The organism is Affinirhizobium straminoryzae (genome assembly GCF_007004135.1).
Taxonomy (GTDB): Bacteria; Pseudomonadota; Alphaproteobacteria; order Rhizobiales; family Rhizobiaceae; genus Neorhizobium; species Neorhizobium straminoryzae.
In genome coordinates, this window is sequence record NZ_VJMG01000007.1 from 1 (window position 1) to 55228 (window position 55228).

Sequence of the window (55228 nt, forward strand, 5' to 3'; positions counted from 1 at the left end):
TTCTTGCCGAGATCGCCGACACGTTCCAGGTCGGCGGCAATGCGCAGCACGCCGATGATCTCGCGCAGGTCGCCTGCCATCGGCTGGCGCCGCGCGATCGTCACGATCGCCTTTTCCTGGATCTCGCGCTCGGCATTGTCGAGGATCACGTCGTCCGAGATGATCTTCTGGGCAAGCGCCGCATCCGAATTCACCAGCGCGCGCACGGCTGCGCCGCACATCTCCTCGGCCAGACCGCCCATCTCGGAAATCCGGCGGTTCAGGTATTTCAGGTCTTCGTCAAAGGCTGACAGAATATGCGTGGAAGACATCTCATTTCCTTCCGAAAAAAGGCTTGGGCCCCAAAACAACAGGCGAAAATCGGCAGAACCGGAAGGCTCAGCCGAAGCGGCCCATGATGTAATCCTGCGTGCGCTGGTCGTCGGGGTTGGTGAACATCTTGTCGGTGTCGTTCTCCTCGACGAGCAGGCCGAGGTGGAACATCGCCGTGCGCTGCGAGACGCGGGCGGCCTGCTGCATGGAGTGCGTCACGATGACGATCGTGAAATTGGTGCGCAGCTCGTGGATGAGTTCCTCGACCTTGGCGGTCGCGATCGGGTCAAGCGCCGAGCAGGGCTCGTCCATCAGGATGATTTCCGGCGAAACGGCGACGGCGCGTGCAATGCACAGGCGCTGCTGCTGGCCACCCGAAAGGCCCGTGCCGGATTCATGCAGGCGATCCTTGACCTCGTTCCAGAGACCGGCCTTCTGCAGCGAAGCGGCGACGATGTCGTCCAGTTCCGACTTCTTGCGGGCAAGGCCGTGGATGCGCGGGCCATAGGCAACGTTCTCGTAGATCGACTTCGGGAACGGGTTCGGCTTCTGGAACACCATGCCGACCTTGGCGCGCAGCTGCACCGGATCGACCTTGGCATCGTAGATGTTTTCACCGTCGATCAGGATATGGCCTTCGACCCGGCAGCTGTCGATCGTGTCGTTCATGCGGTTGAGGCAGCGCAGGAAGGTTGACTTGCCGCAACCCGACGGCCCGATGAAGGCGGTGACGGAACGCGGACGGATCTCGATGCTGACATCGCGAAGCGCATGCTTCTCGCCGTAATAGACCTGCACATTGCGGGCGGAGATTTTCGTTTCGGTCATGGGGGAGGCCTTCGTGGTCGTCGTCGTCGTGTTCATGGAAGAGATGCTATTCATGGTCAGACCTCCTACCAACGGCGCTCGTAGCGGCGGCGCAAGATGATTGCGGACAAGTTCATCAGGATCAGGAAGACCAGCAGGACGATGATGGCGCCGGATGCCCGTTCGATGAAGGCCGGATCGCCGCGCTGCGTCCAGTTGTAGACCTGGACCGGAAGCGCGGAGGCCGGATCGAAAAAGCCTTCCGGCGGACCGGCCGGATAATCACGGACGAAAGCGACCATGCCGATCAGGAGCAACGGGGCCGTTTCGCCGAGCGCACGCGCCAGGCCGATGATGGTGCCGGTCAGGATGCCGGGCATCGCAAGCGGCAGCACGTGATGGAAGATCGCCTGCATCTTGGAGGCGCCGACGCCGAGTGCCGCATCGCGGATCGACGGCGGCACCGATTTCAGCGCCGCACGGGTGGCGATGATGATGGTCGGAAGCGTCATCAGGGTCAGCACGAGACCGCCAACCACCGGCGCCGATTGCGGCAGGCCGGCAAAGTTGATGAAGGCGGCAAGGCCGAGGATACCGAAGACGACGGAGGGAACGGCGGCCAGATTGGCGATGTTCACTTCGATCAGATCGGTAAAGCGGTTCTGCGGTGCGAATTCCTCGAGATAGATCGAGGCGGCAACGCCGAGCGGCAGCGACAGCACCAGCACGATGACCATCATGTAGACGGAGCCGAGGATGGCGACGCCGAGACCGGCAGCTTCCGGACGTGTGTCCGAGGCATCCGGGGCTGTGAAGAAGCCCCAGTTGAAATGCGTGACCAGAATGCCGGCCGACTTCAGCTTGTCGGCGAGCTGCAGCTGCGCCGGCGAGATGTTGCGATCCAGCTTTGCGCTCTCCATGGTCACGCGACCCTTGTAGTAGCCGTCGATGCGACCGGAGGCGAGCAGATCGAAATTGACCGTCGTGCCGATGGCCTGCGGATGGGCAAGCACATAACGGCGCAGATCGGCAGCCGCTTCCTTGGAAATCAGCTCGCCGGCGGCCTTGGCGCTGACGCCATCACCCGTCACGCCCTTGGCGGCCATGGCATCCGCCATCGCCTTTTCGATCAGCGGCGCATAGCCGAAGGTAGTGACCTTGGCGATTTCAGCCGGATCGCGCTTGCCGCCCTTGTCGAGCTTGGCCGGGTCCAGAAAGATGTCGAGCGAGATATAGGTCTGGCGGAAGGATGACAGGCCGTTCGACAGGATGGAGCCCAGCAGGAAGACGAGAACGAAGACGCCGACGAGAACAGCCACCAGGCCCATCATCCGGAAACGGGTTTCGGCAGCATTACGGCGGCGGGTGCGCTCATCGAGTTCGAGAAGGGACTTGCCCCTTGGCGCAAGAGCGCTGGCGCCGGTAACGGTGAGATCGGTCATTCGTACTGCTCCCGGTATTTGCGCACGATGTAGAGGGCGAGAACATTCAGCGCCAGCGTGAAGGTGAAGAGGGTCAGACCGAGCGCGAAGGCGACGAGCGTTTCCGGGCTCGAAAATTCGGAGTCGCCGGTCAGCTGGCTGACGATCTTGACCGTGACCGTGGTCATGGCTTCGAAGGGGTTGAGCGACAGCTTGGCGGAGGCGCCGGCACCGAGGACCACGATCATGGTTTCGCCGATGGCGCGGCTGGCGGCGAGCAGCACCGCACCGACGATGCCCGGAAGAGCGGCCGGCATGACCACCTTCTTGATGGTTTCCGAGCGGGTGGCGCCGAGACCGTAGGAACCGTCACGCAGGGCCTGCGGGACGGCATTGATGATGTCGTCCGACAGGGAGCTGACGAAGGGGATGATCATCACGCCCATGACCAGACCCGCCGTAAGAACGGAGGAGGAGGACGAACCGAGACCGAGCGGCTGGGCAAAGTAATCGCGCAGGAAGGGGCCGATGGTGACCAGCGCGAACAGGCCGTAGACGATGGTCGGGATCCCCGCCAGCATTTCGATGGCGGGCTTGGCAAAGCTGCGCATCGAGCGACCGGCATATTCCGAGAGGTAGATGGCGATCATCAGGCCGATCGGCACTGCCACCAGAAGCGCGATGAAGGAGACATACATCGTGCCCCACAGCAGCGGCAGGATGCCGAGCTCGGAACCGCCGCGGAATTGCGGGTTCCAGACGGTCGAGAAGAAGAACTGCGAGGCCGGATAGATCTTGAAGAAGGTGATCGTCTCGAACACCAGGGAGAAGACGATGCCGATGGTCGTCAGGATCGCGATGAGCGACGAGGCAATCAGCAGCGATTTGACGAAGCCTTCGCTGATGTTGCGCGCCCGCATCTGCGGTTCGATGCGACGATAGGCCAGGAAGGCCAGCGCCAGCGAGACGCCGAGCACCGCAATGGTCATCGCGAGAGCGCCACTCTTGGTGGTCTGGCGATAGGCTCGTGCCGCCTCGAACACGACGGGCTGCACCTCGCCCGCCAGCGCGACGCCGACCTCGGCCAGCCGCGCACGCACGGTCTGCGTATTGGCAGAAATGGTGTTCAGTTCGTCTTCGCCAAGACCGCCGCGTGCCAGAACGGCATCGAGACCGCCAGCAATACGGCGCACATCCGACATGACCAGGCTGCGGGCGCTGCCCTGGGCAATGGCACTGTCAGGGATCATGCCGCTGACGCGGCTTTCAACGACGATCGGCTGAACCAGCAGCCAGACGATCAGGAGAAGCAGGGCAGGCACGGCAGCGAAAAGCGCGACCGTCTGGCCATAATAGCCGGACAGGGAATGCAGCTTGATGCCGCTCTGCGCCGACAGCGAAAGGGCCTGTCTCTTGCCGGCAATATAGCCGGCGGCCGCAAACGCCAACACAACAAGAATAATGATGCCAACGTTCATCTTGGCCGCATCCTTCAAACAAAGGGAAATCCGGCGGCGCGATCGTCGCGCCGCCGGGCGTTTGTTTCAGATCAGTTCAGCGGGCCCATCGGCTTGCGGGCCTTGACGGCTTCCTGGGTCTTCTTCAGCTCCGGATCGGAAACCAGACCATAGGCAGCGAGCGGGCCGTTCGGGCCGGCCATTTCGTCCGACACGAAGAACTCGACGTACTGCTGCAGGCCCGGAATGACGTCCAGGTGCGCATTCTTCACGTAGAAGTAGAGCGGACGCGAAACCGGGTACTTGCCGGAAGCGATGGTTTCGACGGACGGAACGATGCCGGCCATCGTGGCGACCTGCAGCTTGTCGGTGTTGTTCTGGTAGAAGGACAGACCGAAAATGCCGATGCCGTTCTTGTTGGCGTCGACGCGGGCCAGCGTTTCCGGATAGTCGCCGTCGATGTCAACGGCAACGCCGTCGGTGCGGATGGCGGCGCAAACCTTGGTGGCGGCAGCCTTGTCGTTGTTGTTGGCAGCAAGCGCAACGTCGTAAGTGCCGTCTTCCTTGCAGCCGTCAACGATGACCTTCTCGTCGAACACTTCGCGGGTGCCGTGCTTGGTGCCCGGAATGAAGGCCAGGATCGGCTGCGCCGGCAGGTCGGCGCGAACGTCCTTCCAGGTCTTGTTCGGGTTGTCGATCAGCTTGCCATCCTTGACGATCTTGGCGGCCAGAGCCTTGTGCCAGTCAGCCTGGGTGAAGGCGAACTTCGGGCCCTTGATGTCGGAGGCGAATACGATGCCATCGTAACCGATGCGGACTTCCTGGATCTCGGTCACGCCGTTCTTGGCGCAGGTCTCGATGTCGGACTTGGAAATGCGCGAAGAGGAATTGGCGATGTCGATGGTGTTTTCACCTGCGCCTTCGCACAGCTTCTTGCGGCCGGCGCCCGAACCACCGCCTTCAACGACGGGGGTCGCAAACTTGGTGTTTTCACCGAAGGCTTCGGCAACGATCGAGGCATAGGGCAGAACGGTCGAGGAACCGGCAATCTGGATCTGGTCGCGCGCAGCAGCAGCGCCGGAAAACGCGACAGAGGCCACGAGGGCAGCCGCGGAAAGTTTCAGGATGTTCATTGGTGATCTCCCGTGATGGGCTTGTGTGAGTTCGTCTCAACCGGCGCTCGCTCTCGCCAGTGAGTAGGCAACCATCTCATAGCTGCCGCAGCGCCACCCTTTTATGTCAGTTCCGTGAAACATTTGTGACAGACCAAGCTTTTGATCTATAACAACAATTTCAAGACCCCCGAGAGCCAGACGTTTCTGTATGTTAAAAACGGACGGTGAAATCCGTGCCCTTGCCCAGCTCGGAGGTAATGATCAGCCGTGCACGATGACGGGTGAGGATATGCTTGACGATGGCAAGGCCAAGCCCGGTCCCCTTCTTGGAGCGGCTGTCGGCCACGCTGACGCGGTAGAAACGCTCCGTCAGACGCGGCACATGCTCGGCCGGAATGCCGGGACCATTGTCGACGACACTCAATTCCACCGGCTGCGAAGGCGCGTTGCGCAGGTAGACATCAACGAACTTTCCCTCCTGGCCATATTTGCAGGCATTCTCCACGAGATTCTCGATCACCTGCACCAGTTCATCCCGGTCCCCCATCACCTCGACCTTGGCCGACGGCAGATGCAGGCGGATTTCCACGCCGAGATCCTGGGCCAGCGGCAGAAGGCTGTCGCGCACATGACCCGCCAGAGGCACGAGATCGACCCGCTGGCTGGGGGCGATATGCGCCTTCAACTCCAGCCGCGACAGAGACAGGAGATCGTCCACCAACCGGCTCATGCGGTTGGCCTGATCGAGCATGATGCCGAGAAAGCGCTCATGCGCACCAGGATCCCCCTTGGCAGGCCCCTGCAGGGTCTCGATGAAGCCGCGAAGCGACGCAAGCGGCGTGCGCAGTTCGTGACTGGCATTGGCCACGAAATCGGAGCGCATGCGGTCGATCCGGCGCAATTCGGATATATCGCGGAAGGACAGCGCATAACAGAAGCCGGCGGCGGCCGGATCAGTGCCCTCTGCCGCCGGCGGCACACCGATCGGCGCGATCCGCAGCAGGAAGACGCGTTCGGAGGGGTGGCGCTCGGAATACTCGATCTGGTTCGGCTGACCGGTGGCAATGGTTTCACGCACCATGTCCAGAATACCGGGCGCGCGCAGCCGCACCGAAAGATGAGAGCCGGCAGCGATTTCGCCAAAGGCGTCCTGGGCCGCATCGTTCTGGAACAGCACGTTGGCGTCGGCGCCAAGCACCATCACGGGCATGTCGAGTGCGGAATAGGCGACGCAGAGATCGATCATGGGGTCGCGCGGAAGCGGCGGCTCCGGGATATCTTCCGGCTCGTCCTCCTCGGTGATCGGCAGGGACGGCGACAAAAGCAGCGAGAGCAGGATCAACGTCCAACCGGCTGCGACGAACAGCGGGTTGATCTCCGCCGCAAGCGCCAGGGCCGCCAGCAGGGTGGCGGATGCCACCACCAGCCAGCCCCGCCGCAATGTCTCGCCGCGCCCCGCCTTCACATTCCGCAACGCCATACTCGCCTCTCCGACCCCGGCCGACACCGGCACGCACGCGCCGGAATTCGGTGCGCGCACCAACTTGACCGGTGGTGATATCTGCCTCGCATGACAGATATACATCGATGCGGCAATGCAACCTTGAAATTCGGCTTGTCCGCAACATTGCAATGCACCGTTTGATGCGGGTGCCGGAACAAAGAGCGGGGGCAGAGCCTTGATAGAAAACGCACCTTCTGCCTCAATGCACCGACGCCGGATCGGCAGGAGGGCAAGGGCATGAACAGGATGAACGGGACTGCAGCATGAATGAAATGACGAGCAGCCGGGCCGTGACGCTCGACATCGGTGGCGAACGGCATGTCTTTGACATTGATGACCCCACATTGCCCAAATGGATCAGCGAGAAGGCTCTGTCCTCCGGCGGCTATCCCTACGACAAGAAACTGGACGACGACCGCTACGAAGCCGAGCTTCGGCTGCTGCAGATCGAACTCGTCAAGGTCCAGTCCTGGCTGCAGGAAAGCGGCGAGCGCGTGATGGCACTGTTCGAGGGACGCGATGCCGCCGGCAAGGGTGGCTCGATCTTTGCGGTGCGCGCCTATCTCAACCCGCGCGAGGCGCGGGTCGTCGCGCTTCCGAAGCCGACGCCGACGGAAGCCGGCCAGTGGTATTTCCAGCGCTATGTCGAACATTTCCCGACCGCCGGAGAGATCGTGCTGTTCGACCGCTCATGGTACAACCGCGCCGTTGTGGAGCCGGTGATGGGCTTCTGCACGCCCAAACAGCACCGCCATTTCCTCAAGGCAGCACCGGTCTTCGAAAAGCTCATCGTCGACGATGGTATCCACTTCTTCAAGTTCTGGCTCGATATCGGCCGCGAAATGCAGCTGAAGCGCTTTCATGACCGCCGGCATGACCCGCTGAAGATCTGGAAGCTCTCGCCGATGGACATCGCTTCGCTCGACCGCTGGAAAGAGTATGGCGAGAAACGCGACCAGATGCTGGAGGAAACCCATACCGACCACGCACCGTGGACGGTGGTGCGCGCCAATGACAAGCGCAGGGCCCGGCTCTCCATCATCCGCCACCTGCTGGACAGCCTCGACTATACGGGCAAGGACAGCAAGGCCATCGGCCAGATCGACAAGCGCATCCTCGACTTCGGTCCGAAGGCTTTTCGGTAGGTCGCCACCCGTTGCGGGCCACTGTTGCGTGTGATGCAGCCTGTGCAGACCGAAGGTTATGGCAGGTGCGCCATGCGGACCGCATGACTGCCGGGCTCACTGCCCCGGCAGCACGCGCAGCGAATAGACCAGCACACCGGTGCCGCCGTTCAGGATATCGCTGTTGAGATAGATACGCCCCGGCTGGTTTGGCACCACGCCGCCCGGGAAGGTGACGCGGAACAGTGTGTCGGCGCGCTCCTGCGTGGCCAGCACGCGGTGTCGCGAGCAATCGCCAATGCCGGGGAAATCACAGCGCACAGCAAGCTGGACGGAGACATCGCCCACAGATTGCAGGGTCAAGGCCATGGTGGAGGTCTTGCCCGCCAGTTCGCGCAGAATGGCGGCCGGCACCTCGACGGCCACCTCGCCATTGGCATTCGGCACGGCAGAGGTAATCTTCAGCGCCGGCCCATCGGCCATGGCAACGGTTTCGACGGTCGCGGCAGAGCCGGCGGTCGCCACAGCCTTGCGGTCAGGACCGAACACTTCCAGCCAGTCCGCCGAAAAGCCGCGCTGCGGATCGAAATGCGACGGGGCGCCCGCGCCATCCTGTTCAGAACGCTGCGCGACCTGGCCGGAAAGACCGGTTTCGCGCGGCATCAGCGCCTGCAACAGGCCGGTATTCGCCGCCCACCAGAGGCCGATGCCCGCAAGAATGAGAAAGGTGAGCAGGGTAAACAGGCTGGAGAGCACACCACCGCGCCGGCGACGACGCTTTTCGCCTGGAACGGCAGGCGCAAGGCCATCCTTCGCCCTCCCCCCGGAGGCGGCCTTTGCCTTGCGGCCGCGCGACACCTTCTGCGGACGCCCAGCTTTGCCAAGGGGATGCGTTGCCGGCCGTTCGGCCGAGCGCTCGGCGCGCATGCCATCCAGACCGCCAAGGACTGCCTCGCCCGCCTGCGGCGCGCTCGCCGCGGGAGAGGAAACAGCCATGTCAAGACTTGCTTCAGGTGGCATGCCTGCGGCCGGCGCTGCATCGCGACGCACGGCAGACACGCTGGGTGCAGGAGCAGAAGCCGCACTGGCACTGCGTGTGGCCGTCACGTCAGGGGCCGGAGGCGAGACGCTCGGTGCGGACGCGGCACCGGCACCTGGAACATGATTCGTAGAAACGGCCGAATCCGGGGCCGGGGCCGGGGCGGCAGGTGCCACGGTCTCTGGCGCGGCAGGGTGTCGGGCTTGACCACCGTCATCGCGTCCGGACAGCCCAACGGAAGGCATGATCGCCAGGAGATCCGGCGCGTCATCCGGCACGCGGGCACGTTCTTCCGCCTCGATCTCGCGGATCTTCGCCTCCAGCCGCCGGCGTTCGGCGTCGATCACGGCGTCATCAGTGACCTCCTGCTTGCGCAGTCCCGCCTCCAGCGCCTGCCGGGCCGACTGGTAGATGCGAGCGCGGAGATCGGCGTCGCCGCGGTCGCTCCGCGCCAGCGCATTCCTGATTGCCGTTTCCAAACCGCTCACTGCCTGCCCTTTGCTTCCATCCGAACCCGTACCGCTCCTCGGTAAACGCTCGCCCGACGATCCGCAAGCGCCACCGCAAAGCCCTGCTTGTAAGGCCATACAAGGCGGGCTGATGGCAAATCATGCCGCAAGATGGAAAAGAAGCGAAAATCCACACTTGAAATCTCTCCGCTTTGCCTGTATCAGCCGCCCCACACCGCCGGTCCAGTGCTGGACAGAGGCGCGCAGGCCGCTTTAGCTCAGTCGGTAGAGCACATCATTCGTAATGATGGGGTCACGTGTTCGAGTCACGTAAGCGGCACCATTCTCACTATCTCTCGATTGATTGCCCGAAATTTTCGTGCATCAGTTATCTATCTCCCGCGCATGAAAAACCCCGCCTCTGATGGCAGAGACGGGGTTCGCGAGGTGGACTGCAGTGCGGCTTACATCCAGTAGGGCGGCACGCCGTAGTAGTCGTAGACCGTGCGATCGTTGTTGCGATAGAAGCGGTCGTCGTCGAGGTTGTCGAAACGCGGGGCGGCGGTGATCTGGTCCTTGGTCAGGTCGATACGGTAGCCGTCGAGTTCCTCGTCATAGCGCAGCTTTTCCCAGGGCAGCGGGTAGTAATCGTCGCCGATCCCCAGGAAGCCGCCGAAGCTCAGCACGGCATAAGCCACCCTGCCGCCGCGCTTTTCCAGAATCACGCGCTCGATGCTGCCGATGCGCTTGCCGTCGGCGCCATAGACGCGCGTACCTTCCACCTTGTCGCTGGCGATCAGCGCGTAGCTGTCCTTCACGTAAGGGTCCTGTCCGGCCTTCGGTTCCTGATGCAACATGATGTGCCTCCTCTCGTTTGGCTGTGGATAAGGACCGAACGCGCTTCGCGGCCAACATGTTCCAGCCCAAGGAGAAGATGCGGGCCGGATCGAGACACTTCCACAATATTGACGTTTACGTCAAAGTTATTTAGCTTTTTCCGTCAGCTGGTGTAGGATCGCCTGCATGGTCAGGAAGGGGTCGCATGTCCGGAGTGGAGGCCGGGCGTGAGACTCGTCAAACGGAGGAGAAAAGGCCGCCATGACTCACATGTCTCATGCACCGACGAAACAGGCGGCCGATCGCATCTGGCTTGCATCCTATCCCCCCACGGTGCCGGCCGACCTGCCTCCCCTTGCGCATCGCTCGCTCGGCCATCTGTTCGAGGAAAGCTGCCTGCGCTATGCCGAGCGCGTTGCCTTTTCCAGCATGGGCAGGGAAATGACCTTCCGGGATCTGGAGGAGGCCAGCCGCCAGGTGGCCGTCTGGCTGCAGGGCATGGGGCTTTCCAAGGGCGACCGGGTGGCGGTGATGATGCCGAACATCCTCCAGAACCCCGTCACCGTCTATGGCATCTTGCGGGCTGGCCTCGTGGTGGTCAACGTCAACCCGCTCTACACGCCGCGCGAGCTGGAGCATCAGCTGAACGATTCCGGGGCGCGGGCGATCTTCGTGCTGGAAAACTTCGCCCACACCGTGCAGCAGGTGGTGGCACGCACGCCGGTGCGCCATGTCATCGTCACCACCATGGGCGACATGCTGGGCCTCAAGGGCCATATCGTCAATCTGGTGGTCCGCCGTATCAAGAAGCTGGTGCCGGCCTGGTCCATTCCGTCCGCCCTCTCCTTCCGCCAGGTTCTCTCGGCCGGCGCGCGAGGCACGCTGACACCGGTCGACATGGGCCTCGATGACCTTGCCTTCCTCCAATATACCGGCGGCACCACGGGCATTTCCAAGGGCGCGATGCTGACGCACCGCAATCTGCTCTGCAACAAGGACCAGATGAGCTACTGGCTGGACAGCGCCTTTCTGCGCCAGAAGCGGCCGGACGTGCTGAACTTTCTCTGCGCCCTGCCGCTTTATCACATCTTCGCGCTGACGGTGAATTCGCTGATGGGCATTGCCACCGGCAGCCACAACGTGCTGATTGCCAATCCGCGCGATCTGCCGGCGCTGGTGAAGGAGATCGAGAAGCATCGCATCCACATCTTTCCAGGACTGAACACGCTGTTCAATGCGCTGATGAACAACGAGCAGTTCCGCAAGCTCGATCACTCCTCGCTGATCCTGGTGTTTGGCGGCGGCATGGCAGTGCAGAGGCCGGTGGCGGAGCGCTGGTACGAGATGACCGGCTGCGCAATCACCGAAGGTTACGGCCTTTCGGAAACCTCACCGGTGGCAACGGCAAATCGCGTGGACGTTACAGACTTCACTGGCACCATCGGCCTGCCCGTCTCCTCCACCGAGGTGACGATTCGCGATGAGGACGGCACGATCCTTACCCATGGCGAAGTGGGCGAGATCTGCATCCGTGGCCCGCAGGTGATGGCTGGCTACTGGAACCGCCCGGACGAGACGGCGAAGGCGATGACCGCGGACGGCTATTTCCGCTCCGGCGACATGGGCTACATGGATGCGCGCGGCTTTATCAAGATCGTCGACCGCAAGAAGGACATGATCCTGGTCTCCGGCTTCAACGTCTATCCGAACGAGGTGGAGGAAGTGGCCGCCATGCATCCCGGCGTGCTGGAATGCGCGGCCATCGGCGTACCGGACGAGAATTCAGGCGAGGCGGTCAAGCTCTTCGTGGTGAAGAAGGATCCGGCGCTGACGGAGACGGCGCTCAAGGCCCATTGCGCCGAGAACCTGACCAACTACAAGCGGCCGAGGCACATCGAGTTTCGCACCGAACTGCCAAAATCACCGGTCGGCAAGATCCTCCGGCGCGAACTGCGCACGAAGTGACGAATCCATGTTATCGTCACGAAACGTGATGGCGGCCGGATGGACGGATCCGGTCGCGCGCCCTAGAAAGAACTGCGATTGTCTGGCCCGGCCGGACGCCCCGTCCTCAAGCCCCGGTGTCCGCCTTGTCCAAGCCCACCTCCCTGTCCGCGATCGCCCTGCTTGGCCTGCTCACGCTTCTGTCCGGCTGCGCCAGCCGTGCGGAAGGCGTGCTGGTGCCGATTGCGGTCGAAAACCCGGCCACCTCCAAGGTCAATGTGCTGGTCGCCACCACCCGCAAGGAATCGGATGTGCCCGGCATGCTCTATTCCGGCGAGCGGGGACAGAAGCCGGAGGTGACGGCAATCACCGTCTCCATTCCGCCGGACAAGAGCCGCAAGATCGGCCAGGTGCAATGGCCGCGCCGTCTGCCGCCTGATCCGATGAAGGATTTCGCCACCACCAAGGTGGAGCCCTACAATCGCGGCGAGGCGCGCGCCTGGCTGAGGCGGCAGCTGCCGCCGAGCGGCCGCGTTCTGGTCTTCGTGCATGGCTTCAACAACCAGTATGAGGATGCTGTCTATCGCTTTGCGCAGATCGTGCATGACAGCGGCGCGGATGTGGCGCCGGTGCTGTTCACCTGGCCTTCGCGGGGCAGCGTCTTTGCCTACAATTATGACAAGGAAAGCACCAACTATTCCCGCCACGCGCTGGAAGACCTGCTGCGCGACCTCTCCAAGGATGCGCGCGTGCGGGACATCACCGTGATGGCCCATTCCATGGGGTCGTGGCTGACGGTAGAGGCGCTGCGACAGATGGCAATCCGCGATGGCCGCGTCACCCCCAAGATCCGCAACGTGATCCTCGCCTCCCCCGATCTCGACGTCGACGTGTTCGGTCAGCAGATGGCGGAAATCGGCCATCCGCGTCCGGCCTTCACGCTGTTCGTCTCTCAGGATGACCGGGCGCTCAATCTCTCGCGCCGTATTTCCGGCAATGTCGATCGCCTCGGCCAGGTGGATCCGCGTGTGGAACCCTACCGTTCCGCCTTCGAGAAAGCCGGCATCACCGTGCTGGATCTGACGGCCCTACAGGGCGGTGATGCGCTGAACCACGGCAAGTTCGCCGAAAGCCCGGAGGTGGTGCGCCTGATCGGCAACCGGCTGATCGCCGGCCAGACGGTGACGGATTCGCCGGTCGGGCTCGGCGAAAGCATCGGCGCGCTGGCGGTCGGCACGGCGCAGACGGTGGGCAGTGCGGCAAGCGTTGCCGTCAGCGCTCCGATTGCCGTTTTCGATCCGCGCACGCGCCGCACCTATACCGAACAGGTGGATCGCTTTGGCCAGAGCCTGGGCGGCACGCTGCAAACGGCCGTCGGGCAGTAAAGAGAACCGTCTTTGCCCTTGCCGTGCTTGATTTGACATGGAAAGCGAATAGGTTCCTCTCACCCACTGATGACCCTTGAGGAGTGCCATGCAGGCGATCGTCGAACAGCTGAAATCCACCGCCGCCGCCACCCATGCGACGGATATCCGCGCCGCCTTTGCCGCCGACAGCGCCCGCTTCGACACATTCAGCGCCCGGTTTGACGACCTGCTGATGGACTATTCGAAATGCGCCGTGAACGCGGAGATCATGGCCCTGCTCGAAAGCCTTTTCATCGAGGGCGGCGTTGCGGCAAAGCGCGAGGAGATGTTCTCCGGCAAGGCGATCAACTTCACCGAAAACCGCGCCGTGCTGCACACCGCGCTGCGCAACCGCTCCAACACGCCGGTGCTGGTCGACGGCAAGGACGTGATGCCGGATGTGAACGCGGTGCTTGCCGCCATGGGCGCATTTGCGGACGGTATCCGCTCCGGCGCGCTGAAAGGGGCGACCGGCAAGGCGATCACGGATGTCGTCAACATCGGTATCGGCGGTTCGGATCTCGGCCCGGTCATGGCAACGCTGGCACTTGCGCCCTTCCATGACGGCCCGCGCGCGCATTTCGTCTCCAATGTCGATGGCGCCCATATTGCCGATACGCTGAAGCTGCTCGATGCGGAAACCACGCTGTTCATCGTCGCCTCCAAGACGTTCACCACCATCGAAACGATGACGAATGCGGCCTCCGCCCGCGCCTTCATTGCCGATGCGCTTGGCGAAAGCGCCGTGAAGCATCACTTCGCCGCCGTGTCCACCGCGCTCGACAAGGTCGCCGCCTTCGGCATCGACAGCGACCGGATTTTCGGTTTCTGGGATTGGGTTGGCGGCCGCTATTCCATCTGGTCGGCCATCGGCCTGCCGCTGATGCTGGCGATCGGCCCGAAGAATTTCGAGGATTTCCTCGCCGGCGCCCATGCCATGGACACGCATTTCCGCGAGGCGCCGGTGCGCCAGAACCTGCCGGCGCTGCTCGGCCTTCTCGGCTATTATCACCGCAACGTGCTGAACTATCCCTCGCGCGCCATCCTGCCCTATGACCAGCGCCTGTCGCGCTTCCCGGCCTATCTGCAGCAGCTCGACATGGAATCGAACGGCAAGGGGGTCACCATCGACGGCACGCCGGTCGAGGGGCAGTCCGGCCCGGTGGTCTGGGGCGAGCCCGGCACCAACGGCCAGCACGCTTTCTACCAGCTGATCCACCAGGGCACGAGCGTCATCCCGGCGGAATTCATGGTGGCGGCCAAGGGCTTCGAACCGCATCTGCGCCACCAGCACGAACTGCTGATCGCCAATTGCCTCGCCCAGTCGGCAGCTCTGATGAAGGGTCGCACGCTGGAGGAAGCCAAGGCGCAGCTTCTGAAATCGGGCATGGACGAGGCCAAGGCCGACCATATCGCGCCGCACCGTGTCTTTACCGGCAACCGTCCGTCGCTGACCTTCGTCTACGACCAGCTGACGCCGTTCGCGCTGGGCCGCCTGATCGCCCTTTATGAGCACCGCGTCTTCGTGGAAGGCGTGCTGTTCCGCATCAACTCCTTCGACCAGTGGGGCGTGGAGCTGGGCAAGGAACTGGCGACCGGCCTTCTGCCGGTGGTGCAGGGCAAGACCGGCACCGATGGGCAGGATGCCTCGACCGCAGGGCTGGTCAAGGCACTACGCGCCTCGGCCTGAGCCGGCAGCAAGACGGTGACCGACAGTCATGCGCCCGTGCCACCTGGCACGGGCGTTCTGGTTTTCCCTGCAGAAATGGGGAGCAGGCAGAATGAGCGGACAATCGGTGGCGCTGGTCACGGGAGCAGCAACAGGTATCGGCGCGGCCATCGCGCGGCGTCTGGCGCAATCGGGCTTTGCGATCGTTGCGAGCGATATCACCGCCTGCGACGAAACTGTCCGATCCATTCAGGAGACAGGCGGCAACGCCCTGTCCATTGAGGCGGATATCGCATCTGAGGATGCCTTTGCCCGGAGGTTCGACCACAGCGAAGACCGGTTCGGCGGCGTCGACGTGCTCGTCAACAATGCCGGCATCATGATCCGCAAGCCGATGGTCGACATTACCGACGCGGAGTTCGACCGGCAGATTGCCGTCAACCTCACCGGCACGTTCCGGGGTTTGCGCGAAGCCGCGCGACGGCTACGCAGCGGCGGACGCATCATCAGCATTTCCAGCTCGGTCGCGACGATGGCCTCGCCGAACTACAGCATCTATGCCGCCACCAAATCCGCCGTCGAGACAATGACCTCGGTGCTTGCCAAGGAATTGCGGGGACGCAACATCACGGTCAACGCGGTGGCGCCGGGCGCGACGGCCACCGACCTGTTTCTCACCGACAAGAGCCCGGAGGCGATCGAGGCCTTTGCTCGGCTGGCGCCGCTTGAGCGCATTGGAACGCCCGGGGAGATTGCTTTTGTCGTGGCTTTCCTCGCCGGGCCCGAAGGAGCCTGGATCAATGGCCAGACCATTCACGCCAATGGCGGTGTGGTCTGACAACCACCATTCGGCAGAAGCGGCCCCGCACCACCTTCGGTGACGGGGTCGCATCCGCCGCTGTGGGCGCACCTATTCGGCTGGCGCCAAGACGGGATCCAGCGCGTCGATCCCTTCCTCGCGATCATAGGCGGCCTGATCGAGAATACCCTGGCGCTTGGCGACCAGCGTCGGCACCAGCGCCTGACCGGCGACGTTGACGGCCGTGCGGCCCATGTCGAGGATCGGATCGACGGCAAGCAGCAGGCCGACGCCCTGCAGCGGCAGGCCAAGCGTGGAGAGCGTCAGCGTCAGCATCACGGTTGCCCCCGTCAGGCCGGCTGTGGCGGCCGAGCCAATGACCGAGACGAAGACGATCAGGAAATATTCCTGCACGCCTAGCGGCACGCCATAGAACTGCGCCACGAAGATTGCCGAGATGGCCGGATAGATCGCCGCACAGCCATCCATCTTCGTGGTGGCGCCGAGCGGCACGGCAAAGGCCGCATATTCGCGCGGCACGCCGAGATTGCGCTCCGTGACCTGCTCCGTCAGCGGCAGCGTGCCGATCGAGGAACGCGAGACGAAGGCAAGCTGGATGGCCGGCCAGGCGGAGGCGAAGAAGCGGGCCGGGCTCAGACCATGCGCCAGCAGCAGCAGCGGATAGACGACGAAGAGCACGATGGCGAGGCCGATATAGATCGCGCCGGAGAACCAGCCGAGCGAGGCGAGCGCCTCCCAGCCATAGACGGCGACCGCATTGCCGAGCAGGCCAATGGTGCCGATCGGCGTCAGCCGGATGATCCACCAGAGGATCTTGCGGGTGATGGCCAGCAGCGAGCGGTTGAAGGCGAGGAAGGGTTCTGCCTTCTCCCCCACCTGCAGCGCGGCAATGCCAACGGCAATCGACACCACGAGAATCTGCAGGACGTTGAAGTTGAGCGCCGTGGTGGCGCCACTCTGGCTGATCTTGGTGGAAGCCTGCAGGCCAAGCAGGTTGGCGGGAACGAGCCCCTTCAGGAAATCCAGCCAGGAGCCGGTGCTGGAGGGTGCGGCCGCAGCGGTGGCGGCAAGCCCCGTATTCAGCCCCGGCTGGATGAGAAGGCCGAGCGCAATGCCGATGACGACAGCAATCAGTGCGGTGATCGCAAACCACAGCAGCGTCTGCCAGACGAGGCGGGCGGCATTGTTGAGCTCGCGCAGATTGGCGATGCTGGCGACGATGGCGGTGAAGATCAGCAGTGGCACCAGCGCGCGCAGCAACTGCACGAAGATGGAGCCGACGGTGGAGAGGGTCTGCACCAGCCAGTTCGGGCCTGCATCGGTCGGCCCGATCTGGCGCGCGACATAGCCCAGCACCAGACCGATGACCATGGCGCTCAGCACCTGAAAACCAAAGGACGTGTGAAAGGGCTTTGCGGCCCTTGCAGCAGATGACGACATGATGATGTGTCCCAACAGGAAAAGCGGTCGCAGCCTGAGCGCGACCTTTCGGAAGATGCCCAAATTATGGCTCTTGCGCCCGAATTATCAACGGTACTCATTCCGCATTGCGGACAAACTGCAAAAATTTATTGCAGATGCCCGGCATTTCACCAAAGAAAATGCCGGGACAGAGCCTGCCCCGGCAGTGGATGCATCCTGCGGAGATCTGCGGCTCAGAGGCCGATCTCGTGCGCGAAGGGCGGATTGGCGCCGGCGCGCGAGACGGTGACGGCGGCGGCCTTGGCACCGAGCGCCAGCGCATCGCGCACAGCCTGCTCGGAAAGGCCTGCGACCTTCTGCTTGGTCAGCAGGTTCTGACGCTTCAGCGAGGCGAGAATGCCCGCATCGAAGGTATCGCCGGCACCGACCGTATCCACCACCGTGACGCGCTCGGCGGGCACCACGACCTTGAAGCCGGCCGTATAGCCGACAGCACCTTCCGCGCCGCGGGTGATGACGACGAGCTTTGCCCCCTGCCCCAACCAATAGGCTGCCAGCGTATCATGATCACCGTGCATGCCGAACCATTCCAGGTCCTCGTCCGAGAACTTGATGATGTCGGACATGGCGGCCATGCGGGCCACACGGCCGTGATGCTTTTCACGGTCCTTGATGAAGCCGGGGCGGATGTTCGGATCGAAGGAGATGACGCGGCTCTGGTATTCGCGCGCCATCAGCGTCTCGTAGGTTTCGCCGCAGGGTTCGGGGATCAGGCTGATCGCACCGAAATGCATGGCCTCGATTTCCGGTCCAAGCTCCGGCAGGTCCTCCCGCGAAAGCATGCGGCCGGCGGTGCCTTCATCATAGAAGGCATAGGTTGCCTGGCCGTTGACCAGCTTGACGAAGGCGATTGTCGTGGGACGCGAGGCCGTGGCGCAGAAGCGATAGTCGACATGGCTCTGCTTCAGCGTCTCACGCAGGATGTCGCCCATCATGTCATCGGACAGGCCGGTGAAGAAGCCGGTTGGCTGGCCGAGGCGGCCGAGCGCAATCGCCGTGTTGAAGATGGCACCGCCAGCATAGGGCGCAAACCCGTTTTCCCCGCGCGTGGTTTCACGCGGCAGCATGTCGATGAGGGCCTCTCCACAGCACAAGATCATTGTCGTCCTCCAAAAGCCGAACCGGTCTTCAATCGATTAAATCAGCCTGATGAAAAAGGCCAGCCTCAGCTGGCCGGCAATTCGCCGACACCGCCATGACGGGCAGACCAGGCGAGCGGCGCATCGAGGAAGCTTTCGACTTCCGCAAGCGTCGCCTCGTCGAACAGCCTGTCCGCCTTGGCAACGGCCAGCACCTCGCGCCAGGTGGCAATGTAGTGCAGCTTCACCTTGCCATTGGCAAAGCGGGCTTCCGCTTCCGGGAAGAAGCCATAGTAGAACAGGGCGATGGCATGATCGATGACGCCGCCTGCCGCACGCACCGCATCGATGAAGGTAAACATGCTGCCGCCGACCGTCGTCAGGTCCTCGATGACGAGAACGCGCGATCCCTCCGGCATATGACCCTCGATCTGGGCGGCGCGACCATGGCCCTTCGGCTTCTTGCGCACATAGATCATCGGCAGCGCCAGGCGATCAGCCAGCAGCGCGGCAAAGGGAATGCCCGCCGTTTCGCCGCCGGCCACGCAATCGAACTTTTCGAAGCCGGCCTCGCGCGTCACGACAGAGGCGGCGAAATCGATGATGGTGGAGCGGATGCGGGGGAAGGACAAAAGCTTGCGGCAATCGATATAGACCGGGCTCGCCATGCCGGAGGCAAGCTTGTAAGGCTCCTGCGGCCGGAAGTGCACCGCCCCGATTTCCCACAGCATCCGTGCCATCAGTTCCGCCATCACGGGGCGGTCGGGGTAAGTCAGCATGACCATGTGCGTCTCCTTCCAGTCGTCTGCTGCGGCAATAGCAGCAAGCTCCTCGCGAGACCAGAACCACCAGGGGAATTGACGCGGCAGAGGCGGCATTTTTCCATGCTGTGGCTGGCAGACGGATTATGCTCAGGCGGTGGTGCGGGTGGCCACAGGCGGGGACGCATCGGGCGCCGCCACCATGGTGCGGTTGCGACCGTTGCGCTTGGCCTCGTAGAGCGCGCTGTCGGCCGCACTCAGCATGCCGTCGAAATTGCGTCCGGCGGCAAGACCATAGGCAATCCCGGCGCTGACGGTGACGCGGAAGGAAAGGCCGGCCGCCTGCATGTCGCGCTCGGCGAAATTGCGACGGATGCGTTCGGCGAGCCATTCGGCATAGCCCGGGGCCGCGGTCATCAGCACGGCGGCGAATTCCTCGCCGCCGAGCCGGGCCGCGGTGCTGACCCCAACGGCATCCTTCAGCTCGTCGGCCAGGGCACAGATCACCCGGTCACCCGCTGCATGGCCATACTGATCGTTGACTGTCTTGAAGCGGTCGATGTCGAACACGATCACCGCCATTTCATGCGAGAAGGTGTCGCGCTCGTGCCGCTCGAACAGGGCTCGGCGGTTGTTGAGACCCGTCAGCGCATCGGTCATGGCCTCGCGGCGATGACGCGCGGTGATCCGTCCCTGATGGACCATCAGCGAGAGTGCGCCAACCCCGGTCATGCCGGCAATGCTGAGACCGGTATTGATGTCCTCGGCCCAGTTGGTCGGGGCATGCCCGAGCACCCACTGTCCCTCATGGATGAGAACAAGTGCACAGAGCACGAAAGAAAGCCCCGTTGCTCCATAGAGAATGGCCATGCCGGTCAGCGCGCCGGGCGATTCCCGCCGGGCCTTCGCATATTCGGCGGCCGTCCCGAACAACATGAAGGCCGAAAAGATGTTGAGGGCGACGAAGCCGATCCCGTCATAACCGATCAGCATGAAGGGAGCCGTCATCAAAACGGCGGGTGGCGCGATGGACATCACATGCGGCACAGGCGAGCGCCCGGTTCGGAACTGGAAGGCGGCCGCATAGATAATGGCAAAGCCGATCAGAACCAGCACGAAGCAGAGCGCACCCAGCGCGCCCGATGGACTTTCCGTATAGTAGCTGTAGGAAAAGATGCCCGGCACGAGAAAAGCCATGCCGATGACCCAGCTCAGCAGGAAGCCATCGCCCCGTCTGGCGAACCATGTGCCGAACAGGGTGAGCAGCAGACACAGCGCCGATACCCCCAGCGATATGACCAGCGTCTTGTAATCAAGCATCATGCCCGCCCAGATCAAACGGCTCAGTCACACACCTCTTATAGACGAAGTGTAAAGACTTCTTCCACTCTTCGGTTCCGACGGCGTGCCGCAGCGGCGGAAATATTGCCTAGCGGACCTGCCAGTGCAGCGGGAACATCGGGTCGAACACGGTGATCGGACCGGCCTGCGTATCACGCTTCGCCGGATAGGAAACAGGCGCGTCCTGCCGCTCCAGAACCATGATCTCCTCATTGGCGGGCAGGCCGTACCAGGCCGGACCGTTCAGCGAGGCGAAGGCTTCCAGCTTTTCCAGCGCATGCTCTTCTTCGAAGACATGCGCCAGGCAGCTCATGGTGTTGATCGAGGTATAGATGCCGGCGCAGCCGCAGGCGCATTCCTTGAGCGGATCCACATGCGGGGCGGAATCAGTGCCGAGGAAGAAGCGCGGATCGCCAGAGGTCGCCGCCTTGCGCAGCGCCTGCCGGTGATGCTCGCGCTTGGCAACCGGAAGGCAGTAGTAATGCGGCCGGATGCCGCCGACGAGGATCGCGTTGCGGTTGATGATCAGGTGGTGGGTGGTGATCGTCCCTGCCAGATTGCGGTCGGCGGCCAGAATGTAATCGACGCCGTCCTTGGTCGTCACATGTTCCATGGTGACTTTCAGCTCCGGCAGGCGGCGGCGGATGACCTCCAGCTTCTCCTCGATGAACACAGCCTCGCGGTCGAAGATATCCACCTCCGGCGTCGTCACCTCGCCATGCACGCAGAGCGGCAGGCCGATCTTCGCCATGCGCTCCAGCACCGGCATGGCCTTGTCCAGATCGCGCACGCCGCCATGCGAATTGGTGGTGGCGCCGGCCGGATAAAGCTTGACCGCAGTAATGAGGCCGCTCGTCTTGCCCTCTTCCACATCGTCCGGGTTTGTGTGTTCTGTAAGGTAGAGCGTCATCAGAGGCTCGAAGCGATCGCCTGCGGGAACCGCCGCCAGGATCCGCTCGCGATAGGCACGGGCATCCTCGGTCGTCACCACCGGCGGCACGAGGTTCGGCATGATGATGGCACGCCCGAAATGCCGGCTGGTATCACCGATCACCGACTGCAGCACCGCGCCATCGCGCAGGTGCAGGTGCCAGTCGTCCGGGCGGCGAAGGCTGAGGGTCTTCATGAGCGCTGTTCCGATGTTTCGTTGTTGGAAGACGCCATAGCATCTGAGAGCAAAGATCGACAACCGAGCGCCCCTCTCTTTTTCGTCGCATGGCAGGCTGCCCGCGGGGTCTGTGCGATCATCTCGTCGTGAACGCCAGGCGCGGGCGGAACCGGTTGGGCGATGCCGCGTTCGTTAAGCAATCCTTAAGATCAGGACCGGAGAGAACAATGAAAAGCCGCGTTTCCAGGATCAGTCGCATGTCTTTCCTCTGCGCCGGCACCGTGCTGGCGTTTGGGGCGTTCACCGTGGCACCGGATGCGCATGAACGAGCGCAACAGGTGGTGGCCGGAACCATGCAGGACGCGTGCGACCGGATGGCGGGCAGCCCCTACGACCAGAGCCGCAATCCGGCCTATGCGCCGGTCGGCCTGGACAGCATCGCACCGGATGCGGTGACCGCATGCAAGGTAGCCTTTGAAGCCAGCGGCAACCCGCGCTTCGCCTTCCAGCTTGGCCGCGCGCTGAACCGCACCGATGCCGCCGACCAGGCGATGGCCGCATACGAGACGGCGGCGAATGCCGATTATGCGGCAGCCAAGGTCAATCTCGGCATGCTGCTTGGCCGGCTTGGCGACAGCAACCGTGAATTCGAGATGTATAGCCAGGCCGCCGAGGCCGGCAACACGCTCGCCGCCTATAATCTGGGTGTCGCCTATCGCGACGGGATCGGCACGGAGCGCGACGGAAAGCAGGCGCTGCACTGGTTCGAAACGGCGGCTGCCGCAGGCGACAGCACGGCTGCCTTCAACATCGGCTCCATGTATGACGAGGGCGAACTGGTGGCCGAGGACAACCAGATGGCCATTGCCTGGTATGATCTCGCCGCCAAGCGCGGCAATGCCGACGCCATGATCAATCTCGGCCTGATGTACGAGACCGGCGAAGGCATTCCGGTCAACCGCGAAGCCGCCGCCAGACTCTATGCGCAGGCTGCCGCCACCGGTGATACCTTCGGTGCGCTGAAACTGCAGGAACTGCAGCAGGCGGGCGTCACGCTGCCCGAACAACACCCGGCGCCGGCAGTCACAGAAAATGGCGGCATCGATACGCTGGTCCTGCAGGAGGGCGATGTTGCCGTTCCCTCCAGCCTGATCGAAATCTGAGCTGCCTCGACAACCGTCAGCCGGGAATGTCGCCGGCCGACGGCCCCCACACATCGGTCATGGCAAAACCGGCGGCCAGAGGATCAAAGGGATCGAGCGCCACCGTCTGCTGGCCGAAGGTGAAGCCGCGTCCGCTGATGGTCGGGATCACCGCCGGGCGGCCGGCAATCTCCGTAAGGCCTGAAAAACCAACACGGAACTCCGACCCGATGATGGAGCGTGAGGTGAAGACATCGCCCTCCTTCACCTTGCCGCGCGCATGAAGCGTGGCGAGATTGGCGGAATTGCCCGTGCCGCAGGGCGAACGATCGGCCCTGCCCGGCCACATGGTGGTACAGGTGCGCACGGCACCGTCAGGATCAATATCGCGGAACATCACGTAAGCAACGCCTGAGACAGCCGGAATGGTGGGATGCACCACAGGATAGGCGGCGTTCACCTGCGCCTTCAGCTCCATGCCGGCTGCCACGAGGGCTGCGGCGTTGCGCTTCTCTATCGTAAGTCCAATCTGACGCACATCGACCAGGGCATAGAAGACGCCACCATAAGCGAGATCGAGCGTCACTTTACCCCAGCGCGTATCGAGCACCACGTCGAGCTGCTCGATGAAGGAAGGCACCATGGTGAGTTCGACACGCTCGCAGCGCCCGTCCCGGCAGGTCGCGCGAGCCTTCACCAGACCGGCCGCCGTTTCCAGCGTCACGATGGTCTCGGGTTCCTGCATCTCCACCATGCCGGATTCGAGAAGCGCCGTCGTCACGCAGATGGAGTTCGAGCCGGAACTCGCATGCGCCTGATCCGGCTGCAGGATCACGAAGGCTGCATCGGCCTCTGGATGCGTCGGTGGCAGGAGGAGATTGACGGAACCGATCGGATTGCCGCGCGGCTCAAGGCACAGGAAGCGGCGCAACTCCTGCCCCTTCGGATCGCTGTTCAGCCATGCCAGGCGTTCGGCGGTCGAGGCGCCCGGAATGTTCGGAACGCCGCCAATCGCCACCTTGCCGATTTCCCCCTCGGCATGCACGTCCAGCAACTGCATCGTCCGTTTCCAGCGCATGACTTTTCCTTCTCTGGTCTTCAGCCGCAGATGACGCGCCGGCGCCCATATTGCGCCGCATGGCTCCGCCCGCAAGCCGGTGCATTTGCTTTTTCCGCCGCAATACCGCATCAGGGAACCGGAATAAGGGACATGCCATGCTGACGATTTTCGAAGAAGCGGCTCATGCGGCCGGACGTGTCATTCTGGAAGTCTACGCGCGCGGCTGCGCAGTGGAGACCAAGCCGGATGCCACCCCGGTGACGGAAGCCGATATTCGCGCCGAGGACACCATCCTCGCACTGCTCTCCCGCGATCTGCCGGATATCCCAGTCGTCGCGGAGGAGCAGGTGGCGGCGGGTCGCGTGCCGGATGTGTCGGGCGGGCGCTTCCTGCTGATTGATCCGCTCGACGGCACGCGCGAATTCATCAGCCGCAACGGCGAGTTCACCGTCAACATCGCCCTTGTCGAGAACGGCGTGCCGGTGGCCGGCGTTGTCCATGCGCCAGCGCTTGGCCTCACCTATCTCGGCGATGCGACCGGCGCTTACAAGCTGACGCAGGATGACGCACTGAGGCCGCTGATGCGTCAGCCGATTACCGTCCGGCCGGTTGCGACGCCGCCGGTGGCACTCGCCAGCCGCTCCCATCAGGATCCGGAAACAGCCGCCTGCCTGCAACAGCTGGGCGTCGCCGAATGCCGCAATATCGGCTCCTCCCTGAAATTCGGATTGCTGGCGGAAGGGCTGGCGGACGTCTATCCACGCTTCGGCCGCACCATGGAATGGGATACGGCGGCGGGTGACGCCGTGCTGCGGGCCGCCGGCGGCATGACGCTGGAAATCGACGGAACACCGCTGGCCTATGGGAAACGCCAGCGGCCGGATATGGCGGATTTTGCCAATCCGGCCTTCATGGCCTGGGGCCGACGCGAGTCCTGAGACGGTAGCCCGCCTCAGACCGCCACGGAATGCCGTGCCGTGCCGCGCCCGAAATATTCATCGAAGCGCGCGGCAATGGTGCGCACGAACATCTGGCCTTCGGGCAGCACGTCGAAGCGGTCCCCGTCGAAGGCGGTAAAGCCATCGGTGTCCTGCTGGTGAATGCGGGCGGCTTCAGCCTGTATATGTTCGGCCACCGGACCATGACGCTGCTTGAGGTCGTGCACCGAAAAACGATAGGAGCACATCAGCGCCTCGATGGCATCGCCCACGACGCGGTCGATATCGCTGAGGCCAAAGCCACGCGCCACCGGCAGGCGCCCCTCATGCACATGGCGCATATATTCGTTGGTGGCGACGATGTTCTGCACATAGCCGCCATCCACGCGGCCGATGGCCGAGGCGCCGAGGCCGATGAGGGCGGGCGCGCGATCCGTCGTATAGCCCTGGAAGTTGCGCTTGACCGCGCCCTTCTCCTGCGCCAGCGCCAGACTGTCGCCGGGGCGTGCGAAGTGGTCGATCCCGACGGCAAGATAACCGGCCCCCTGCAGCCGTTCGCCAATCAGGCGTACCATCTGGAAGCGCTCCTCGATGCCGGCCAGCGCCTTCTCGTCGATCAGTGTCTGGTGCTTCTTCATCCACGGCACATGCGCATAGCCGAAGATGGCGAAGCGATCAGGTTCCATGGACAGCGCCATGTCGAGCGTCTTGGCCAGGCTGGCCCGCGTCTGGTGCGGCAGGCCGTAGACGACATCCAGATTGATGCCGCCAATACCGAGCTCCCTCAGCAGGCTGACGACCCGTTCGGTCTGGCGGAAGCTTTGCGGACGGTTGATCGCCGTCTGCACGACAGAATCGAAATCCTGCACGCCGACGCTTGCCCGCGTCATGCCGAAATCGCGCCAGGCCGCCAGCTTGACCGCGTCGACATAGCCCGGATCGATCTCGACGCTGACCTCCAGCGTGCTCTCCAGATCGAAATGTCGCTCCAGCACCTGGCGCAGCCGGCTAAGGTCCTCGGTCGACAGGATCGTCGGAGATCCGCCGCCGAAATGGATGGTGCCGACGGTGCGGCGACGCGGCAGGCAGTGCGCGACGAGCGCGATCTCCGCAATCAGCGCATCCACATAGGCCGCGACGGGCTCGTAGCGTCGCACCTGCTTGGTGTGACAGCCGCAATACCAGCAAAGGCGATCACAGAAGGGAATGTGCAGATAGAGCGACAGCGGCGTGTCGTCCTCTTCACCCGACAACCACCCGGCATAGGTTTCGGCATCGACGCCATCGTGAAAATGCGGCGCGGTGGGATAGCTCGTATAGCGCGGTACGGGCGCCGAATACCGGCGGAGAAGTTCTGGCTGCATGGCATCTTCCTTTCCAGCCCAAACTAGGAAGGGAATTTCGGGGCGACCTTGATCAAGATCAATTTTGCCATTGCGGAAGTCCGGCACAGAGACGGTCAGGAAGGTGAGACGCCATGGACATCAGCCGCCACGACATTCACAGCTGCGACATTCCAAGCCTCTGCAAATCCTGCGAGGTGCGCCACAAGGGCATGTGCGGGGCCCTGAACCCCGACGAACTGACGCTGCTGTCGCGCCATACGCGCCAGATCGAACACCCCTCCGGCGAGGAACTGGTGGGCGAAAGCACGCGTGTAGAAGCCTATGACAATCTCATGCGCGGCGTGGTGAAACTGTCCAAGACGCTGGAGGACGGGCGCCAGCAGATCGTCGGGCTGCAGTTCGCGCCCGATCTCGTCGGCCGGCTCTATGCCGGCGAGAGCCCGATGACGGCGGAGGCCGCCTCGGACGTGGAGGTCTGCCGCGTGCCGCGCGCCACGCTGGAGCGGCTGATCGAACGCAATCCGGCGCTGCGCAAGCGGCTGATGGATCAGTCTCTGCGCGAACTGGACGAGGCGCGCGACTGGATGGTGACACTCGGCCGCAAGACGGCGGCGGAGAAGGTGGCAAGCCTGCTGCTGCTGATCGCCAGCCATCTCGATCCGGAAGCCGCCGGCGAGCGACGGATCTTCGACCTGCCGATGTCGCGCCTCGACATGGCCGATTATCTCGGCCTCACCATCGAAACCGTTTCGCGCCAGTTCTCGCGGTTGAAGAAAGACGGCATCATCACCATCACCGCCAACCGGCACATCGAGGTCTTGAGCCTTGCCAAGCTGCAAGCCCGTTGCGGCTGATGGATGCCAGACGCTCGCAGAAATGCGCGCACAAATTTTCACCTCAGACTGACAAAGATCAAAAATGCGCCAGATCGGCGCTTACGGCGCAGGCATGACGCCCAAAATTTATTGATCGTCCGGTAAATTTTTGACCTTTTGATAAATTTTTTCCGCTCCATTTCTTCAAGTCATTGATTGAATTGACGTTTATCAAGATGGCACGGTGATTGCATTTCTTCTGGCACAACGGGGCGTCAGCCCCACCACAGAGGGAGCAACACGATGGAAATTGGCGTCTTCATTCCGATCGGCAACAATGGCTGGCTGCTGTCGGAAAATGCCCCGCAATACAAGCCGAGCTTCGAACTCAACAAGGCGATCACGCTGAAGGCCGAGCAGTATGGCTTCGATTTCGCGCTGTCGATGATCAAGCTGCGCGGCTTTGGCGGCAAGACGGAATTCTGGGACTACAATCTCGAAAGCTTCACGCTGATGGCAGGGCTTGCCGCGGTCACCTCGAAGATCAAGCTGTTCGGCACCGCCGCCACCCTCGTGATGCCGCCGGCCATCGTCGCGCGCATGGCCACCACCATCGATTCGATCTCCGGCGGCCGCTTCGGCGTCAACCTCGTCACCGGCTGGCAGCGGCCGGAATACAGCCAGATGGGCCTGTGGCCGGGCGATGACTATTTCGCCGATCGCTACGAATACCTCACCGAATATACGACCGTGCTGAAGGACCTGCTGACCACCGGCCAGTCGGACCTGAAGGGCAAGTATTTCCAGATGGACGATTGCCGCATGAAGCCCGTCCCGCAAGGGGATGTGAAGCTGATCTGCGCCGGCTCTTCCAATTCCGGCATGGCCTTCTCGGCTCAGTTTGCTGATTACAGCTTCTGCTTCGGCGTCGGCGTCAACACGCCGAAGGCCTTTGCGCCGACCAATGAGCGCCTGTTGGCCGCCACCGAAAAGAGCGGCCGTGACGTGCGCTCCTTCGTGCTGACCATGGTGATTGCCGAGGAAACGACGGAAGCGGCCTTTGCCAAGTGGGAGCATTACAAGGCCGGCGCCGACGAGGAAGCCATCAAGTGGCTCGGCCTGCAGAGTGCCGCCGACACCAAATCCGGTTCCGACACCAATGTCCGCCACATGTCGAACCCCGTCTCGGCCGTCAACATCAACATGGGCACCCTGATCGGCTCCTATGCGGAGGTGGCGGCGATGCTCGACGAGATGAGCGAAGTGCCCGGCACCGGCGGTGTGATGCTGACCTTCGACGATTTCCTCGAAGGCATCGAGAAGTTCGGCCGATACGTGCAGCCGCTGATGAAGAGCCGTGCCCACATCAACCAGATGCTGGAGGCCGCGGAATGAGCGACACCGTTGTTGCGGGCTACCAGCCCCGTCCGGAACGGACAAAAAGCGTGACACTGCCGGCGCGCCCGGAGCCGATCACACTCAAGCCCTCGGAAACGGCCGTCGTCGTGGTCGACATGCAGAACGCCTACTCGACCGAAGGCGGTTATGTCGATCTCGCCGGCTTCGACATTTCCGGCGCCAAGGGCACCATTGCGAATATCGGCAGGACGCTGGATGCTGCACGCGCGGCCGGCGTGCTCGTCGTCTATTTCCAGAACGGCTGGGACCCGGATTATGTCGAGGCCGGCGGCCCCGGCTCGCCGAACTGGCACAAGTCGAATGCGCTGAAGACGATGCGCAAGCGACCGGAACTGCAGGGCAAGCTGCTCGCCAAGGGCACCTGGGATTATGCGATCGTCGATGCGCTGCAGCCGAAGCCCGGTGACATCCTGGTGCCGAAGACGCGCTATTCCGGCTTTTTCAACACCAACATGGACAGCGTGCTGCGTGCCCGCGGTATCCGCAACCTCGTCTTCGTCGGCATTGCCACCAATGTCTGCGTGGAAAGCTCGCTGCGCGACGCCTTCCACCTCGAATATTTCGGAGTGATGCTGGAGGACGCGACCCATCATCTGGGGCCGGATTTCATCCAGCAGGCGACGGTCTACAATGTCGAAAAATTCTTCGGCTGGGTTTCCACCGTCAACGATTTCTGCGGCGCGATCGGCCAGGCAGCCCCTGCCGACGCCGCCGAATGAACAGCCACAACCAACAACGGAGAGAGTGAGAATGCCGAAGACCATCGTCGTTCCGGAAGGCACGCAGAAGCCGATCGCCCCCTATTCGCCCGGCACCCTTGCCAATGGCGTGCTCTATGTGTCCGGGACCCTTCCCTTCGACAAGAACAATGACGTGGTGCATGTCGGCGACGCCGCCGCCCAGACCCGCCACGTGCTGGAAACCATCAAGTCGGTCATCGAAACCGCCGGCGGCACGATGGAAGACGTGACCATGAACCACATCTTCCTGACCGACTGGTCGAACTACCAGGCGATCAACAAGGTCTATGCGGAATATTTCCCGGGCGACAAGCCGGCCCGCTACTGCGTGCTCTGCGGTCTGGTGAAGCCGGACGCACTGGTGGAGATTGCGACCGTGGCGCATATCGGGAAGTAACCGTCTGCATGTGTGGCACCCCCTCGGCCCTGTCGGGCAGAGGGGGGCACGACGTCAACATCAACCAGAGCACTCCATGCATTACGATATCCACGGCCTGACCGCGCCAGACGCTCCCACCATCCTGCTCTCCTCCGGGCTTGGCGGCTCCGGCGCCTACTGGACACCGCAGATCGCAGCGCTTGCGGAAAAATTCCGCGTCATCACCTATGATCATCGCGGCTGCGGCCGCACCGGCGGGACGGTTCCGGAAGAGGGCGGCATTGCCGCCATGGCGGACGACGTGCTGGAAATCGTCGAGTCTCTGAATCTCCAGAAATTCCATCTCATGGGCCATGCGCTGGGCGGCCTGATCGGGCTTGACCTCGCGCTGCGCCGGCCGGACCTGATAGACAGGCTGATCCTCGTCAATGCCTGGAGCAAGGCCGATCCCCATTCCGGCCGCTGCTTCGACGTGCGCCTCGAACTGCTGAACCGCTCCGGCGTCGAAGCCTTCGTGAAAGCGCAGCCGCTGTTTCTCTATCCCGGCTGGTGGATGAGCGAGAATGCCGAGCGTCTCGCCGCCGATGACGCGCATGGTGTCGCACATTTCCAGGGCAAGGAGAATGTGACCCGCCGCATCGCGGCCTTGCGCGCCTTCGACGTGGATGCGCGTCTCTCCGAGATTGCGGCGAGAACGCTGGTGATTGCCACGCGGGACGATCTTCTGGTGCCCTACCCGCGTTCACTCAGACTGGTGGAGGGATTGCCGAACGCCACGCTCTCTCTCATGGAAAGCGGCGCCCATGCCGTCAACGTCGTCTTCCCGCAGGCCTTCAACCAGAGGATCCTTGATTTTCTGGTACCGGCTGGCGAGCCGGGCTAAGCCGCGCATGATCCGGGACCCGCAGACAGACATTCGTGACGTGCTGCTGAACCGGCACGCACCTGGATCGTAGAATGCCACGCCGGGCAGATTTTGCCCGCAACTGCCTGAAATGCTTTATCTGCCTCTGCCACCGCAATTCCGGACGCAACACCGCTCCGCGTTCCCTGCAGGAATTGCTGCAACCTTTCTGGAGTTCTCGCATGTCCGCTGCCCCCGCCCCGATTTCCACCACAGACGAGGACCGCCGGCTTGCCTATCGCAATGCCATGGCGCGGATGGCCGCCGCCGTGACGATCGTCACCACGGATGGCCCGGGCGGCCGGGCCGGCTTTGCCGCCACCGCCGTCTGCAGCGTCTCCGACGACCCGCCGACCCTGATCGTCTGCCTCAACCGCGGCTCTTCCGCCTATCGCGCGGTCAGCGCCAATCAGGTGGTCTCGGTCAACGTTCTGTCGGCGGATCATGTCGAGGTAAGCCGTCTGTTCGGCGGAAAGACCCCGGTGGAGGAACGCTTTGCCGCAGCCTCCTGGTCGGTCGGCGCAACCGGCTGCCCGCGGCTAGACGATGCCCTCGCCTCCTTCGATTGCCGCATCCGCTCGGTGGCGGATGGCAGCACCCATGACGTTCTGTTTTGCGAGGTGGATACGATTCGCAGCCGTGGGGACGGAGATGCACTCGTCTACTTCGACCGCGGCTACCGCACCGTCTGAACCGGCGGACAGATGACCAAAGGAATGAAGCCGTGACGCCTGGCGTCGCGGCTTTCTGACATTTATGCTGCGGCGCAGCACGACATGTCAAAAACAACAATGACTCTTGTGCGCTGGTCAACAGTCACAATGTCAAAGGAAGGAAGGGGCGCGCTGCGACAGGCGATGATGAGAATTACGTCTACGCTATGGCCCTCCTTTAGGTGCGCCGCGCCACTGCCGCAGAAATCCGAACCGCACTCCAATCACGGCATGCCTCATCGCGATACGTGACCGACCGCGTAGGTCTGGCCGCTTTCGACGGCATCGGGAACGGCTTTCCAAAGGCTGAACTCCATCCGCCGCCACGCTGTCGGATCAAACGCGCAGACCGTTGCAAGCGCGCCTGCCTTCATGTTCGATTCCGCCGTCGCAATGGCCTTTTCACGCTCTTCCGCAAGATTGGAATAGGGCGAGATTGGCTGAAGACGCCGAATTGCATATCGGGCGGTGCCAAGATTTGATGTCAACTGCGTCTGCCAAACCTGCCAGACCTGCACCGACGGCCAGCCGAAATCGCGCGTCAACGCTGCAAAGCCAGGACTGGTCAGAAAACTCTCGATCCCCTCCGGCTCGTCCCAGAGATAGAAGGGCGCATAGAGGTTTTCGGTGCTTGAGAAGCCGTTGTCTTGCTTCCTGGCCGATAGATAGGCCTTGAACCGCAGACGCGCAAATCCGTCGAGTAGCGGCCCTTTTTCCCTGATCCGCCGATCGATGACCGTCATGTCGTAGTCTGCCGGCAGGGTGAAACTGTATTGCATGGCAATCATCGCGCAAAACCTTCCTCATCGACGGGGCCGAACCACGCCACTGCCGTGCCGTTCTTCACAGGTTGGACACTGAGATAGCTGAAAGGGCTTGAAGGCGTCGCCCCATGCCAATGGCGCTCGTCCGGCGCAAACCAGACCGCGTCGCCGGCGCGGACCTGGGTCGCCTCGCGGCCCTCGCGCTGGACCAGACCGACGCCATCGAGAACGAAGAGAATCTGGCCACCCGGATGGCTATGCCAATGTGTGACAACGCCCGGCGGGACAAAGGCGCGCATCGCCGTCATCTCGCTCTCGGCGCGGCTCGACAGGATCATCTGGACGAGAAATGGGCCACTTGAGACCCCCTCGGGCGCGGCGGCAATCCCCTCGCCGGCGCGAAGGATGGTCATGACGGAGGGGCAGGTCTCCCGCATATCGAAAATATTGCTCATCGCGCGTGCTCCTCATTAAGAGGCGCTGCGGCGGAAATACCGGAGGCAAAGGACCAGTCCTCGAAGGTCGAATTGACGATTGCGACCATCACATTCTCCGGCCGGAGACCGGGAGAAACCGCGAGATTGTCGACCAGCCTGCGGTAAAACCGTGCCTTGGTCTGCGCCGAGCGCGCTTTGCCGGTCGTGATGTGGAAGAAGACATAGTCGTCGGAGCGCGGGCCGCCGCGATAACTCCGGTCGAAGATGAGTTCGCCCGGCTGGTGCTGGTGGATCGCGACAAACCGGTCCCACTCAGGCACTTCGAAACAATCGACCAGTGCGCGATCCAGACTATCAGAAATGGCTGCGAGGTAGTCCGCGGATTTACCCGCCAGCATTGAAATACGGGTGAATGGCATGTCTGTGCTCCGTCGAAAACGATTGACAGACGGAGTATGCCGCGGCACGATCATCCTGATAATCAGATTATTCAGGATTAAACATCCTGATTTTTAGGACGATATACGTGCGTTTCACCAATCTCGACATGGACGCATTGCGGAGTTTTGTGGCCGGTATCGAGGCCGGCTCCTTTGCACTGGCGGCCGATCGGCTCGGCCGGTCCACCTCTGCGGTCAGCGCGCAACTGAAGAAACTTGAAGACCAGACCGGCACGAAGCTGGTGCAGAGAGCCGGTCGCGGGCTTGCGCTGACCGAGGGCGGCGAGGTGTTCCTGTCCTATGCTCGGCGGCTTTTGAATCTCAATGACGAAGCGGTGAGTGCTATCCATGGGCCGGAACTGGAAGGTTGGGTGCGTCTCGGCATCCAGGAGGACTTTGGCGAGACCGTTCTGCCGCAGGTGCTCGGTCGCTTCGCCCGAGCCCATCCCAAGGTTCGAATCGAGGGACGCATCGGCCGCAATGTCGAATTGCGGGAGAAGGTTGCTGCCGGCCATCTTGATCTGGCGCTGGCCTGGGATGACGGCACGGCAACGCGGGCCGACAGAATCGCCACCCTGCCGCTTTGCTGGCTCGGCCCTGCGGATGAGGAGCCTTTATGGCAGATGAACGCGGGCGAGCCGCTTCCGCTAGCCGCACTGGAAGCACCCTGCATCTTACGGAACCTCGCGTGTGGCTATCTCGACCAGGCGGGGATTGCCTGGCGCGTCGCCTTTGTCAGTCCGAGCTTGGCGGGCCTCTGGGCTGCCACCGCTGCGGGCCTCGGCATTGCGCTTCGCACGCCCGTCGGCCGGCCGTCGAGCGTGCGCGTTCTGGATGCAGCCGAGCATAACCTGCCCAGCCTGCCTACGCTCGGATTAAGCCTTCTAAGCTCGGCCACGCCGCATAATCAGATTAGCGCACATCTCGCGACCATCATTCGCCAGACATTATGGGGGAGTCTACCGGAGGCATGGGTCCTGGCGGCGTAATACACGCAAGGCCTGGACGTAACAGACTAAGACAAATATTGAAATTTCAATGATTGATGAAATGGCGCACCCGAAGAGATTCGAACTCCTGACCCCCAGATTCGTAGTCTGGTGCTCTATCCAGCTGAGCTACGGGTGCTTGCCTCACCGACTGACTGTGTGTCTGTCCGTCGGCGTTGGCGATCCTCTAAAGCGGTTCGTTTTGGATTGCAAGCGATTTTGCCGGCGCGGCTGTCATTTTATTGAAATAACTGATCAAGTCTTTGTTTTTAAATGATAAATTTCAGGCCCTGACCCGATACTCCTCGATCGCCACCGGACGATCGGGAATTTCGATGCGAAACTGCGTGCCGGGTCCGGGCTTTTCGACCAGCGCAATCGTGCCTCCATGCGCCAGCACCAGTTCGCGCGCGATCGCCAGTCCGAGGCCCGTTCCGCCGGAGCGGGCCGAGCCGCGGAAGGCCGTGAACAGGTTTTCGCGCGCCTTCTGCGGCATGCCGGGACCATTGTCGTCGATGGTGATGCTGACGACGCTGCCGATCCGCTGGGCGCTGAGGAGGATGCGGCGCGGCTGGTCATCCCCCGTCTTGCCCGCCTGCACCAGCGCCTGCATTGCATTGCGGCATAGATTGTGGATCACGCGGAACAGCTGCTCGCTGTCGGCATCCACCTCCAGATCAGGCGCGATCTGCTCGACGAATTCGATGCCCGCTTCCGGATCGATGGCGAGAATGTCGCGCACGTCCTGACAGAGATCCGTCATCCGCAGCAGGCGGCGCTTCGGCGCGGCTTCCGAAGCCTGCCCGTAGGCCAGCACCTCGCTGGTATAGCCGACGGCGCGATCGATCGTGCGCAGGAGCTTCGGGGCGAAGCTGCGCACCATCGGATCCTCCACATCGACCAGGCGGTCGGACATCAGCTGCGCGGAGGCAAGGATGTTGCGCATGTCATGGTTGATCTTGGAGACGGCAAGGCCGAGATCGGCAAGGTTCTTCTGCTGGCGCAGCGTGCGCTGAAGCTGACGCTGCATGGCGGCCAGATGGCGTCCGGCCACATCAAGCTCGCCCTTGGCACGGGCAGGCCGGAAAATCCGCTCCGGGTCTTCCGGGCGCTCGGAGAAGACCTGCATGCCATGCGCCAGGCGCCGGATCGGCCCGATCATCATCCGGTTGATGGCGAGATAGATCAGCAGCGCGGTGACGAGCGAGATCAGCAGCGAAATGCCGAACATCAGCCTGGAGAAGGAAAGCATGGCCTTTCTCAGCGCCATGTCGGTCATGACAAGCTCGATGATCATGTTCGTCTCGCCGATCGGACCATAGACGCGCATGACCTTGTCGCCCCCGAACAGCAGGGTGTCGAGCGCATTGTGCATCGCCTCGAGCATGGATTCGTGGGCAAGGTCATACTGCTCGTCCACCTGCGGCGGCACGTCGATGGCTGCCAGCAGGCGAGAGGTACCGTCCTTGCGCAGCGCCAGAACCTTCGTGCCGGTGGCAAGCAGCGTATCCTCCTGCACTTCGCGCGGCAGTTCGGCAGGCTGCAGCCCGTCGATCACGATGCCGGCGGCCGCGGCGGTGTCGAGGCGGTCGCGCAGCCATGTGCTGCGCATGATCGAGATGGAGGGCACGAAGATCAGAACTTCGGCGAACATGACGAAGATCACCGTCAGCCACAGCAGACGGCCGGACAGGCCGCGAAACCGTCTCGGCATGGGCTGAAGGGGCAGATCCGCCTCGTCCTCCGGGCGCGATCCCAGCGGGGCGGAAGCCTCCGCCTGTTTCGTCATGCGGATCTCCGTTCCTCTTGCAGGCGCGCGCAGGCCGCGATCGCGCAAAGCATTCATCGGCCTGCATAATAATGATGCCCGAGAACTTTTTCCAGTCCTCGGGCATCAGGCCCTTTCAGGCCATGCGGCATCCAATCACGACGGCTGAGGCAGCCCGCGTGGCTTAGAACTCTTCCCAGTTCTCGCCGGAGGGCGCCACGGCCACGGCAGCTGTCGCGGCCGCACCGGAGCCGGAAAAGGCGCGGGCGATATTGCCCATCATGCGGCGGGCCGGAGATGCCTTCGGCACCGCGCGCTCGTCAGCGACACGCGGTTGCGGTGCAGGCGCTGCGGGGACGGCAGTCCGCGCGGGACGCACGCCCGTCTCGCTGCCGATGTTGAAGCGCGAGATCAGCGAGAAGAGCCCGTTGGCCTGTTCCGACAGCCGGTGCGTTGCTGCCGAGGTTTCTTCCACCATGGCCGCGTTGCGCTGCGTCACCTGGTCCATCTGGTTGACCGCGATGTTGACCTCGTTGAGGCCGGTTGCCTGCTCGCGCGCCGCCGTGGCGATGGAATGGATATGGTCGTTGATGCCGAGAACGCGACGCTCGATCTCGTTCAGCGCCTGGCCGGTCCGCTGGACCAGCTTGACCCCGCCGGCCACCTCGTCGCCGGACTTGGTGATGAGCGCCTTGATGTCCTTGGCCGCGTTGGCGGAGCGCTGGGCAAGCTCGCGCACTTCCTGGGCAACGACTGCAAAGCCCTTGCCAGCCTCGCCCGCACGTGCCGCCTCCACGCCGGCGTTCAGCGCCAGAAGATTGGTCTGGAAGGCAATTTCATCGATCACGTTGATGATCTGGCTGATTTCGTGGGACGCCTGTTCGATGCGCTCCATGGCCGAGATCGCATCCCGCACGACGACGGCGGACTGGGCCGCGCTCTGCTTGGCTTCGGTCACCATGCTGCTGGCTTCCTGGGCACGTTCCGTCGAGGACTTGACCACGGCAGTAATCTCGTCCAGCGCGGCGGATGTCTGTTCCAGAGCCGCGGCCTGCTGCTCGGTGCGCTTGGACAGGTCATCGGCGGCCGAGCGAAGCTCTTCGCTGTTGCCGTTCATCTCGCCGGCAGTGCCCCGAATTTCGGTCAGCGTGCGGCGCAGATTGACGATCGCATCATTCACGTCGCTCTGCAGGCGGGCAAAGGCGCCCCGGAAATCGCCGGTCATGCTCTGCGTGAGATCGCCGGCCGCAAGACGCTGCAGCACCGCGCCGGTCTGCTTGAGGCCCGTATCGACCGAGGACAGCAACTGATCGACATTGGACGCGAAGCGGTCAAGCGAGGGATCGCCGAAATGCTTGTCGATGCGACGGGTGAAGTCTCCTTCGGCAGCAGCGGCCACAACCTCTGCCATGCGGGCCTGCAGGTCATCGTTCTGGGCGCGCATTTCACGTTCATTGGCATTCATGCGGCTGACTTCGATGCCATTCTGCTTGAACACCTGGACGGCGACAGCCATGTCGCCGATTTCGTCGGCACGGCCCAGCGAGGGGATTTCGGTATCGTAATGGCCGCCTGCAAGACGCTTCATCGATTCCGTCAGTGCGAGGATCGGATTGCTGAGCGAGCGACGCGCCAGGATGAGGCCGAAGGCTGCACCGATCGACACGCCGATCAGCGTGAAGGAAGAAATGGCATAGAAGAGCGTGGTGCCGAATTTCTGGAGACCGGCCTCGACTGTTTCGAGTTCTGCCTTGTCCTGGGCAACCACGGCATCGATTTCGGCCTGGAAGTCCTTGCGGTTCTTGCGGTTTTCGTCGGTATTGCCCTGGGCGTTGGCGGCATCGGGGCCAACCTCGCGACCGAGGCGCACCGTTTCGGCACGGAAGGTGCGGAATTCCTTGGAGCGCTTGACGACCGCATCGAAGGCCGCCTTCTGCTCCGGCGGCACCATGACCTGCCACTTCGCCAGCACCGCATCCATCTGGTCGAGGCTCTTCATCAGGCCGGGGCCGAACTTGTCGGCTTCCGCCGGGGTCTTCGAGGCGTAGATGCCGCGGGAATCCATCACCACAGCGGTCACGATCCGGTTCAGGCTTTCCCCGAGATAGGCGCGTTCGGAAGCCGACTGATAGATGTCGATCCGTCGACTATACTCCGAAATCGCAAACAGTGCCGTGCCGCCGACGATCAACGCGACCAGGCCCATGACGCCGACCAGCAGGTTGATCTTGCCCCGAATTTTCATGTTCTACCCTTCCCAATCAGACAGCCGGAAGAGACAGGTCCTGTTTTCTTCCAGCCCGCCTAATTTCGCATCATCTGATTAAGAAATGTTTGAATGACATTTCGTGACCGGGAAGGTCTGGCACGGCGGGGCCGCACCAATTGACTTTTGCGGCGGAGTCCTCTTATAAGCCGCCCCACGTCCGGCTTTTCAGGCGCGCGTAAGCGCTTTTCTATGCCGTTACGTCTCAATCAACGCTGTTGTCCCTCGATGGACAAATTCAAGAAGGGCCGCACACCGCGGTGTAAAATAAATGAAGCGTACCTATCAACCGTCCAAGCTTGTTCGCAAGCGTCGTCACGGCTTCCGCGCCCGCATGGCAACCAAGGGTGGCCGCAAGGTTCTGTCCGCCCGTCGCGCCCGCGGCCGCAAGAGCCTGTCGGCGTAAGGCCGACCTGCCCGGAACGCGCGGGCGATGTCGTCTTCCGACGATGAAAACAAGACTGTCGGGCGGCTGAAAAGCCGGCCGCAGTTTCTTGCTGTCCGGGAGGGACAGAAGCGGCGTGGCCCGCTTTTCCTCCTGGAAGTGCTCGACCGCAAGGAGCCGGAAAGCGCGCCCCGCGTCGGCTTTACGGTCACCAAGAAGCAGGGCAACGCCGTCGAGCGGAACCGCATGCGCCGGCGCCTGCGCGAGGCGGTTCGGCAAACCGCCCGGTTTGCAATGAAAGACGGTCATGACTATGTGATTGTCGCCCGACGCGAGGTGCTTTCAGCTTCCTTCGCCGACATCACGCAGGCGCTTTCCGAACGCCTGGAGAGCCGACCGAAACCCAAGCGGTCCGAGGAGACCCGTTCCAGGAAAGCATGATGGAAAAGAACCGTAACTATTACATCGCGATTGCGCTTTCGGTGCTGATCGTCCTGGCCTGGCAGTTCCTCTACATGAACCCGAGGCTCGAGGCGCAGCGCGCCGAAGAGGCAGCGCGCGCCCAGCAGGCCCAGACGACGCAGCAGGCCGATGGCACCACGCCGGCCGCCCAGACCTCGTCCGCCGGCGGCACAGTGACCGGCAACCTGCCCGGCTCCACGCAGGCTGCCCCCGCCGCGACCCGCGAGCAGGCTCTTGCCAAGACCCCGCGCGTTGCCATCGACACCCCGGCCCTCAACGGCTCCATCAACCTGACCGGCGCCCGCCTCGACGACCTGCAACTGCGCGACTATCGCGAGACAGTCGATCCGAAGAGCCCGACGATCACGCTGCTGTCGCCCGCTGACACGCGCGACGGCTATTTCACGGAACTGGGCTACATCGGCGGCGACAATGCCGGCACGGTCCCGGGCCCGAACACCGTCTGGACGCTGGCAGGCGGCGACAAGCTGACGCCGAAGACGCCGGTAACGCTCACCTACACCAACGACAAGGGCCTCGTGTTCACCCGCACCATCAGCGTGGACGAACACTACATGCTGACCGTTGCCGACAAGGTGCAGAACCCGACCGGCGAGCCCGTGTCGCTCTCCACCTATGGCCGTGTCACCCGTTACAACAAGCCGGAGCATCCGGCCGTCTACGTCATCCATGAAGGCTTTCTCGGCGTCATCGGCGCCACGAGCGGCCTGATGGAGGAAAGCTACAAGAACGTCGAGAAGGAAGCCTACAACAATCCGAAGGCAACCGGCGGCTGGCTTGGCATCACCGACAAGTACTGGGCAACGACGCTCATTCCGCCGCAGTCGGTTCCCTATGAATCCCGCTTCATGCACTTCGCCGATGGTCAGCCGCGCTACCAGGCGGATTACAAGAGCGACGCGATCACCATCCAGCCCGGCCAGTCGACCGAGCTGAAGAGCATGGTCTTTGCCGGCGCCAAGGAAGTGCCGCTGGTGGATGGCTACGAGCAGTCGCTGTCGATCCCGCGCTTCGACCTTCTGATCGACTGGGGATGGTTCTATTTCATCACCAAGCCGATGTTCAAGCTGATGGACTTCTTCTTCCGCTTCTTCGGCAACTTCGGCGTGGCGATCCTGTGCACCACCATCGTCGTCAAGGCGCTGTTCTTCCCGCTGGCCAGCAAGCAGTATGCCTCGATGGCCGGCATGAAGCGCGTGCAGCCGAAGATGGAAGAGCTGAAGGCCAAGCATGGCGATGACCGCGTGGCGCTGCAGCAGGCCATGATGCAGCTCTACAAGGAAGAGAAGATCAACCCGATCGCCGGCTGCTGGCCCGTTCTCCTGCAGATCCCGATCTTCTTCTCGCTCTACAAGGTGATCTACGTCACCATCGAAATGCGCCATGCGCCTTTCTTTGGCTGGATTCAGGACCTCTCCGCACCGGACCCGACCTCGCTGTTCAACCTGTTCGGTCTTCTGCCCTACGACGTACCGCATGCGCTTCTGATCGGCGTCTGGCCGATCGTGATGGGCATCACGATGTTCCTGCAGATGCGCATGAACCCGACGCCGCCGGATCCGACCCAGGCGATGATCTTCACCTGGATGCCGCTGATCTTCACCTTCATGCTGGCCTCCTTCCCGGCCGGTCTGGTGATCTACTGGGCCTGGAACAACACGCTGTCGATCATCCAGCAGTCTCTGATCATGAAGCGCCACGGCGTGAAGATCGAGCTGTTCGACAACCTGAAGGGCCTGTTCAAGCGAAAACCGGCCGCAAGCAAATGACGCCCCGCAAGACCCCGGCTTCGACCGGGGTCTTCTTTTTCCGGCAGGCGACACACCGCGCCGAGCCTTGACATGGCGGCCGAAAACCCGGAAGCCGGACACCAATCCGACGACACACCAAGAACAGGCAGCAGCATCATGGACGCACCACACGAGGAAAAGCCGCTGTTCGGCCGTCCCTGGATCTTCATCCGGGGCGTTCCCTCCATGAATTTCCTGCCGCCGCAGGGGCCACTGGAAGTGGCCTTTGCCGGCCGCTCGAATGTCGGCAAATCCTCGCTGATCAATGCGCTGGTGGGGCAGAGGGGGCTCGCACGCACCTCCAACACGCCGGGCCGGACACAGGAATTGAACTTCTTCGTGCCGGAAGGCTATTCGGGTGAAGGGCATGATCTGCCGCCGATGGCGCTGGTGGACATGCCGGGCTACGGCTATGCGCAGGCGCCGAAGGATCAGGTGGATGCCTGGACGAAGCTCGTTTTTGATTACCTGCGTGGCCGCGCCACGCTGAAGCGCGTCTATGTGCTGATCGACAGCCGGCACGGCATCAAGAAGAATGACGAGGACGTGCTGACGCTGCTCGACAAGGCCGCCGTCTCCTATCAGGTGGTGCTGACGAAGACCGACAAGATCAAGCCGCCCGCCGTGCCACGCCTGATCGCCGAGACGCTGGAGAAGATCCGCAAGCGTCCGGCGGCCTATCCCGAAGTTCTCGCGACCTCATCGGAAAAGGTTGAGGGACTGGACGACCTGCGCCGCGCCATTGGCGAAACCGTGGGCTATAGACCCTGACGTGACGGGCTCCTCTCTTCGCCTCGCCGGCGCCGCTTGCGGGCCTGACGGGCGGCAGGACCTGCCCTTCCCGATCAGGGCGCAGACACGGTACCGCTTGCCACGAAGGCACCCGTCGGCCTGCCGCTCAGTGAGCCACCATAGGCCTCGCGGCTGACGGCAAGCGTCACGCCCGGCTTGAGGCGGCCACGCCATTCCTTCGACACGATCAGTTCGCCATCTCCCGCCTGCGGCAGCACGCCGAGCGAGACCGGCGCTGCATTGGTCTCGATCGCCCAGACCTCCAGGGATTGCTGGTCGCTTCCCGCCGTTGCGACAGGCGCCAGGCGCAGGCGCCCCTCACCCGAATCGTAACGGGCCGCCAGGCTCATCGGATTGTCCTGTGCCTTGAGGTCCGCCAGCGGTCGCATGGGGGGCGGCACGATTGCGGGAGCCGGTGCATGGGTGCTGAAGAAGAGTACGCCGGCAAAGAGAAAGCCGAAAACGAAGGTGAGCGTGCGCCAGAGCCCGAGCGATGCCCAGAGGGAGCGCCCCCTGAAAGGACGTGACAGCGTCTTCTGGCGCGCGGCAATCATCCGCCGCTCGACCATCGGCACGATGAAATCCGGAGGAGAGAGCGCTTCGTAATCATCGGCAAGCGGGGCGAGATTCTGCTCCCAGCGCGCAACAATGGCCGCAAAGGCCCGATCGCGGCGGATGCGAGCCTCCACGCGCGCGCGCCCTTCCGGCGACAGCACGCCCAGCACATATTCGCCGGCCAGGACTTCATCCCTGGCGCGATCCCCCTCGCTCTGGTTCGGACTGCTCATCGGTCCTCTTACTCTTTCGTCCTGTCTGACATGGCCGGGACTGTTCCGGGCGGAAACTTCCCGTCTCCGGCAGATAGCAGCAAGCGTTCCACCTGGCGGAAATCCTCCGTGCGGATATGCCTCACCCCTCCGCAACATCCAAGGATCCAACGCGGCGGGTTCGCTGTCAATGCGTCATGGACACCATGGCGCATCACGTTTCAAACCGCACCCAACCTTACGCCGATTTGTTGCGCGCGGATTATTTCCTCCGCCAAGAACATGGGTTAAAAGGCCGGACCGCACGATCCAGAGGTACATCATGTCCACGCCCGAAAGCGAGATGCAGGCCCGGCTGCTGGCGCAGGCCCTGCCCTACATGCAGCGTTACGAGAACAAGACCATCGTGGTAAAATATGGCGGCCACGCCATGGGCGACACCACGCTCGGCAAGGCATTTGCGGAAGACATCGCGCTCCTGAAGCAGTCTGGTGTGAACCCGATCGTCGTGCATGGCGGCGGGCCGCAGATCGGCGCCATGCTCGCCAAGATGGGCATCGAGAGCAAGTTCGAGGGTGGCCTGCGCGTTACCGACCAGAAGACGGTCGAGATCGTCGAGATGGTGCTGGCCGGCTCGATCAACAAGGAAATCGTCGCTCTCATCAACCAGACCGGCGAATGGGCGATCGGCCTGTGCGGCAAGGACGGCAACATGGTGTTTGCCGAAAAGGCCCGCAAGACCGTGATCGACCCGGATTCCAACATCGAACGCGTTCTGGATCTCGGCTTTGTCGGGGATGTCGTGGAAGTGGACCGTACGCTCCTCGACCTCTTGGCCAAGTCGGAAATGATCCCGGTCATCGCGCCGGTCGCGCCCGGCCGCGACGGCGCGACCTACAATATCAATGCCGATACCTTTGCCGGTGCGATTGCCGGCGCGCTGCGCGCCGACCGCCTGCTGTTCCTGACCGATGTGCCGGGCGTTCTCGACAAGGACAAGAACCTGATCAAGGAACTGTCCGTCGCGCAGGCGCAGGCGCTGATCAAGGACGGCACGATTTCCGGCGGCATGATCCCCAAGGTCGAGACCTGCATCGACGCGATCCGCGCCGGCGTGCAGGGCGTCGTCATCCTGAACGGCAAGACCTCGCATTCGGTGCTGCTCGAAATCTTCACCGAAGGCGGCGCCGGCACCCTGCTCGTGCCCTGATCGCCGCCTGGCGCACGGTTCAGAAGAACAGAAGACCGAGGATGCCTGCAACGATCAGCAGGCATCCCATCAGTTCCAGCCGGTTGACCCGCTCCTTGAACAGGAAGACCGAGGCCATGAAGGTGAACACCAGTTCGATCTGGCCGAGCGCCCGCACATAGGCCACCTGCTGCAGGGTCATGGCTGTGAACCAGCCGGCCGAGCCGACCACGCCCGCAAACCCCACCAATGACGAGGTACGCCAGGAGCGGACAACCTTGCCGATCTCGCTGCGATCAGTCAGCAGCATCCAGCCGAGCATGAACAGCGTCTGGAAACCTGTCACGCAGGCAAGCGTCACGGCGGCCTGCATCACAGCGTTCGGACCATCGAGAGACAGCGAGGCGCTGCGATAGGCCACCGCCGAAATGCCGAACACGCCGCCCGAGGCAATACCGATCAGTGCCGTGCGACTGGTAAGCGAGCGAATGAGGCTGCCCGCCGTCAGCGGCGAGCGGGCGACCGAAATGGTCATCACGCCAAGGACGCCGATCAGGATGGCGATCACGGTGCCAAGGCTCAGGCGCTCGCCGAGGATCAGCAGGCCGAACAGGGCCGCCTGCATCGGCTCCGTCTTGGAATAGGCCGTGCCGACGGTGAAGTTGCGCAGCGAAAAGAGATGCACCAGCATGATCGTCGCATAGATCTGTGCCAGACCGCCGATCACCGCCCAGACCGCAAAGCCGAACGTCGGCACCGGCAACCGATAGCCGGCCAGAGCATGCAGGGCGATCACGTAGAGAACGGCCACGGGAAAGCCGTAGCCGAACCGCACAAAACTTGCGCCGCGCGTGCCGAGCGAGCCCTGCAGGTGTTTTTGCAGGGCGGAGCGCAGGTTCTGCAGGAAGGCGGCGGCGATAGTGATGGGTATCCAGGGTTCCATGACGACGTGCTAGCACCCGGCCAACCGGCCGCCAAGGCCAGCCGGGCGGCAATCGGTTCGCCTTTGCGCAACGCCATCTCTCGCCGCTGCTTTGCCGCTTCCCTTTGCCGGCGCCCCGGTGCATAAAGCGGCCATGCCACAGCTCAACGCCACGCCGAACCCCGCCGATTTCGCCCATGTCCGCGACTGGGTGTTCGATCTCGACAACACGCTCTATCCGCATCACGTCAATCTGTTCTCCCAGATCGACCGCAACATGACGGATTTCGTGGCGGAGCTTTTGCAGATGGAGCGCGACGAGGCGCGCGCCCTGCAGAAACGCTATTATCACGAGCATGGCACCACACTGAAAGGGCTGATGGTGCATCACGGCATCAATCCCGACGCCTTTCTCGAAAAAGCGCATGCCATCGATTATTCGGCGCTTCTGCCGCATCCGGAACTCGGGGAGGCCATCCGGGCGCTGCCGGGGCGCAAGTTCATCTTCACCAACGGCACCGTCTCGCATGCTGAGGCAGCCGCGCGGGCGCTCGGTATTCTCGACCATTTCGACGACATCTTCGATATCGTCGCGGCCGATTACGTGCCGAAGCCGGCCGGCGCGACCTATGACAAGTTCGCCAGCCTCAATCGCGTCGATACCCGCCACGCGGCGATGTTCGAGGACCTGCCGCGCAATCTGGAAGCTCCGCGCGCGCTTGGTATGAAGACCGTTCTGCTGGTGCCGCGCAACCTCGGCGACTTCGTCATCGAACGCTGGGAACAGGCATCGGACGAAGATCCGAATGTCGATTACATGACCGACGACCTGACCGCTTTCCTGCACGCAGTCCTGGCCCGCTGACGACAACCTTACCAAAGGTTCATCGAGATTACCGATGTTTAAGTGGTGGCTCCGCAAGGGCCGGCTTATCTTTCCTCCGACGACAACAGGAAAGGAAGCCCTCCATGACGGTCAAGAAACTCGTTCTCGCTGCCCTCGGCGCGACATTTCTGGTCGGCGCCGCCGCTCCCGCGAGTTTCGCCGCCCCCGGCCGGCCGGAGCGCCATGGTCCCGGTCCGGATCGCGGCATGATGGAAGACGTGATGTTCGTGCGACTTCTGAAGGAGGCCGACACCAACAGGGACGGCAAGATCTCCAAGGACGAGCTGATGGCATGGGGCGACAAGCTGTTTGCCGAGATCGACACCAACAAGGACGGCGTGCTGACGCCGGGCGAACTGCGCAAGTTCCAGGAGGCCCGTATGGACGCCTGGCGCGAGAAGCACCGTGCCGAGCACGAAGGCCGCGGCCATGGTCCCCATGGCCCCGATATGGCAAATGGCGACACCCCTCCTGCTCCACCGCCGGGTGATGCTCCGCGCGGCCCGGACGGCAAGGATGGCCCCGGGGAAATGGCTGACAAGGATGGTCCGCGGCATGGTCCCCGCGACGAGATGCGCCACGGCAAGCGTCACGCCATGGAGCGCGGGATGATGCCCATGATGGCGCTGGTGCGCATGATCGATACCGATGAGAACGGCCAGATCAGCAAGGCGGAAGCAACCGAAGCCCTCAACAAGCTGTTCGATCGCATGGATCGCAACAAGGATGGTTTGATCACCGTCGACGACCTGCCGGACCGCCCCCTGTAAGGTCCGCCGCCGACGTATGGCCCGCCCCTTTCGCTCGGGGGCGGGCCTCTTCGTTTCAGGGTCAGCCGGCCTTCAGTTCGTAGAAATCGGCGATCACGCGCCAGGCCTCTTCAGCCGTTTCCACGAAACTGATGAGATCCATGTCTTCCGGCGCAATGGTGCCGAACTCCGCCAGCGCCTCGAAATTGATGATCTTGCGCCAGAAGGCTTCTGCAAACAGGATCAGCGGAATGCGCTCCATGCGCCGCGTCTGGATCAGCGTCAGCGCCTCGAACAGCTCGTCCAGCGTGCCGAAGCCGCCGGGAAACACCGCAATTGCCCGCGCCCGCATCAGGAAATGCATCTTGCGGATGGCAAAGTAGTGAAAGTTGAAGCTGAGCGCCGGCGTCACATACTGGTTGGGCGCCTGCTCGTGCGGCAGCAGGATGTTGAGGCCCATGCTTGGCGCCCCCGCCTCTGCCGCGCCACGATTGCCGGCTTCCATGACGCCCGGCCCGCCGCCGGTGACGACCACGAATTCCTGATGCGCATGGCGCGCGGATTCGCCGGCACAGAGCACGGCGAACTTGCGCGCCTCCTCGTAATAGACAGAGGCCTCCTCCAGGCTCTTGCGCTGCGTCTCGTTGCGCGCCGCCCAGGGTTCCGCGCCGGGCGCGGGAATGCGCGCGCCGCCGAACAGCACAACGGTGGACTTGATGCCCATCTCCGTCAGGATCATCTCGGGCTTCAGCAGTTCGAGTTGCAGACGCACCGGCCGCAGTTCGTCGCGACACAGGAAGTCTTCGTCCGCATAGGCGAGCCGATAGGAGGGCGACACCGATTGCGGTGTTTTCGGAATGGCGCGCGCCCTGAGCTTGTCGACCGAGCTGTCCTTCAGCGGATCGAACACGCCGCCCTTGCGCCTCAGCCTGTCGCTCTTGCCCGCTGCCATGGGTCTATCCTCCATATTCTAGCCTTCAAACCCTTGTCTAACGCGCAATCGATTACGAATCCGTAGGTTCCCGCCAAATTGTCATCGCCCGGTGCAGCCTCCTGGCCGGACGGGGCAAGACGCCGGAACGCCAAACCACGTTGACGCCCGAGAGGCGGTCGCTTAGATCAATCCTCAAGACTTTGCCAGCCGGCAGAAAGCGTCCCCTCATCACGTTCCGTTTGACAGCCAAGGACTTCCGATGACCAGCCCCGCGAACCAGGACTTCGCCACCCTCGAAGCAACGATCGAAAACGCCTTCGACAATCGCGACAGCGTGACCATCAGCACGAAGGGCGAAATCCGCGATGCGGTGGATGAGGCTCTGACCCTTCTCGACAACGGCACGCTGCGTGTTGCCTCCCGCGGCGAGGACGGCAGCTGGACCGTTCGCCAGTGGCTGAAGAAGGCCGTTCTTCTGTCCTTCCGTCTCAACGATATGGAGGTCGTCAAGGGCGGCCCCGGCGCCTCCACATGGTGGGACAAGGTGCCCTCCAAGTTCGAAGGCTGGGGCGAGAACCAGTTCCGCGCCGCCGGCTTCCGTGCCGTCCCGAATGCCGTCGTGCGCCGCTCGGCCTATGTCTCCAAGGGCGTCGTGCTGATGCCCTCCTTCGTCAATCTCGGCGCCTATGTCGGCGAGAATACCATGGTCGACACCTGGGCGACCGTCGGCTCCTGCGCCCAGATCGGCGCCAACGTGCACCTCTCGGGTGGCGTGGGCATCGGCGGCGTTCTGGAACCGCTCCAGGCCGGCCCGACGATCATCGAGGACAACTGCTTCATCGGCGCGCGTTCCGAAGTGGTCGAAGGCTGCATCATCCGCGAAGGTTCGGTGCTCGGCATGGGCGTCTACATCGGCAAGTCGACCAAGATCGTCGACCGCGCCACGGGCGAGGTGATGTATGGCGAAGTACCGCCCTATTCCGTCGTCGTCGCCGGCTCCATGCCGTCAGCCAATGCCACGATGGGCAACGGCCAGCCTGCACCGCATCTCTATTGCGCTGTCATCGTCAAGCGTGTGGATGAGAAGACCCGCTCGAAGACCGGCATCAACGAACTGCTGCGCGACTGAGCAAGGGCCTGATCCCGATGTCCGTCACGAACGCGGCCGACAATCTGGCCACCCTGATCCGTTGCCCCTCCGTCACCCCGGCGGAAGGCGGGGCGCTTGTCGCGCTTGAGGCGATGCTGGCGCCGCTCGGTTTTGCCGTCGAGCGCGTCACCGCCAGCGAGGCGGGGACGCCGGACATCGAAAACCTCTATGCCCGCCTCGGCAGCGACGGCCCGCATCTGATGTTTGCCGGGCATACCGATGTTGTGCCGGTGGGAGACGAGGCGGCCTGGACGCATCCGCCCTTTGCGGCGGAGATTGCCGGCGGAGAGATGTTCGGCCGCGGCGCCGTGGACATGAAGGGCGGCATTGCCTGCTTCGTGGCGGCACTTGCCCGCTACGTGGAAAAGCACGGGGCGCCGAAGGGCTCGGTCTCCTTCCTCATCACCGGCGACGAGGAAGGCCCGGCGATCAACGGCACCGTCAAGCTGCTGGAATGGGCGGCGGAGAGGGGCGAGCGCTGGGATGCCTGTCTCGTCGGCGAGCCGACCAATCCCGACCATCTGGGTGATATGATCAAGATCGGCCGCCGCGGCTCGATCTCCGGCTTCGTCACCGTGCATGGCGTGCAGGGCCATGCAGCCTATCCGCATCTGGCCGACAATCCGTTGCGGGCCGTCGCCACCATGGCAACCGCGCTGATGCATCCCCCGCTCGACACCGGCACCGAGAACTTTCCGCCGACCAATCTGGAAGTGACCACCATCGATACCGGCAACCGCGCGACGAATGTCATTCCCGCGCGCGCGCGTTTCGATTTCAACGTGCGCTTCAATGACCTCTGGACCGCCGAGAGCCTGCAGGACGAGCTGGTGCGCCGGCTGGATGCGGCAGCCGCCGACCAGACGCTACGCCCCGGCCGCGCGCCGATCCGCTACGAGATCACCTGGTCGGAACGGCCGAGCCATGTGTTCCTGACGCGCAACGATGCGCTGATTTCGTCCTTGTCGGGCGCCGTCGAGGCCGTGACCGGCAAGGTGCCGGCGCTCTCCACCACCGGCGGCACATCGGATGCCCGCTTCATCAAGGATTACTGCCCCGTGGTGGAATTCGGGCTGGTGGGCCAGACCATGCACATGGTGGACGAACGGGTGGCGCTGGCGGATCTGGAGACGCTCACCACCATCTACGAGACCTTCATCGAGCGCTGGTTCCAGCATGCGGCCAGCTGAGGAGATCCGCCATCACCTCGGCGGGCTCGTTCTGCTGGCCCGCGGCGATGCGCGCGGCCTCTCCCATTTCGACATTTCGGACGAAGGCGTGATCCGCTCGTTCAGGGCCATTCTCTATTGCCTGCCGGCGCTGCTGCTTTCCGCCATCCTGTGGCGCATCGGCTTCCTGCAGGTGGTGCCCGATGGCGGCCGCGGACATCTCGTCTTTGTCTATCAGGTTCTCGCGGTCAATTTGGCCTGCTGGGGCATGGCGTTGCTGTCGGTGGCCCTGGCCTCTCTCCTGCTCGGCCTTCGGCCGCTGGCACGCCCGCTGATCGTCATGGTGAACTGGGGCGGCGTCGCCGTGGTGCATGGCGGCTATCTGCTGCTTCTGCCGCTGCTGCTGCTGATCGGTGGCGGCACGGTCTGGCTCTGGCTTGCCCGCCTCGCCGTGCTGGCGCTCGCCGTCACCCTGCTGCTGTCGATGCTCTGGCCCATTGCCCACACCGTCATCGGCGGGCCGCGGTGGCGGCGGAGCCTTATTGTGTCGGTCGTCGTGCTTCTGCCGCTCTGGATAGCGCAGACCCTTGAAACTTCGATGGGACTGCATATTCCCTATGGCTGAAACACATGTCCCTCCCGGAGCCTCGTCGCTTGCCCTCCTTCACTGAAGTCAAACTCTATCTTTTCGGCCTGTGGCTGCTGATCAAGGGCAACCGTGCGGGCTTCCAGTATCTCGATCTCTCCGACCGCGGCATGATGCGTTCCTTCTGGGCGATTGCCTGGTGCGCGCCGGCCATTGCTTTCTCCTGGGTGTGGTGGCGCTTCGCCTATATGCAGGGGCTGCCGCCCAGCCAGTCGCTGGGAGCCATATTCTTCCTGCGCATGGCGATGCTGGAGGCGGCGAACTGGATCCTGCCGCTGGTGCTCGCCGGCATTCTGGCACTGTTGCTCGGCATCGGCCGCTTCTTTCCGGCGATCGTGCTGGTCACCAACTGGCTATCGCTGCCGTTTTCCTACCTTTACGGCGTGCTGAGCCTTGTGCTGGTGGCGCTCCCGGGGCTGACAGGTCTTGTCGCTCTCATCTGGCTTGCCGCCATTGTCGCGCTGATCGTGGCGATGTCGCGCATCTTCCGGATGGTGTTCGGCGATCAGCGCCTGATGATCGCGACGATCACCATGGTGCTGATCGTGCCCTCACTCCTCATCTCCGATGCGCTGGAGCGCTTCCTGGACGTCTATCCGGGCTAAGCCCTCGGCATCCGGATAATCCACCTGCATGAAATAGAGCCCTTCCGGCGGCGCGACCGGACCGCAGGCGGCGCGATCCCGCGCCTCCAGCGCGTCCTGCACATCCTGCGGCGTCATCCTGCCCTCCCCCGCCAGCTTCAGCGTGCCGGCAAAGGAACGGATCTGGTTGTGCAGAAAACTCTGCGCGGTGGCGCGGATCTCGATGAGATCGCCGTGGCGGGTCACATCCAGCCGATCCAGCGTGCGCACGGGGCTTTTCGCCTGGCAATGGGCGGAGCGGAAGGTGGTGAAATCGTGATGGCCGACGAGCCTCTGGGCGGCCGCGTGCATGGCCTCGTGATCCAGTTCCTTCGCCACCCACCAGGCACGCTTAGCGTCGATGGCAAGCGGCGATTTGCGCGAGATGATGCGATAGAGATAATGCCGCCGGAGCGCCGTAAAGCGGGCGTCGAAGACATCAGGCACGGCCTCGACGGAAATGATCGACACTTTCTCGCCGGCAAGCGCCAGATGCGCGTTCAGCGCGTTGCGCAGCTTGTAAGGCGCCCAGTCGCGGGACAGATCCGCATGCACCACCTGGCCGAGCGCATGCACGCCGGAATCAGTGCGCCCGGCCGCGCGGATGCTGACCGTCTCCCGCGTCAGGGACAGGATAGCCCCCTCGATCGCGGACTGCACCGAATGACCATTCTCCTGCCGCTGCCAACCGACATAGGGCGTGCCGTCATATTCGACGGTCATCTTGAAACGCGGCATCAGGCGAGCCTCGTGCCCGATGCGAGCGGCGTGCCGCGCAGGAATTCCTCGGCCGCCAGCGGCTTGCCACCCGCCTTCTGCAAGCGCGTCAGCCGAACCGCCCCCTCGCCACAGGCCACCGTCAGATGCTCATCGAGGATCGTGCCGGCCGCGCCCTCTCCGTCGGCCAGCGTGCTTTCGAGCACCTTGATGCGCTCCGGCCGGCCGTTGATCTCGGCCTCGAACCAGGCGCCGGGAAAGGGCGACAGGCCACGGACATGATCATGCACCGCCTTGGCGGGCCGGGAAAAATCGATGCGCGTCTCGCCCTTGTCGATCTTGGCGGCGTAGAGCACGCCCTCCTCCGGCTGCGGCGTCAGCGGCAGCGCGCCGGCCTCCAGCCGCGCCATGGCCTCTACCATGGCCTTCGCGCCGACCGCCATCAGAGTGTCGTGCAAGGCGCCGGCCGTGGTGTCCGGCCCGATCGGAACTTCGGCGGTCAGCGCCACCGGGCCGGTATCCAGCCCCTTTTCCATCTGCATCACCATCATGCCGGTCTTCTCGTCACCTGCCATGATCGCCCGCTGGATGGGAGCGGCCCCGCGCCAGCGCGGCAGAAGCGACGCATGACCATTGTAGCAGCCGAGTCGCGTCGCCTCGAGCACCTCGACCGGCAACAGCAGGCCATAGGCCACCACCACGGCGACATCGGCGCCCAGTGCACGCACACGGGCACGCTCCTCTGCCGCCTTGAAATTCAGAGGCGTGAAGACAGGAAACCCGAGCGCCTCGGCCGCCTGATGCACCGGGGACTTCTGCAGATCGAGCCCGCGGCGCCCGCCTGGACGCGGCGGCTGGGTGTAGACCGCAACGATCTCGTGGCCAGCCTCCGCCAGTGCCTTCAGCGTCGGCACGGAAAATTCCGGTGTTCCCATGAAGATGATGCTGAGCGCCATGAAGTCCGTCCTGTTGTCGTCAGCCGACTTCAAACGGGTTTACGAGCCGAAGATCAAGCCCTTCGACGTCTTTTGTGTTGCGGGTGGCAGGGCTTGCGCCATGGCTAAGGCAAATGGCGGCGATCATGGCATCCTGCACGCCCATCGGCCGGCCGATGGCATCGCGGCGGGCGTGGATCTGGCCGGTTCTCTCTGCATCGGCAATCGTCCACTCCAGGATCCGGTTGTCGAATCTCTCTTCGATCAGTCGTCCGAGAACCCGATGATAGCGATCCGATCCAGACTGCCGCAAAATGCGATCCGCCCCGTAGATCTGCTCCATGATTACCACGCTGCAGAGGTAAAGGGACCCGAAATCACTCGCCTCAAACCAGCGAAGGACATTGGCATTCATCCTCGGCCGGGAGAACTCCGAGACGATATTGGTGTCGAGCACGATCACTCGAGGTCTTCGGGTGGCCTGCCGAACTCCGCTTTCGCTCCGCTTCCACCTCATCCATGATTCCGGAAAATTCCTCATCGAGGGCGCCTTCCTCGACGAAGATCGAGCGGATCGCATCGAAGGCCGTCTGTGCAGGAGGGTCGGCGTCAGGCTCTGTCAGTTGCAGACCTTTCCGCAGCAGGTCTTCTGCCTCTTCGCACGAGGTGCGCCCAGCTCGGCTCGCCCGCGCCGCGATCTGGTGTGCGAGTTTTTCATCCAGATTTCTGATCAACAGGTCGCCCAAGGGCCACCCTCCCTGATGTCAATCTCATCATAGGAAGACGGCGGCCGGGCTTCAAGCAGTCAGATGGCCTTGGGTTTCGACTTGGCGGCCTTGGTGAAGCGCTTGATCACCATCTCGCGCTTCAGGCGGGAAATATGGTCGATGAACAATACGCCGTTCAGGTGGTCGATCTCGTGCTGCAGGCAGGTGGCCAGAAGCCCGTCGGCCTCCAGCAGGTGCTCCTTGCCGTCGCGGCCGACGTGGCGCACGGTGACTGCCGCCGGGCGCTCCACCTCGGCATAGTATTCCGGAATCGACAGGCAGCCTTCCTCGTAGACCGAACGCTCGTCGGAGGACGCAACGATCTCCGGGTTGATGATCACCAGCGGCTGCTTCTCCTCGCCCTCGCGCGAGACGTCCACCACCAGGATGCGACGCGGCACGCCGATCTGGATGCCGGCAAGGCCTATGCCCGGGGCGTCATACATGGTTTCCAGCATGTCGTCGGCCAGTTGCAGCACGTCGGCATTGACCTGCTCGATCGGCTGGGACACCTGACGCAGAAGGGGATCGGGAAGAATGATAAGAGGCTTGATCGTCATGCGCCTCCCATACTCCATCTTTTCCGAGGAGGAAACTGGCCGAAAGGCGGGTTTTGCGTGGCAAAACGCATTTGTTCCCGTTTTGATCTTTCGTCCTCACCCAAACTCCGCTACCGTTTGACGATGCAGAACGACAGCCTTCGCCTCTTCGACCAGATCCTCGCCCTCCTTGCCGGCCCGGGCGGCCTGTTTCTCCTTGGCGGCCTTGCCATCGGGCTTGTGCTGTCGCTGCTTTTGCGGCGCGGCGGACAGGCAGACAAGGCCGGGCTGGACCTTCGTCTGGCGGAACTGATGCAGGCCCAGATGGAAATGCAGGGCCGCGTCGCGGCGATGACGGATGCGCTCGGCAGCCGGCAGGCGGAACTCAACCGCGCCATCAACCAGCGCCTCGACGGCATGTCGCATCGGCTGGGTTCCACGATTGCCGAACAGACGCGCACCACACACGACAACCTGCGCCGGCTGCAGGAGCGGCTTGCCGTCATCGACGCCGCCCAGAGCAATATCCAGACGCTCGCCCGCGACGTCGTCGGGCTGCAGGCGATCCTCTCCAACAAGCAGACGCGCGGCGCCTTCGGCCAGGGCCGCATGGAGGCGATCATAGCGGATGCCCTTCCACAAGGGGCCTACAGTTTCCAGGCGACACTTTCCAACGGCTTGCGACCGGATTGCCTCGTACCCATGCCGAACGGGGCGCCGCCGCTCGTCATCGATGCCAAGTTTCCGCTGGAAGCCTGGCATGCCTTTCGCGAGGCCACCCAGCCGGAGGCGCGCAAGGCCGCCGGCCAGCAATTCCGCCGGGATCTCGAAACCCATATCCGCGACGTCTCGGAAAAATACCTGATCGCCGGCGAAACGCAGGAGACGGCCTTCCTCTTCGTGCCATCCGAATCCATCTTCGCGGAGATCCACGAGCATTTCGAGGGCGTGGTGCAGAAGGCGCAGCGTGCCCGCATCGTCATCGTCTCCCCCTCGCTGCTGATGCTGTCGATCCAGGTCATCCAGGCTGTGCTGAAGGATCAGCGCATGCGCGAACAGGCGCATCTGATCCAGGGCGAAGTGGCGTTGCTGATGGAGGATCTGCTGCGGCTGGACGAGCGCACCCGCAAGCTGCAGGCACATTTCCAGGCCGCGACGCGCGATGTGGAGCAGATCCTCACCTCATCCGACAAGCTGACCCGCCGCGGCGCCCGTATCGGCGCGCTCGAACTGGAACAGCCGGTGGCAAAACCGTCCGCACCGTCCGAGCCCCCGGTGGAGCGTGCCGTCGAAAGCCGGACGGGACTTCTGAAGCTGAGGGTGGTTGACGAGGATTGACCCGCTCGGGCAGTGTCCGCCGCACAGGAAACACCAGCACGCAGGGCTTCACACCTCATGATCACTGTCTTCGGTTCCGTCAACATGGACCTCATCGCCACCACGGCGCGCCTGCCGCAGCCGGGAGAAACGGTGGCAGGCGACAGCTTCTCCACCGCCGCCGGCGGCAAGGGCGCCAACCAGGCGCTGGCGGCCCAGCGCGCCGGAAGCCCCGTGCGCATGGTGGCCGCCGTCGGCAATGACGGCTTCGCCACACCGGCACTCGCCCTGCTGGACGCCGCCGGCGCCGATCTGTCCGCCGTGCGCCGCGTCAGCGAACCCACCGGCACGGCGCTGATTCTGGTCGGCGGCGATGGCGAGAACATGATCGCCGTCGTGCCAGGCGCCAACGGCATCTTCCTGCCGGAAGACGGCACGGCCGCCGTCTCAGGCATGGCCGATGGCGATACGCTGATGCTGCAGATGGAAGTGCCGGCCGCGGCCGTCGAAGCAGCCATGCAGGCGGCGAAGGCGCGCGGCATCCGCACCCTGTTCAACACCGCGCCGCTGACGACGGATGCCATCCGGCTGGCCGGTCTTGCCTCCATCGTGGTCGCCAACGAAACCGAATTCGAGCTGCTGATCGGCAAGCATGATCTCGACGATGCGGCGC

Annotated in this window: 57 protein-coding genes and 2 tRNA genes (1 of these 59 cut by a window edge); 30 read left to right on the forward strand and 29 right to left on the reverse strand. The window is 63.2% G+C overall.

Annotated features, from left to right (window positions below; genetic code table 11):
• The 6 genes from FNA46_RS02350 to phoR all read right to left on the reverse strand — a co-directional run.
• Window positions 1-311: phosphate signaling complex PhoU family protein (locus tag FNA46_RS02350; protein ID WP_281288911.1), on the reverse strand; the 311-nt coding region annotated here is incomplete at its 3' end.
• Window positions 312-378: 67 nt separating this feature from the next.
• The gene (gene pstB / locus FNA46_RS02355; protein WP_244618107.1) at window positions 379-1140 is read right to left on the reverse strand and encodes a phosphate ABC transporter ATP-binding protein PstB; all 762 of its coding nucleotides are present in this window, start codon (window positions 1138-1140) and stop codon (window positions 379-381) included.
• 65 nt (window positions 1141-1205) lie between these two features.
• A complete protein-coding gene (gene pstA / locus FNA46_RS02360; RefSeq protein WP_142880740.1) occupies window positions 1206-2561 on the reverse strand; it encodes a phosphate ABC transporter permease PstA in 1356 nt (451 codons plus the stop codon).
• Entirely contained in the window at window positions 2558-4018 is a 1461-nt protein-coding gene (gene pstC / locus FNA46_RS02365; protein ID WP_142880741.1) for a phosphate ABC transporter permease subunit PstC, read from the reverse strand. The genes pstA and pstC overlap by 4 nt, the downstream gene beginning before the upstream one ends.
• A 71-nt stretch (window positions 4019-4089) precedes the next feature.
• Window positions 4090-5130, reverse strand: coding sequence for a substrate-binding domain-containing protein (locus FNA46_RS02370; RefSeq protein ID WP_142880742.1), 1041 nt, complete (start codon window positions 5128-5130; stop codon window positions 4090-4092).
• 193 nt (window positions 5131-5323) lie between these two features.
• On the reverse strand, window positions 5324-6592 hold the full coding sequence (phoR, locus tag FNA46_RS02375) for a phosphate regulon sensor histidine kinase PhoR (RefSeq protein ID WP_142880743.1): 1269 nt from the start codon (window positions 6590-6592) through the stop codon (window positions 5324-5326).
• Window positions 6593-6879: 287 nt separating this feature from the next.
• Between phoR and ppk2 the strand changes: the two genes are divergently transcribed.
• Window positions 6880-7761, forward strand: coding sequence for a polyphosphate kinase 2 (gene ppk2 / locus FNA46_RS02380; RefSeq protein ID WP_142880744.1), 882 nt, complete (start codon window positions 6880-6882; stop codon window positions 7759-7761).
• A gap of 96 nt (window positions 7762-7857) precedes the next feature.
• On the opposite strand, the gene FNA46_RS25890 is transcribed toward ppk2, so the two are convergent.
• Window positions 7858-8736 carry a hypothetical protein gene (locus FNA46_RS25890; protein ID WP_185969697.1) on the reverse strand — a complete coding sequence of 293 codons (879 nt, stop codon included), beginning with the start codon at window positions 8734-8736 and terminating at the stop codon, window positions 7858-7860.
• Between FNA46_RS25890 and FNA46_RS25895 the strand changes: the two genes are divergently transcribed.
• The 3 genes from FNA46_RS25895 (at window position 8735) to FNA46_RS02390 (ending at window position 9571) form a co-directional block, all read left to right on the forward strand.
• A complete protein-coding gene (locus tag FNA46_RS25895; protein ID WP_185969698.1) occupies window positions 8735-8905 on the forward strand; it encodes a hypothetical protein in 171 nt (56 codons plus the stop codon). The two genes, FNA46_RS25890 and FNA46_RS25895, sit on opposite strands and share 2 nt — an antisense overlap.
• A gap of 77 nt (window positions 8906-8982) precedes the next feature.
• The gene (locus tag FNA46_RS26615; RefSeq protein WP_185969699.1) at window positions 8983-9312 is read left to right on the forward strand and encodes a hypothetical protein; all 330 of its coding nucleotides are present in this window, start codon (window positions 8983-8985) and stop codon (window positions 9310-9312) included.
• 183 nt (window positions 9313-9495) lie between these two features.
• Window positions 9496-9571, forward strand: a tRNA-Thr gene (locus FNA46_RS02390).
• A 121-nt stretch (window positions 9572-9692) separates the two neighbouring features.
• On the opposite strand, the gene FNA46_RS02395 is transcribed toward FNA46_RS02390, so the two are convergent.
• Window positions 9693-10085 (reverse strand): PRC-barrel domain-containing protein, encoded by a 393-nt coding sequence (locus tag FNA46_RS02395; protein ID WP_142880745.1) that lies wholly within the window; start codon window positions 10083-10085, stop codon window positions 9693-9695.
• A 241-nt stretch (window positions 10086-10326) separates the two neighbouring features.
• On the opposite strand from FNA46_RS02395, the gene FNA46_RS02400 reads away from it, so the two are divergent.
• From FNA46_RS02400 to FNA46_RS02415, 4 genes are all read left to right on the forward strand, one after another.
• A complete protein-coding gene (locus FNA46_RS02400; RefSeq protein ID WP_142880746.1) occupies window positions 10327-12030 on the forward strand; it encodes a long-chain fatty acid--CoA ligase in 1704 nt (567 codons plus the stop codon).
• Window positions 12031-12155: 125 nt separating this feature from the next.
• Complete coding sequence (locus FNA46_RS02405; RefSeq protein ID WP_142880747.1) at window positions 12156-13394, forward strand: alpha/beta hydrolase; 1239 nt, start codon at window positions 12156-12158, stop codon at window positions 13392-13394.
• Window positions 13395-13482: 88 nt separating this feature from the next.
• On the forward strand, window positions 13483-15105 hold the full coding sequence (gene pgi, locus FNA46_RS02410; protein ID WP_142880748.1) for a glucose-6-phosphate isomerase: 1623 nt from the start codon (window positions 13483-13485) through the stop codon (window positions 15103-15105).
• A gap of 91 nt (window positions 15106-15196) precedes the next feature.
• Window positions 15197-15922 carry an SDR family oxidoreductase gene (locus FNA46_RS02415; protein ID WP_142880749.1) on the forward strand — a complete coding sequence of 242 codons (726 nt, stop codon included), beginning with the start codon at window positions 15197-15199 and terminating at the stop codon, window positions 15920-15922.
• Window positions 15923-15994: 72 nt separating this feature from the next.
• Here FNA46_RS02415 and FNA46_RS02420 read toward each other — a convergent pair whose 3' ends face one another.
• The 5 genes from FNA46_RS02420 to pyrC all read right to left on the reverse strand — a co-directional run bounded on the left by FNA46_RS02420 (window position 15995) and on the right by pyrC (window position 21693).
• Window positions 15995-17344, reverse strand: coding sequence for a dicarboxylate/amino acid:cation symporter (locus FNA46_RS02420; protein WP_142880750.1), 1350 nt, complete (start codon window positions 17342-17344; stop codon window positions 15995-15997).
• 215 nt (window positions 17345-17559) lie between these two features.
• Complete coding sequence (locus FNA46_RS02425) at window positions 17560-18486, reverse strand: carbohydrate kinase family protein (protein WP_142880751.1); 927 nt, start codon at window positions 18484-18486, stop codon at window positions 17560-17562.
• A 65-nt stretch (window positions 18487-18551) separates the two neighbouring features.
• Window positions 18552-19250, reverse strand: coding sequence for an orotate phosphoribosyltransferase (locus tag FNA46_RS02430; RefSeq protein ID WP_142880752.1), 699 nt, complete (start codon window positions 19248-19250; stop codon window positions 18552-18554).
• 126 nt (window positions 19251-19376) lie between these two features.
• Window positions 19377-20549: a GGDEF domain-containing protein gene (locus tag FNA46_RS02435; RefSeq protein WP_142880753.1), complete on the reverse strand. Its 1173-nt coding sequence runs from the start codon at window positions 20547-20549 to the stop codon at window positions 19377-19379.
• A gap of 106 nt (window positions 20550-20655) precedes the next feature.
• A complete protein-coding gene (gene pyrC / locus FNA46_RS02440; protein ID WP_142880754.1) occupies window positions 20656-21693 on the reverse strand; it encodes a dihydroorotase in 1038 nt (345 codons plus the stop codon).
• A 239-nt stretch (window positions 21694-21932) separates the two neighbouring features.
• On the opposite strand from pyrC, the gene FNA46_RS02445 reads away from it, so the two are divergent.
• A complete protein-coding gene (locus tag FNA46_RS02445; RefSeq protein ID WP_185969700.1) occupies window positions 21933-22838 on the forward strand; it encodes a tetratricopeptide repeat protein in 906 nt (301 codons plus the stop codon).
• A 16-nt stretch (window positions 22839-22854) separates the two neighbouring features.
• Here FNA46_RS02445 and FNA46_RS02450 read toward each other — a convergent pair whose 3' ends face one another.
• Window positions 22855-23895: a proline racemase family protein gene (locus FNA46_RS02450; RefSeq protein ID WP_142880756.1), complete on the reverse strand. Its 1041-nt coding sequence runs from the start codon at window positions 23893-23895 to the stop codon at window positions 22855-22857.
• Window positions 23896-24032: 137 nt separating this feature from the next.
• Between FNA46_RS02450 and cysQ the strand changes: the two genes are divergently transcribed.
• The gene (cysQ, locus tag FNA46_RS02455) at window positions 24033-24815 is read left to right on the forward strand and encodes a 3'(2'),5'-bisphosphate nucleotidase CysQ (protein WP_142880757.1); all 783 of its coding nucleotides are present in this window, start codon (window positions 24033-24035) and stop codon (window positions 24813-24815) included.
• A 14-nt stretch (window positions 24816-24829) separates the two neighbouring features.
• Here the strand turns inward: cysQ and hemN are convergent, their stop codons facing one another.
• Entirely contained in the window at window positions 24830-26179 is a 1350-nt protein-coding gene (hemN, locus tag FNA46_RS02460) for an oxygen-independent coproporphyrinogen III oxidase (RefSeq protein ID WP_142880758.1), read from the reverse strand.
• Window positions 26180-26292: 113 nt separating this feature from the next.
• Between hemN and FNA46_RS02465 the strand changes: the two genes are divergently transcribed.
• From FNA46_RS02465 to FNA46_RS02490, 6 genes are all read left to right on the forward strand, one after another.
• Entirely contained in the window at window positions 26293-27015 is a 723-nt protein-coding gene (locus FNA46_RS02465; protein WP_210245849.1) for a Crp/Fnr family transcriptional regulator, read from the forward strand.
• Between the two features lie 264 nt (window positions 27016-27279).
• On the forward strand, window positions 27280-28371 hold the full coding sequence (rutA, locus tag FNA46_RS02470) for a pyrimidine utilization protein A (protein WP_142880759.1): 1092 nt from the start codon (window positions 27280-27282) through the stop codon (window positions 28369-28371).
• Window positions 28368-29114 (forward strand): pyrimidine utilization protein B, encoded by a 747-nt coding sequence (gene rutB / locus FNA46_RS02475; protein ID WP_142880760.1) that lies wholly within the window; start codon window positions 28368-28370, stop codon window positions 29112-29114. The genes rutA and rutB overlap by 4 nt, the downstream gene beginning before the upstream one ends.
• Before the next feature lie 31 nt (window positions 29115-29145).
• The gene (gene rutC / locus FNA46_RS02480) at window positions 29146-29532 is read left to right on the forward strand and encodes a pyrimidine utilization protein C (RefSeq protein WP_142880761.1); all 387 of its coding nucleotides are present in this window, start codon (window positions 29146-29148) and stop codon (window positions 29530-29532) included.
• 76 nt (window positions 29533-29608) lie between these two features.
• On the forward strand, window positions 29609-30397 hold the full coding sequence (gene rutD / locus FNA46_RS02485) for a pyrimidine utilization protein D (RefSeq protein ID WP_142880762.1): 789 nt from the start codon (window positions 29609-29611) through the stop codon (window positions 30395-30397).
• Window positions 30398-30600: 203 nt separating this feature from the next.
• Window positions 30601-31110, forward strand: a complete 510-nt coding sequence (locus FNA46_RS02490) for a flavin reductase (protein ID WP_142880763.1) — start codon at window positions 30601-30603, stop codon at window positions 31108-31110.
• A 257-nt stretch (window positions 31111-31367) separates the two neighbouring features.
• Here FNA46_RS02490 and FNA46_RS02495 read toward each other — a convergent pair whose 3' ends face one another.
• Genes FNA46_RS02495 through FNA46_RS02505 form a run of 3 tightly spaced genes read right to left on the reverse strand, consistent with a single transcriptional unit; the run spans window position 31368 to window position 32751 of the window.
• A complete protein-coding gene (locus tag FNA46_RS02495; RefSeq protein WP_142880764.1) occupies window positions 31368-31919 on the reverse strand; it encodes a DUF4865 family protein in 552 nt (183 codons plus the stop codon).
• Window positions 31916-32350: a cupin domain-containing protein gene (locus FNA46_RS02500; protein ID WP_142880765.1), complete on the reverse strand. Its 435-nt coding sequence runs from the start codon at window positions 32348-32350 to the stop codon at window positions 31916-31918. The genes FNA46_RS02495 and FNA46_RS02500 overlap by 4 nt, the downstream gene beginning before the upstream one ends.
• On the reverse strand, window positions 32347-32751 hold the full coding sequence (locus FNA46_RS02505) for a tautomerase family protein (protein ID WP_142880766.1): 405 nt from the start codon (window positions 32749-32751) through the stop codon (window positions 32347-32349). Before FNA46_RS02505 ends, FNA46_RS02500 begins: the two co-directional genes overlap by 4 nt.
• A gap of 107 nt (window positions 32752-32858) precedes the next feature.
• On the opposite strand from FNA46_RS02505, the gene FNA46_RS02510 reads away from it, so the two are divergent.
• A complete protein-coding gene (locus FNA46_RS02510; RefSeq protein WP_142880767.1) occupies window positions 32859-33761 on the forward strand; it encodes a LysR substrate-binding domain-containing protein in 903 nt (300 codons plus the stop codon).
• A gap of 62 nt (window positions 33762-33823) precedes the next feature.
• On the opposite strand, the gene FNA46_RS02515 is transcribed toward FNA46_RS02510, so the two are convergent.
• The 3 genes from FNA46_RS02515 to FNA46_RS02525 all read right to left on the reverse strand — a co-directional run bounded on the left by FNA46_RS02515 (window position 33824) and on the right by FNA46_RS02525 (window position 37774).
• A tRNA-Arg gene (locus tag FNA46_RS02515) sits at window positions 33824-33900 on the reverse strand.
• Window positions 33901-34044: 144 nt separating this feature from the next.
• On the reverse strand, window positions 34045-35550 hold the full coding sequence (locus FNA46_RS02520; protein ID WP_142880768.1) for a sensor histidine kinase: 1506 nt from the start codon (window positions 35548-35550) through the stop codon (window positions 34045-34047).
• A gap of 163 nt (window positions 35551-35713) precedes the next feature.
• Window positions 35714-37774 (reverse strand): HAMP domain-containing methyl-accepting chemotaxis protein, encoded by a 2061-nt coding sequence (locus tag FNA46_RS02525; RefSeq protein WP_142880769.1) that lies wholly within the window; start codon window positions 37772-37774, stop codon window positions 35714-35716.
• 292 nt (window positions 37775-38066) lie between these two features.
• On the opposite strand from FNA46_RS02525, the gene rpmH reads away from it, so the two are divergent.
• From rpmH to yihA, 4 genes are all read left to right on the forward strand, one after another.
• A complete protein-coding gene (rpmH, locus tag FNA46_RS02530; RefSeq protein WP_142880770.1) occupies window positions 38067-38201 on the forward strand; it encodes a 50S ribosomal protein L34 in 135 nt (44 codons plus the stop codon).
• A 27-nt stretch (window positions 38202-38228) separates the two neighbouring features.
• Window positions 38229-38621, forward strand: coding sequence for a ribonuclease P protein component (gene rnpA / locus FNA46_RS02535; protein ID WP_142880771.1), 393 nt, complete (start codon window positions 38229-38231; stop codon window positions 38619-38621).
• Window positions 38621-40432: a membrane protein insertase YidC gene (yidC, locus tag FNA46_RS02540; RefSeq protein ID WP_142880772.1), complete on the forward strand. Its 1812-nt coding sequence runs from the start codon at window positions 38621-38623 to the stop codon at window positions 40430-40432. The genes rnpA and yidC overlap by 1 nt, the downstream gene beginning before the upstream one ends.
• Before the next feature lie 138 nt (window positions 40433-40570).
• On the forward strand, window positions 40571-41224 hold the full coding sequence (gene yihA, locus FNA46_RS02545; protein ID WP_142880773.1) for a ribosome biogenesis GTP-binding protein YihA/YsxC: 654 nt from the start codon (window positions 40571-40573) through the stop codon (window positions 41222-41224).
• A 74-nt stretch (window positions 41225-41298) separates the two neighbouring features.
• Here yihA and FNA46_RS02550 read toward each other — a convergent pair whose 3' ends face one another.
• On the reverse strand, window positions 41299-42033 hold the full coding sequence (locus FNA46_RS02550; protein WP_142880774.1) for an anti-sigma factor: 735 nt from the start codon (window positions 42031-42033) through the stop codon (window positions 41299-41301).
• Between the two features lie 301 nt (window positions 42034-42334).
• Here FNA46_RS02550 and argB point away from each other — a divergent pair, with 301 nt between their 5' ends.
• Window positions 42335-43222: an acetylglutamate kinase gene (gene argB / locus FNA46_RS02555; RefSeq protein WP_142880775.1), complete on the forward strand. Its 888-nt coding sequence runs from the start codon at window positions 42335-42337 to the stop codon at window positions 43220-43222.
• Window positions 43223-43241: 19 nt separating this feature from the next.
• On the opposite strand, the gene FNA46_RS02560 is transcribed toward argB, so the two are convergent.
• Window positions 43242-44144 (reverse strand): DMT family transporter, encoded by a 903-nt coding sequence (locus tag FNA46_RS02560; protein ID WP_142880776.1) that lies wholly within the window; start codon window positions 44142-44144, stop codon window positions 43242-43244.
• Window positions 44145-44277: 133 nt separating this feature from the next.
• On the opposite strand from FNA46_RS02560, the gene FNA46_RS02565 reads away from it, so the two are divergent.
• Both FNA46_RS02565 and FNA46_RS02570 read left to right on the forward strand, forming a co-directional pair.
• A complete protein-coding gene (locus tag FNA46_RS02565) occupies window positions 44278-44988 on the forward strand; it encodes a pyrimidine 5'-nucleotidase (RefSeq protein WP_142880777.1) in 711 nt (236 codons plus the stop codon).
• Window positions 44989-45092: 104 nt separating this feature from the next.
• Window positions 45093-45779 (forward strand): EF-hand domain-containing protein, encoded by a 687-nt coding sequence (locus tag FNA46_RS02570; protein ID WP_142880778.1) that lies wholly within the window; start codon window positions 45093-45095, stop codon window positions 45777-45779.
• 61 nt (window positions 45780-45840) lie between these two features.
• Here FNA46_RS02570 and FNA46_RS02575 read toward each other — a convergent pair whose 3' ends face one another.
• The gene (locus FNA46_RS02575; RefSeq protein WP_142880779.1) at window positions 45841-46710 is read right to left on the reverse strand and encodes an LOG family protein; all 870 of its coding nucleotides are present in this window, start codon (window positions 46708-46710) and stop codon (window positions 45841-45843) included.
• 241 nt (window positions 46711-46951) lie between these two features.
• Here FNA46_RS02575 and dapD point away from each other — a divergent pair, with 241 nt between their 5' ends.
• From dapD to FNA46_RS02595, 4 genes are read left to right on the forward strand one after another with little or no spacing between them, the layout of a single operon-like run.
• Window positions 46952-47821, forward strand: coding sequence for a 2,3,4,5-tetrahydropyridine-2,6-dicarboxylate N-succinyltransferase (gene dapD / locus FNA46_RS02580; RefSeq protein WP_142880780.1), 870 nt, complete (start codon window positions 46952-46954; stop codon window positions 47819-47821).
• Between the two features lie 17 nt (window positions 47822-47838).
• Complete coding sequence (gene dapE, locus FNA46_RS02585; protein ID WP_142880781.1) at window positions 47839-49032, forward strand: succinyl-diaminopimelate desuccinylase; 1194 nt, start codon at window positions 47839-47841, stop codon at window positions 49030-49032.
• Window positions 49019-49636 (forward strand): hypothetical protein, encoded by a 618-nt coding sequence (locus FNA46_RS02590; RefSeq protein WP_142880782.1) that lies wholly within the window; start codon window positions 49019-49021, stop codon window positions 49634-49636. Before dapE ends, FNA46_RS02590 begins: the two co-directional genes overlap by 14 nt.
• A gap of 29 nt (window positions 49637-49665) precedes the next feature.
• Window positions 49666-50262, forward strand: a complete 597-nt coding sequence (locus FNA46_RS02595) for a hypothetical protein (protein WP_142880783.1) — start codon at window positions 49666-49668, stop codon at window positions 50260-50262.
• On the opposite strand, the gene truA is transcribed toward FNA46_RS02595, so the two are convergent.
• Genes truA through def form a run of 5 tightly spaced genes read right to left on the reverse strand, consistent with a single transcriptional unit; the run spans window position 50209 to window position 53259 of the window.
• Complete coding sequence (gene truA, locus FNA46_RS02600) at window positions 50209-51018, reverse strand: tRNA pseudouridine(38-40) synthase TruA (protein ID WP_142880784.1); 810 nt, start codon at window positions 51016-51018, stop codon at window positions 50209-50211. The genes FNA46_RS02595 and truA overlap by 54 nt on opposite strands.
• The gene (gene fmt / locus FNA46_RS02605; protein WP_142880785.1) at window positions 51018-51953 is read right to left on the reverse strand and encodes a methionyl-tRNA formyltransferase; all 936 of its coding nucleotides are present in this window, start codon (window positions 51951-51953) and stop codon (window positions 51018-51020) included. Before fmt ends, truA begins: the two co-directional genes overlap by 1 nt.
• 19 nt (window positions 51954-51972) lie before the next feature.
• Window positions 51973-52395, reverse strand: coding sequence for a type II toxin-antitoxin system VapC family toxin (locus FNA46_RS02610; RefSeq protein WP_185969701.1), 423 nt, complete (start codon window positions 52393-52395; stop codon window positions 51973-51975).
• Complete coding sequence (locus tag FNA46_RS25905) at window positions 52319-52678, reverse strand: plasmid stabilization protein (RefSeq protein WP_185969702.1); 360 nt, start codon at window positions 52676-52678, stop codon at window positions 52319-52321. Before FNA46_RS25905 ends, FNA46_RS02610 begins: the two co-directional genes overlap by 77 nt.
• A 59-nt stretch (window positions 52679-52737) precedes the next feature.
• Window positions 52738-53259, reverse strand: a complete 522-nt coding sequence (gene def, locus FNA46_RS02615) for a peptide deformylase (RefSeq protein WP_210245850.1) — start codon at window positions 53257-53259, stop codon at window positions 52738-52740.
• A 117-nt stretch (window positions 53260-53376) separates the two neighbouring features.
• Here def and FNA46_RS02620 point away from each other — a divergent pair, with 117 nt between their 5' ends.
• Entirely contained in the window at window positions 53377-54576 is a 1200-nt protein-coding gene (locus FNA46_RS02620) for a DNA recombination protein RmuC (protein ID WP_142880815.1), read from the forward strand.
• A gap of 57 nt (window positions 54577-54633) precedes the next feature.
• Window positions 54634-55228, forward strand: partial view of a ribokinase gene (locus FNA46_RS02625; RefSeq protein ID WP_142880787.1) — the 5' portion only. The gene runs 305 nt beyond the window's last position; 595 of the gene's 900 nt are visible here — the first part of the coding sequence; it begins with the start codon at window positions 54634-54636; its stop codon lies beyond the right edge, outside the window.

Excerpts from the sequence above, each read along its gene's own strand:
- cysQ (WP_142880757.1), top strand. The coding sequence starts at position 24,033 with ATGCTGACGATTTTCGAAGAAGCGGCTCATGCGGCCGGACGTGTCATT.
- FNA46_RS02575 (WP_142880779.1), bottom strand. The coding sequence starts at position 46,710 with ATGGCAGCGGGCAAGAGCGACAGGCTGAGGCGCAAGGGCGGCGTGTTC.
- FNA46_RS02430 (WP_142880752.1), bottom strand. The coding sequence starts at position 19,250 with ATGGTCATGCTGACTTACCCCGACCGCCCCGTGATGGCGGAACTGATG.
- rutB (WP_142880760.1), top strand. The coding sequence starts at position 28,368 with ATGAGCGACACCGTTGTTGCGGGCTACCAGCCCCGTCCGGAACGGACA.
- pyrC (WP_142880754.1), bottom strand. The coding sequence starts at position 21,693 with ATGAAGACCCTCAGCCTTCGCCGCCCGGACGACTGGCACCTGCACCTG.
- ppk2 (WP_142880744.1), top strand. The coding sequence starts at position 6,880 with ATGAATGAAATGACGAGCAGCCGGGCCGTGACGCTCGACATCGGTGGC.
- FNA46_RS02435 (WP_142880753.1), bottom strand. The coding sequence starts at position 20,549 with ATGATGCTTGATTACAAGACGCTGGTCATATCGCTGGGGGTATCGGCG.
- rpmH (WP_142880770.1), top strand. The coding sequence starts at position 38,067 with ATGAAGCGTACCTATCAACCGTCCAAGCTTGTTCGCAAGCGTCGTCAC.
- truA (WP_142880784.1), bottom strand. The coding sequence starts at position 51,018 with ATGCCGCGTTTCAAGATGACCGTCGAATATGACGGCACGCCCTATGTC.
- pgi (WP_142880748.1), top strand. The coding sequence starts at position 13,483 with ATGCAGGCGATCGTCGAACAGCTGAAATCCACCGCCGCCGCCACCCAT.
- rutD (WP_142880762.1), top strand. The coding sequence starts at position 29,609 with ATGCATTACGATATCCACGGCCTGACCGCGCCAGACGCTCCCACCATC.
- argB (WP_142880775.1), top strand. The coding sequence starts at position 42,335 with ATGTCCACGCCCGAAAGCGAGATGCAGGCCCGGCTGCTGGCGCAGGCC.
- FNA46_RS02590 (WP_142880782.1), top strand. The coding sequence starts at position 49,019 with ATGCGGCCAGCTGAGGAGATCCGCCATCACCTCGGCGGGCTCGTTCTG.
- FNA46_RS02445 (WP_185969700.1), top strand. The coding sequence starts at position 21,933 with ATGTCTTTCCTCTGCGCCGGCACCGTGCTGGCGTTTGGGGCGTTCACC.
- FNA46_RS02415 (WP_142880749.1), top strand. The coding sequence starts at position 15,197 with ATGAGCGGACAATCGGTGGCGCTGGTCACGGGAGCAGCAACAGGTATC.
- FNA46_RS02505 (WP_142880766.1), bottom strand. The coding sequence starts at position 32,751 with ATGCCATTCACCCGTATTTCAATGCTGGCGGGTAAATCCGCGGACTAC.
- FNA46_RS02450 (WP_142880756.1), bottom strand. The coding sequence starts at position 23,895 with ATGCGCTGGAAACGGACGATGCAGTTGCTGGACGTGCATGCCGAGGGG.
- FNA46_RS25890 (WP_185969697.1), bottom strand. The coding sequence starts at position 8,736 with ATGGCTGTTTCCTCTCCCGCGGCGAGCGCGCCGCAGGCGGGCGAGGCA.
- FNA46_RS02550 (WP_142880774.1), bottom strand. The coding sequence starts at position 42,033 with ATGAGCAGTCCGAACCAGAGCGAGGGGGATCGCGCCAGGGATGAAGTC.
- FNA46_RS02500 (WP_142880765.1), bottom strand. The coding sequence starts at position 32,350 with ATGAGCAATATTTTCGATATGCGGGAGACCTGCCCCTCCGTCATGACC.
- rutC (WP_142880761.1), top strand. The coding sequence starts at position 29,146 with ATGCCGAAGACCATCGTCGTTCCGGAAGGCACGCAGAAGCCGATCGCC.
- FNA46_RS02495 (WP_142880764.1), bottom strand. The coding sequence starts at position 31,919 with ATGATTGCCATGCAATACAGTTTCACCCTGCCGGCAGACTACGACATG.
- FNA46_RS02465 (WP_210245849.1), top strand. The coding sequence starts at position 26,293 with ATGGACATCAGCCGCCACGACATTCACAGCTGCGACATTCCAAGCCTC.
- rnpA (WP_142880771.1), top strand. The coding sequence starts at position 38,229 with ATGTCGTCTTCCGACGATGAAAACAAGACTGTCGGGCGGCTGAAAAGC.
- rutA (WP_142880759.1), top strand. The coding sequence starts at position 27,280 with ATGGAAATTGGCGTCTTCATTCCGATCGGCAACAATGGCTGGCTGCTG.
- FNA46_RS02400 (WP_142880746.1), top strand. The coding sequence starts at position 10,327 with ATGACTCACATGTCTCATGCACCGACGAAACAGGCGGCCGATCGCATC.
- fmt (WP_142880785.1), bottom strand. The coding sequence starts at position 51,953 with ATGGCGCTCAGCATCATCTTCATGGGAACACCGGAATTTTCCGTGCCG.
- FNA46_RS02395 (WP_142880745.1), bottom strand. The coding sequence starts at position 10,085 with ATGTTGCATCAGGAACCGAAGGCCGGACAGGACCCTTACGTGAAGGAC.
- FNA46_RS02490 (WP_142880763.1), top strand. The coding sequence starts at position 30,601 with ATGTCCGCTGCCCCCGCCCCGATTTCCACCACAGACGAGGACCGCCGG.
- dapD (WP_142880780.1), top strand. The coding sequence starts at position 46,952 with ATGACCAGCCCCGCGAACCAGGACTTCGCCACCCTCGAAGCAACGATC.
- dapE (WP_142880781.1), top strand. The coding sequence starts at position 47,839 with ATGTCCGTCACGAACGCGGCCGACAATCTGGCCACCCTGATCCGTTGC.
- FNA46_RS02560 (WP_142880776.1), bottom strand. The coding sequence starts at position 44,144 with ATGGAACCCTGGATACCCATCACTATCGCCGCCGCCTTCCTGCAGAAC.
- phoR (WP_142880743.1), bottom strand. The coding sequence starts at position 6,592 with ATGGCGTTGCGGAATGTGAAGGCGGGGCGCGGCGAGACATTGCGGCGG.
- FNA46_RS02565 (WP_142880777.1), top strand. The coding sequence starts at position 44,278 with ATGCCACAGCTCAACGCCACGCCGAACCCCGCCGATTTCGCCCATGTC.
- FNA46_RS02570 (WP_142880778.1), top strand. The coding sequence starts at position 45,093 with ATGACGGTCAAGAAACTCGTTCTCGCTGCCCTCGGCGCGACATTTCTG.
- hemN (WP_142880758.1), bottom strand. The coding sequence starts at position 26,179 with ATGCAGCCAGAACTTCTCCGCCGGTATTCGGCGCCCGTACCGCGCTAT.
- yihA (WP_142880773.1), top strand. The coding sequence starts at position 40,571 with ATGGACGCACCACACGAGGAAAAGCCGCTGTTCGGCCGTCCCTGGATC.
- pstA (WP_142880740.1), bottom strand. The coding sequence starts at position 2,561 with ATGACCGATCTCACCGTTACCGGCGCCAGCGCTCTTGCGCCAAGGGGC.
- pstC (WP_142880741.1), bottom strand. The coding sequence starts at position 4,018 with ATGAACGTTGGCATCATTATTCTTGTTGTGTTGGCGTTTGCGGCCGCC.
- FNA46_RS02425 (WP_142880751.1), bottom strand. The coding sequence starts at position 18,486 with ATGATCTTGTGCTGTGGAGAGGCCCTCATCGACATGCTGCCGCGTGAA.
- FNA46_RS02525 (WP_142880769.1), bottom strand. The coding sequence starts at position 37,774 with ATGAAAATTCGGGGCAAGATCAACCTGCTGGTCGGCGTCATGGGCCTG.
- yidC (WP_142880772.1), top strand. The coding sequence starts at position 38,621 with ATGGAAAAGAACCGTAACTATTACATCGCGATTGCGCTTTCGGTGCTG.
- FNA46_RS02520 (WP_142880768.1), bottom strand. The coding sequence starts at position 35,550 with ATGACGAAACAGGCGGAGGCTTCCGCCCCGCTGGGATCGCGCCCGGAG.
- FNA46_RS02370 (WP_142880742.1), bottom strand. The coding sequence starts at position 5,130 with ATGAACATCCTGAAACTTTCCGCGGCTGCCCTCGTGGCCTCTGTCGCG.
- def (WP_210245850.1), bottom strand. The coding sequence starts at position 53,259 with ATGACGATCAAGCCTCTTATCATTCTTCCCGATCCCCTTCTGCGTCAG.
- FNA46_RS25895 (WP_185969698.1), top strand. The coding sequence starts at position 8,735 with ATGTCAAGACTTGCTTCAGGTGGCATGCCTGCGGCCGGCGCTGCATCG.
- FNA46_RS02420 (WP_142880750.1), bottom strand. The coding sequence starts at position 17,344 with ATGTCGTCATCTGCTGCAAGGGCCGCAAAGCCCTTTCACACGTCCTTT.
- pstB (WP_244618107.1), bottom strand. The coding sequence starts at position 1,140 with ATGACCGAAACGAAAATCTCCGCCCGCAATGTGCAGGTCTATTACGGC.